Genomic DNA, 55,208 nt, shown 5'->3' with positions numbered 1-55,208 from the left:
GGAGTTCCTCACCAAGGGCGGCTATTCCGCCGAGGCCGAGGCCGCCACCATCGCCGCCGCGCTGAACCTCCCCGACCGGGTGCTGGGCCAGCCCCTGCACACCCTCTCCGGTGGTCAGCGCCGCCGTATCGAACTGGCCCGGATCCTCTTCTCCGACGCCGACACCCTGCTCCTCGACGAGCCGACCAACCACCTCGACGCCGACTCGATCATCTGGCTGCGCGACTACCTCAAGAGCTACCGCGGCGGATTCATCGTGATCTCCCACGACGTCGACCTGGTCGAGACGGTCGTCAACAAGGTGTTCTACCTGGACGCCAACCGCGCCCAGATCGACGTCTACAACATGGGCTGGAAGCTCTACCAGCAGCAGCGCGAGGCCGACGAGAAGCGCCGCAAGCGCGAGCGGCAGAACGCCGAGAAGAAGGCCGCCGCCCTGCACTCGCAGGCCGACAAGATGCGCGCCAAGGCGACCAAGACGGTCGCCGCGCAGAACATGGCCAAGCGCGCCGACCGGCTGCTCGCCGGACTCGACGCGGTGCGCCAGCAGGACAAGGTCGCCAAGCTGCGCTTCCCCGAGCCCGCGCCCTGCGGCAAGACCCCGCTGATGGCGGAGGGACTGTCGAAGTCGTACGGCTCGCTGGAGATCTTCACCGACGTCGACCTGGCCATCGACAAGGGCTCCCGCGTGGTCATCCTGGGCCTCAACGGCGCGGGCAAGACCACCCTGCTGCGGCTGCTCGCCGGGACCGAGCAGCCGGACACCGGCGCGGTCGTGCCCGGCCACGGCCTCAAGCTCGGCTACTACGCCCAGGAGCACGAGACCCTCGACCCCGAGCGCACGGTCCTGGAGAACATGCGCTCGGCGGCCCCCGACCTCGACCTCGTCGAGGTGCGCAAGACACTCGGCTCGTTCCTGTTCTCCGGCGACGACGTCGACAAGCCGGCCGGGGTCCTCTCCGGCGGCGAGAAGACCCGTCTGGCGCTCGCCACCCTGGTCGTCTCCTCGGCGAACGTCCTCCTCCTCGACGAGCCCACCAACAACCTCGACCCGGCCAGCCGCGAGGAGATCCTCGGCGCGCTGCGCACCTACAAGGGCGCGGTCGTCCTGGTCACCCACGACGAGGGCGCGGTGGAGGCGCTCCAGCCGGAGCGGATCATCCTGCTGCCGGACGGCGTCGAGGATCTGTGGGGCGCGGACTACGCGGACCTCGTCGCGCTCGCCTGACCCGTCGGTGCCGCTTGATCGAATGAGTGATCAACGGCGTATGGATCATTCGGCCCACCGGTGATCCATCATCTGTGTGAGATCTCCTCGTACCGAGGTGTGTCCTACACCGATTTCGCGGCCGAGTCCTTTATCGACAAGGGCTCGGCCGTCGTGCGTCTCTGACCTGGCCTTTCACAAAGGAACCCGTTCGGCGGTACGAACGCGCCCGGGTGGAATCCCGGATTCCGTATGTGGGGACCCGCTCCTGTCGTCAAAACCATGTCTTACGGACCTTGCCGAATGGGTGGCCATGAACGCCTGGAGGGGTGATCATGAGAGAACCAGAGCGCACTTCCCATGAGGAGGCACGGGTGGCCGAGACTCTGAAGAAGGGCAGCCGGGTAACCGGCGCCGCGCGCGACAAGCTCGCGGCAGACCTGAAGAAGAAGTACGACTCCGGTGCGAGCATTCGGGCACTGGCCGAGGAAACCGGCCGCTCGTATGGCTTCGTGCACCGGATGCTCAGCGAATCGGGCGTCACGCTTCGTGGGCGTGGCGGAGCGACGCGGGGCAAGAAGGCCGCATCGTCCTGATCCGGGCGGCCCATCGGCTTCGATGGTGGCCACCCGGTCGGTCGGCTGACTGACCGGGTGGTTACTGTGCAGTCACTTAGCTGTGCCGTCCTGCGGCACGGAGGATGACCGCACTCATCGGAGGCGCCCCATGGCGACGTCCAGCCAGGATGGCCGGGAACTCGTTCCCCTGCTCGACAAGGACGGCGTACGGCTCACCGTCGAGGACACCCTCGCCACGGTGACGCTGACCAACCCCGCCAAGCGCAACGCCCAGAGCCCCGCTCTGTGGCGCGCGCTCGCCGAGGCCGGCCGGCTGGTGCCGGGCTCCGTCCGGGTCGTGGTGCTGCGTGGCGAAGGCAAGTCCTTCTCCGCCGGACTCGACCGGCAGATGTTCACGCCGGAGGGGATCGAGGGCGAGCCGTCGTTCATCGACCTCGCCCGCAGTGGTGACGCCGAACTCGACGCCGCCATCGCCCAGTTCCAGGAGGGCTTCACCTGGTGGCGGCGCAGTGACGTCGTGTCCATCGCCGCCGTGCAGGGGCATGCCATCGGAGCGGGCTTCCAGCTGGCCCTCGCCTGTGACCTGCGTGTCGTCGCCGACGACGTGCAGTTCGCCATGCGCGAGACCAGCCTGGGCCTGGTGCCCGACCTCACCGGCACCCACCCCCTGGTGGGCCTCGTCGGCTACGCCCGGGCGCTGGAGATCTGCGCCACCGGGCGCTTCGTGACGGCCGAGGAGGCCGTGAGCACCGGCCTCGCCAACGTCGCCGTACCCCTGGACCAGCTCGACGCCGCCGTGCACGACCTGGCGGCCGCACTCCTGTCCGCCCCCCGCGACGCGGTCGTCGAGACCAAGGCGCTGCTGCGCGGCGCCCAGGACCGCACCTACGACGAGCAGCGCGGCGCCGAGCGCGCGGCCCAGACCCGACGGCTGCGGGACCTCGCCGGAGTCGGCGACTAGGACCTGTCCGGCGGACGGGACCCTAGACCGTCACGGCCGTCACCAGCACGGTCACCGTCGGCCGGTCCGCCAGCACCTCTCCCACGGCGGCGCGGACCTCCCGGGCCACGTCCAGGGCCCGGCGGTCCGCGCCCGCCGCCAGTTCGACGCGGACATGGCGGCGCGGAAGCGAGCCGTCCCCGGTCTCACGGTCCTCGATGTACACCGGCCGCCCCAGCACCCCGGTCAGCAGGCCCACCCCGGGCACCGCAAGGGCGGCGACGGCCACGAGGGTCTCCTCGCCGGGCCCCGCCTCCGCGGCACGCGGCGGCTCGGGCACCCGTACGGGGGAACGTTCGGCGTCCTCGTCCAGCAGGGCCGTCACTCGAAGATCCACCTCGTCGAGCTCCAGCCCCAGCAGCCCGGCCGCCGCCCCGGCCAGTGCGGTGCGCAGCCGCTCCGCCGCCACCGGCAGCGGCTCCGCGGGCGTGGCCTCGAACTCCGCCGCGAGCCGCAGCGGACCGGGCGGCAGCGCGCTCGGAGGCGGCGGTACGGCGGGCTCGGGCGCCTCCTCCGGACGGGCGAGCCCGAGGCGCACCGCGCCCAGCCGTACGCCCCGAAGGTCCTCGGCGGCGGCCCGCAGCACCGCCCCGGCCGCCTCCTCGGAGATCCACGCGCCGTCACGCGGTCCGCCCAGGGGCAGCAGTCTGCCCAGCCCCAGCTGATGCCGCACCGTCCGTGCCCACTGCTCCGCCGTCATTCCTCCAGCCTGCCGCATCTCCGGCGCGCGATCGCGCCACCGCGCTTACGGTGGTCGAAGGAGGACGAGTGAAAGGGGTGACGCGATGACCGACATGACACAGAGCACCGAGGTGGAGCAGCAGGCGCAACTGCGGAAGACCACCAAACGCGGCGGCGGCGACCCGGCGACCCGAGGGCGCACCACCATCGCCGACGGTGTCGTGGAGAAGATCGCCGGACTCGCGGCACGGGACGTCCTCGGCGTCCACGCCATGGGCAGCGGTCTGAGCCGCACCTTCGGGGCCGTACGCGACCGGGTGCCCGGCGGTTCGAAGTCCGCCACCCGCGGGGTCAAGGTCGAGGTCGGTGAGGTGCAGACCGCGCTCGACCTGGAGATCGTCGTCGACTACGGCGTCTCGATCTCCGACGTGGCCAAGGCCGTGCGGGAGAACGTCATCGCCGCGGTGGAGCGGATGACCGGCCTGGAGGTCGTCGAGGTCAATGTCGCGGTGAGCGATGTGAAGCTCCCCGACGAGGAGGACGAGGAGCCGGAGTCCCGACTCCAGTAGCCGCACCACACCGTGAAGGACCTTTAGGGAGCGCACGATGAGCATGGCCGTGGTCGGCATGATCGCCGGCATGGCGCTGGGCTTCGCAGGATATTTCGGCGGGTTCGGCGCCTTCCTGCTGGTGGCGGCGCTGGGCGCCATCGGCTTCGTCGTCGGCCGGTTCCTGGAGGGGGACCTGGAGATCGGCGACTTCTTCCGTACCCGTGACGACCGACGCGACCGGCGGCCATGACGTCCGTGAGCAGTGAGAGCGGCACGGCGGACGGGCTCCGCGGGCCCCTGCCCGCGACCCGCGTTCCGCCCGGTGAGCGAGGGTCGACGAGGATCGCCGACCGGGTGGTCGCCAAGGTCGCGGGACAGGCGGCCCGTGAGGCGCTGGGAAAGCTCCCCGCCGAGGCCGGGCGCCCGCACGCCACCGTCGTCGTCCACCACGAAGTGGCCCGCATCCGCATGCACCTCGAACTCGACTACCCGTGCGACATCGGCGCGCGGTGCCGAGGGGTGCGTCAGCACGTGGTCGAGCGGGTAGTCGCGTTGGTGGGCATGGAGGTGTCGGAGGTCGCCGTCCAGGTGGAGCGGCTGTATTCGGCACAGACGCACGGCGCGGCACAGGGGAGGACGCGATGAGCGAGCCCCAGGGCTCCGAAGGCACCACACAACGACTGCCGGTCATCGAGCGGGCGGCGGAACCGGACCAGCGCGAGCAGTCCGGGTCGGCGACGGCGTACGGACCACCACCCGTACCGGAGGCGGAGGCGGGCGGCGGCGCACGCCGTTTCTGGTCGGCGCGCAGGGTTCCGGCCGGGATCGTCGCCGTGCTGCTCCTGCTCGTCGCGGGGATCTTCCTGTACGACATCGCGGCCGTCCGGGCCGACCGGCCGGGCATGCACTGGCGCCGCGCACTCTCCGCGCAGCTCGCCGAACGCCCCCTGGACGACATCTGGGTCCTGATCGGCGCCGGTGTCGCCGCGGCCCTGGGCCTGTGGCTGATCGTCCTGGCCGTCACACCGGGTCTGCGCCGCCTCCTCCCGATGAGCCGCACCCACCCCGACGTCCGCGCCGGCCTGCACCGCGACGCGGCCGCCATGGTGCTGCGCGACCGGGCCATGGAGGTGTCCGGCGTCCAGTCCGCACGCGTACGCATGAGGCGGCGGAAGGCCGACATCCGCACGGTCTCCCACTTCCGTGAACTGGACGACGTACGCGCCGACCTGGACGCCACCCTTGCCGAGGCGATCAGGGGACTGGGACTGGCCCGGCCGCCCGCCCTGTCGGTGCACGTGGCGCGAACGACCGGGAAGAAGGGCTGAGGGCGATGTCCAGGACCGTCAACCGCGTACTGATCGGCCTGGTGGGCCTGGTGCTCCTGGTCGTCGGCGGCTCGGTGCTCGCCGTGGGCCTCGGCCTCGACCCGCCCTCCTGGTGGATCCACGACGGCAAGAAGGACGTCCTGCTGAGCGACGCGGAGCGCACCCGCTGGGAGGGCGAGGGCTGGTGGTGGCCGACGGTCATCGCCGCACTGGCGCTCGTGGTGCTCCTGACCCTGTGGTGGCTGACGTCGGTGCTGCGCAGGCGCCGGCTCACGGAGGTGCGCGTCAGCACGGGCGACGGCGAGGGCGCGCTCCTGAGGGGCCGGGCCCTGGAAGGCGTACTGGCGAGCGACGCGGGCCAGTTGGACGGCGTACAGCGAGCCCAGGCACGCCTGAAAGGCCGTCCGGACGCCCCGGAGACCCACGTACGCCTCCACCTGGAACCGCACGTGGACCCCGGAACAACGTTGAGCTATCTGACGGCAGAGGCCCTGGCGCACGCTCGCGATTCAGCGGGGCTCGATTCGCTTCCGGCCGAGGTCCGCATGACCGGCGTCAAGCACAAGGCGGAAAGGGTGAGTTAAGGGCTTTCAGGGGCGCGGGGCTGTATCAATGTGCGGCTCCGCCGCGTGGGCGCGACCAGCCTCCACCGGCCCGCACCTTAAAAACCGTGCCGCAGGCCCCCATCAACAGGCAGCATCACCCCGGTCAGATATGAAGCAGCCGGCGACAGCAAAAACGCCGACACCCGCCCGAACTCCTCCGGCGTCCCATACCGCCGCAACGGAATCCGGGACTCGTTCGCAGCCCGAGTCGCCTCCGGGTCCGCGGACAACGCGTCCAGTTCGCGCACCCGATCCGTGTCGATGCGCGACGGCAGGAGCCCGACGACCCGAATCCCGCGCGGCCCCAGCTCGTCCGCGAGGGACTTCGCGAACCCCGCGAGACCGGGCCGCAGTCCGTTCGAGATGGTCAGCCCCGGGAGCGGCTCATGCACCGACGCGGAGAGCACGAACCCGATGACACCCCCCGCCGCCAGCTCCGCCGCGGCCGCCCGAGCCAGCCGGACCGCCCCGAGGAACACCGACTCGAACGCGGACTGCCACTGCTCGTCCGTGTTGTCGGCGACAAAACCGGGCGGGGGCCCGCCGACACTGATGAGCACACCGTCGAAGCCGCCGAAGTGCTCGCGCGCGGTGGCGATCAGCCGCTCGGGCGCCGACGGATCGGCGTTGTCGACGGCCACGCCCACGGCGTTCGGCCCCAACTCCGCGGCCGCGGCGAGCGCTCGCGTCTCCTCCCGCCCGGTCACCACGACCTTCGCCCCGTCCGCGACCAGAGAACGCGCGGCCGCGTTGCCGAGCCCCCGGGTCGCTCCGGTGACGACGTACACACGGTCCTTCAGTCCAAGATCCATGGCTCCTATCCTGCCCCCTCGCCCCCGTACAGGGTGAGGGCGGTGGTCACCAGACCGATGTGGCTGAACGCCTGCGGGAAGTTGCCGAGCTGGACGCCGGCCACCGGGTCGTACTCCTCGGACAGCAGCCCCACGTCGTTGGCCAGCCCCAGCAGCCGTTCGAACAGCTCCCGCGCCTCCTTTGTGCGGCCGGTCATGTGGAGGGCGTCGGCGAGCCAGAACGAGCACACCAGGAAGGTGCCCTCGCCGCCGGGCAGCCCGTCGACGGGGGTCTCCTCGGCGCTGTACCGCCGTACCAGTCCGTCGTGTTCCAGCTCCGCGCGGATCGCGTCGATGGTGCCGACCACCCGGGGATCGTCGGGCGGCAGGAAGCCGGTGCGCGGGATCAGCAGCAGGGACGCGTCGAGTTCGCGTGAGCCGTAGTACTGGGTGAAGGTGTTGCGTTCGGGGTCGTAGCCCTTCTCGCAGACCTCGCGGTGCACCTCGTCGCGCAGCGCGCGCCAGCCGTCCGGGGCGCCCTTCAGGGCCGGGAAGGCCTCCAAGGCCCGCACCGCGCGGTCGGCGGCGACCCACACCATGACCTTCGAGTGGACGAAGTCGCGGCGGCCGCCGCGCACCTCCCAGATCCCCTCGTCCGGCTGCCGCCAGGAGGAGCGGAGGAAGTCCAGCAGGACGCTCTGCAGGGACCACATGTGCGGCTTGGCGGGCAGGCCCGCCCGCCGTGCCAGCGACAGCGAGTCCATGACCTCGCCGTACACGTCCAGCTGGAGCTGCTTCACGGCCTCGTTGCCGATGCGTACCGGCGTGGAGCCGCCGAAGCCGGACAGCCACGGCAGCTCGAACTCGGGCAGTCGCCGCTCGCCCGCCACGCCGTACATGATCTGGAGGTCCGCCGGGTCGCCGGCGACCGCGCGCAGCAGCCAGTCCCGCCAGGCCTCGGCCTCCTCCAGGTAACCGCACTGCACCAGGGCCGCCAGGGTGAGGGTGGAGTCGCGCAGCCAGCAGTAGCGGTAGTCCCAGTTGCGCACCCCGCCCATCTCCTCCGGCAGCGAGGTGGTGGCCGCGGCCACGATGCCACCGGTCGGCCGGTAGGTGAGCGCCTTCAGGGTGATCAGGGAACGGACCACGGCGTCCCGGTGCGGACCGTCGTAGCGGCAGCGCGCCGCCCACGCCTGCCAGTCGGCCACGCTGCTCTCCAGCGTCTCGAAGGGGTCGATCAGCGGGGGACGCGGCTCGTGCGAGGGATGCCAGGTGAGGACGAACGCGACCTTCTCGCCCGCCTCGACGGTGAACTCCGAGTGCGTCCCGAAGTGCTCGCCCCAGGTGCGCACCGGGGGCTCGCTGCGCAGCCATGTCGCGTCCGGTCCCGCGATGGCCACCCGGTGCCCGTCCGCCCTGCGCACCCACGGCACGATCGAGCCGTACTCGAAGCGCAGCCGGAGCGTGCTGCGCACGGTGACCCGGCCGCGGAGCCCTTCCACGACGCGTACGACGTCGGGCGCGACATCGCGCTGCGGCATCAGGTCGGTGACGCGCACCGCGCCCTCGTCGGTCTCCCACTCGGTGTCCAGGACGAGGGTGTCGGGGCGGTAGGCGCGCCTCGTGCACCGGTCAGCGTTCTTCGGAGCGATCCGCCAGTGGCCGTTCTCCTCGTCCCCGAGCAGTCTGGCGAAGCAGGCCGCCGAGTCGAAGCGGGGCAGGCACAGCCAGTCCACGGAGCCGTCCATGCCGACCAGGGCGGCGGTCTGTTCGTCGCCGATGAGGGCGTAGTCCTCGATACGGGGGTGCACGCTGTGCGGTTTCCCGGCCGGCCGTGCGGGCAATCAGGGGTGGGGCCGGGGGAGTGACGGCGCCGAGCAGGGCCAGCCGCACCTGCTGCCGGGCCGGTGGGTCACACCGCGGCCGGCTCCGCCTGCGCAGCGCCTTCCCGCTCCGCCTTCTCCCGGCGGTCACGGAGCTCGCGCCGCACGAGGACGACCCACCCGATCGGAACGCCGACGGAGAACAGCCACCACTGGATGGCGTAGGCGTAGTTCAGCGCGGCGTCCTCCTTGCCGGGGTTGCCGCCGATCAGTTCCGGGCTGTCACCCTTCGGCTCGGGTGCCGTCTGGGCGATGTACCCGCCGAGCACCGTGGCACCGAGCCGCTCGGCCTCCTGCTCGCTGTTGATCAGCATGACCTGGCGGTCCGGCAGCCCCTTGAGGTTCTTGATGCCGCTCGCCGCGGTCGTCTCGTCGGGCATCAGCCGTCCGGTGACGGTGATCTCGCCCTGCGGGGGGGCGGGGACCTTCGGGAACGCGGTCTGGCTCGGACCGTTCGCGGGGATCCAGCCCCGGTTGACCAGCAGCACCTTGCCGTCGTCGAGGACGAACGGGGTCAGGACGTGGTAGCCGACCTCGTCGTCGGAGTTGGTGCGGCGCCGGACGACGACCTCGTCGGCGGTGTCGAAGTGTCCCTTCGCGATCACGCGGCGGTACCGGTCGTGGGTGGTGACCGTGTGTCCGGGCGAGGTCATCCGCTCCACGGGCACCGGCTTCGCGGTCAGCGCGTCGGAGACCAGCTGGTTGCGGGCGGTGCGCATCTCGTAGCGGTGCATCTGCCAGATGCCCAGCCTGATCATCGTGGGGATGAGGAGCAGGGCGACCAGCGTGAGGATCACCCACTGCCGGGACAACAGGAAGCGGTACACCCCACGACCGTACAACTCGGACCGCGGGGTGTTCCCACAGGGGTGTGCTCGGCCCCCGTCGCCGATCCCACCCGAGCGACGCTCTCGGCTTGCGAGGGCAGGCCGCGCCCCCGACGATTCGGCTTATGACACGTTGCGAAGTGTGTGGGAACGACTACGAGCTGGCCTTCACCGTCGAGACGAAGGACGGCGCACGCCACGTCTTCGACTCGTTCGCCTGCGCGATCCACCGCATGGCACCGATCTGCGAGCACTGCCGGGTGCAGATCATCGGCCAGGGCGTCGAGGTGGACGGTCACTGGTTCTGCGGCGCGCACTGTGCCCGCGCGGAGGGCAAGGCCGGCATCGTGGACAAGGTCGGGTCGGCTGTGTGACCGACGCGACGGTGCGTTCCGTACGGCCGTCCCCTCCGTACGGCCCATTCGCTCCGTACGGTCATTCCTTCCGCCCGGTCACCCTTCCGTACGGTCATCCCTCCGACGCCGGCTCCACATCCCGGAGAAGCTGCCCGAAGGCCGCCTCGTCGACGACCGGCGTGCCGAACTGCCGGGCCTTGACCACCTTGGACGTGCCCGAGTCCGGGTCGTTGGTGACGAGCAGGCTGGTCAGCCGGGAGATGCTGGTGGCGACATGCAGCCCGGCCTCGATCGCGCGGTCCTCCAGGAGGTCGCGCTCGATCGAGGTGTCCCCGGAGAAGGCGATCCGCATGCCCTGTTTGAGTGGTTTGCCGTCCTCGAACCGCCCCGGGTTGGGGTAGGGGCACGCGGGCCGCTTGCGGGTGGGCCGCCAACTGGTGGTCCGGTAGCCGCCGTAGCCCGCCGACTGCCGGGGCACCGCCCGGTCCGTCCACTCGGTCAGCGGCCGGCACTCGTGCAGCGGCAGCCGCACACTGCGCGCGGCGGCGGCCCGCAGGCTCGGCCGGAAGGCCTCCGCCAGCACGCGCGCGTCGTCGAGGGCATGGTGCGCCCGCTGCTGTACGACACCGAAGTGGGCCGCCAGCGACTCCAGCTTGTGGTTGGGCAGCGGCAGGCCGAGCTCCTTCGACAGGACGATGGTGCACAGCCGCTGGCTCACCGGCGCGACCCGGCCCGCGCGCGCGTACTCGCGGGCGATCATCTGCCAGTCGAAGACGGCGTTGTGCGCGACGAGCACGCGGCCGTCGAGACGGGCCGAGAACTCGTCGGCGACGTCCTGGAAGAGAGGGGCGCCTTCGAGCGCGTCGCTCGTCAACCCGTGGATCCACACGGGGCCCGGGTCGCGCTCCGGATTGACCAGCGTGTACCAGTGGTCCTCGACCTCGCCGCGGGCGTCAAGTCGGTAGACGGCCGCGGAGATTATCCGGTCGTCGCGGGCCAGGCCGGTGGTCTCCACGTCGACGACCGCGTATCCCTGCGGATACGCGGTCGGCCACGCTGTGGGGGAGGACGCTGCGGTCGTCTGGTCTTCGAGCATGGTTCATGAGGATACGGGCCACGACTGACAGTCCCTCACGGCGGCGTCGGTGCGCGGCTCGCGAGGACCGGGGTGCGATCCTCCGGGGATGACCGAAGAGGGTGTGAGTGGACCGGTGCACGGCGAGGCGCACGGTGGTGGGCTCGGCGCCCGTCTCAACTGGCTGCGCGCGGCGGTCCTCGGCGCGAACGACGGCATCGTCTCCACGGCGGGCCTCGTCGTCGGCGTGGCCGGCGCCACGAGCGACCGCGCGGCGTTGCTGACGGCGGGTCTGGCGGGCCTGCTGGCCGGCTCGATGTCCATGGCGGCCGGGGAGTACGTGTCCGTGTCGACCCAGCGCGACTCCGAGATGGCCGCGCTGGCCGTGGAGAAACGGGAGCTCCGCGAACAGCCCGAGGCGGAGCTGGAGGAGTTGACGGAGCTTCTGGAGGAACGCGGCCTGTCCCGTGACGTGGCCCGTGAGGCGGCGCGGCAACTCACGGAACGTGACGCACTCCGGGCGCACGCACGCGTGGAGCTCGGCATCGACCCGGACGAACTCACGAACCCCTGGCACGCGGCCTGGGCGAGCTTCCTGGCGTTCACGGTGGGGGCGCTGCTGCCGCTCCTCGCCATGGTGCTGCCACCGTCGGGGTGGCGGGTGCCGGTGACCGTGGTGTCGGTGGTGGCGGCGCTGGTGCTGACGGGGTGGAGCAGCGCGTGGTTGGGGACGGCGCCGCCCGGGCGGGCGGTGGTGCGGAATGTGGCGGGCGGGGTGCTGGCTATGGGGGTCACTTACGGGGTGGGGTCGCTGTTGGGGGCGGCGGGGATCTAGCCGCTCCTCGCCGGGACTCGCCTGGTACCGTCCCGTACGGGGTGGAGGCCAAGTCGCCCACCGGGCCCGGTAGTTGATCAGCGGTTGTGCGCGGCGGACCTGGATGCCGGGCGGGCGGTCGGCCAGCCGTTCGTGCTCCGGCGGCGAGGCGTGCGCCCCCCGCGATCCGCCTGCCCGGCACCCGCGCCCTTGGCGGAGATCGCCAAGAAGCAAGCGCGTACCACCGGTAATACTTGTGGGTAACAACGTCTAGACGAGTAGTTCCGATGTCGCTTAGTGGTCGTAGGCGATCAGTGACCTGGTGATGGGTGCGCCGGTGGTGCGGTTGTGCCAGATTGCGCAGGTCATCGCCAGGATCCGCTGGGCCACTCGGACGCCGACACCGTCGATGGTGCGTCCGCCGTGCTGTTCGAGGTCGAGCTGGCCCTTGAGGGTGTCGTTGACCGACTCGATCAGTTGGCGGACCGTCTTGAGCAGGGGTTCGGCCGGGTGCGGGATGCCTCGGTTGCGGTAGGAGGGCCGGAGCAGTTGGACGCCGTGGGTGTCAAGGAAGCGGTCGAGTTCGGCGGCGATGTAGCCCTTGTCGGCCAGGATCAGCAGGCCGGGCCGGGTGGCGGCCAGGTCCGGCTCGTTGTCGATGAGTGCGGCCAGGACCTGTCGTTCGTCGATCTTGGGGTCGGCCAGGGCCCAGGTGACGGGCAGGCCGGTAGGGGTGCACACGAGGTGGAGTTTCAGGCCCCAGTAGAAGCGGGAGTGGGAGCGGCAGTAGCCGTAGTTCGCCCAGCCGGCGAGGTCGGAGCGGCGCACGGTTTCGCGGGAGCGGGCGCACTCGACGGGGGTGGAGTCCACGATCCACAGCGGGTCGAGCCACAGGTCGGTGTCGGCGGCCAGGGATCGGATGGCACGTTTGACCAGGGGCAGAGCGGCCCGCAAACGCTTGTTGTAGGCCGGGCGCTGGGGCAGATAGGGGAACAGGCCGTGTAGATGCGCGTGGGCGAAGCGCAGCCAGCGGGCTTCGCAGTGAAAGCCCAGGATGGCCTGGGCCACCGCCAGCGTCACGAGTTCCGCGTCGGTCAGCCGAGGCGGGCGCCCGCGCCAGCGCGGGGTCTTCAAACGGTCATCGACATGCACGTACAGTGCCGTCAAGAGGGTGTCTAAATCGGTCGTCACAACCCGATGTTGGACACCCTCCCTACGTCTGAGAACCCCGCAATCGGAACTACTCGTCTAGCCGTGCCCGGCCGGCGGTTCTACGGTGCACGCATGCCGAACCTCCCCGACGTCGTGGTCTGGTCCATCCCCGCCTTCGTGCTGCTCACCGTCATCGAGATCATCAGCGTCCGCATCCATCCGGACGAGGACGCGGCCGGCTACGAGACGAGGGACGCCGCCACCAGCATCGGCATGGGACTCGGCAGCCTCTTCTTCGACTTCTTCTGGAAGATCCCGATCGTCGCCGTCTACACCGCCCTGTACGAGTTCACCCCGCTCCGCGTCCCCGTCCTGTGGTGGACGGTCCCTCTGATGCTGCTCGGGCAGGACTTCTTCTACTACTGGTCCCACCGCGGCCACCACGTCATCCGCATCCTGTGGGCCTGCCATGTCGTCCACCACTCCAGCCGGAGGTTCAACCTCACCACCGCGCTGCGCCAGCCCTGGACGACCCTGACCGTCTGGCCGTTCTACGTTCCCCTCGTCGCCGCCGGCGTCCACCCGGCCGCGCTCGCCTTCTGCTCCTCGGCGAACCTCGTCTACCAGTTCTGGATCCACACCGAGCGCATCGACAAGATGCCCCGCTGGTTCGAGTCCGTCTTCAACACCCCGTCCCACCACCGCGTCCACCACGCCTCCCAGGGCGGCTACCTGGACCGCAACTTCGGCGGCATCCTCATCGTCTGGGACCGGCTCTTCGGCTCGTTCGTTGCCGAGACCGAACGGCCTGTCTACGGGTTGACCAAGAACATCAACACGTTCAACCCGATCAAGGTGGCCACTCATGAGTACGTAGCGATTCTCAAGGACATCAAGAAGGCACGGAGTTGGCGCGAGCGGGCCGGCCGCGTCTTCAGGGGGCCGGGCTGGGCACCCGCACCGCTGCCGGAGACGGCCGGGGAAACCGTGCCCGCGTGAGAACCCCGAGCACCCACGCCGCCCGCCACGCACTCCTCACGGTCTTCGCCCTCACCGGCGCCGTCGACCTCACCTCCCTGGCCGTCGGCTTCGCTCCCGGCCACACCGTCGCCAAACCCCTCCTGATGCCCCTCCTGGCCGCGTACTGCGTCGCGTCCGGGGCGCCCCGGCTCCTGGTCGGCGCCCTCCTGTGCGGCTGGGGCGGCGACGTCCTGCTGCTGTCCGACGCCGACCCCGCCTTCCTCGCCGGCATGGCCTCCTTCGCGGCCGGCCATGTCTGCTACCTCGCGCTCTTCCAGGCCTACGGCCGCCCACGCGCGCGTGTCGGTCTCCTCGCGCCCGCCTACGCCACCGCCCTCGCCGTCACCGTCGTCGCGCTGTGGCCGGACCTGCCCGCCGGACTGCGCGTGCCCGTCGCCGGCTACAGCGTGCTGCTCACGGCGATGGCGTGCGCGTCGGCCGTGCGGTTCGGGGCGCGAGCCGGACTGGGCGGCGCGCTCTTCCTCCTCTCCGACACCCTCATCGCCACCGGCGTCGCCGACTGGCCCCAGCTCCCACGGCCCGAGTTCTGGATCATGCTCACGTACGTCGCCGCGCAGTTCCTGCTGGCCGGCGGCACCCTGCGAGCCCTCGAAGCGCGCCCGGGTCCGATGGCGACGTACGGTGAGGTGCGCTCGACCAAGCGCCCGACCCCGCGCTCGACCACCCCCTGAGCGCAGCCCGACCTCGCACGAGAAGGACCCTTGCCATGCGCGCCACCACCATCCACGCCCCCTACGACATGCGCGTGGAGGACGTGCCCGAGCCCGTGGTGCAACTGCCCACCGACGCCGTGCTCCGGGTGCTGCGCGCCTGCATCTGCGGCAGCGACCTGTGGGCCTACCGCGGCGAGGCGGCGCGGCGGCCGGGGCAGCGGATCGGCCACGAGTTCCTCGGCGTCGTCGAGGAGACCGGCTCCGAGGTCGCCACCCTCAGGCGGGGAGATCTCGTCGTCGCGCCCTTCATGTGGTCCGACGGCGTCTGCGACTACTGCCGCGAGGGCCTGACCACCTCCTGCGAGCACGGCGGATTCTGGGGTTCCGTCGGCTACGACGGCGGCCAGGGCGAGGCCGTCCGCGTCCCCTTCGCCGACGGGACCCTCGTACGGCTGCCCAAGGAGGCGGCCTCCGACGACCACCTGCTGTCCTCCCTGCTGACCCTGTCCGACGTCCTGGGCACCGGGCACCACGCGGCCCTCGGCGCCGGAGCCCGCCCGGGTGCCACGGTCGCCGTCGTCGGCGACGGAGCCGTCGGCCTGTGCGCGGTGCTCGCCGCCAAGCGGCTCGGCGCCGAACGGATCATCGCCCTGGGCCGCCACCAGGTCCGCACCGACATCGCGCGCCGCTTCGGCGCCACCGACGTGGTCGCCGAGCGCGGGGACGCGGCCGTCGAGGCCGTCCGTGAACTCACCCGGGGCCAGGGCGCACACGCCGTCGTCGAGGCCGTCGGCACCGAACAGTCCATGCGTACGGCGGTCAACATCACCCGCGACGGCGGCGCCATCGGCTTCGTCGGTGTGCCGCACGGCAGCGGCACCGGCGTCGACCTCAGTGTCATGTTCGACCGGAACATCGCCCTGCGCGGCGGCGTCGCACCGGTCCGCGCCTACATTCCCGAGCTGCTCCCCGACGTCCTGGACGGCACCGTCGACGCCTCACCCGTCTTCGACATGACCGTCGGCCTGGAGGGCGTCCCCCTCGGCTACAAGGCGATGGACGAGCGCACCGCGCTCAAGGTCCTCGTCACCAACTGACCGTCACCGGGCGGCTCTACCAGCGGATCGGCAGCGGCAGCGCCGTAAGCAGTCCCGACACCACGACCACCAGCCCCAGCGCGACGACCTCCACGCGCGCGGGGGCGCAGGCGGTCAGCGGGTCGGGGGCGCGCCGCAGCCGGGTCCGGGCCCACAGGGCGAGCGCGGCGACGACCGCCACGAGGAGCACCTTGGCGAGCAGAGTGCGTCCGTAGGCCGTGTCCGTCAGCTGTTCCAGGATCGTGCCGGGCGGCATCCGGCGCAGCGAACTCCACACACCGGTAGCGGAGATGGCGGCGAGCAGAACGGCCGCCACGCGCGCGTAGAGCCCGAGCAGTGCCGCGCCCGGCTCTCCGGGACCCCACCGGCGCAGCGTCCGCAGCACGTGCAGCAGTCCGCCCGCCCACAGCGCCGCGCAGGTCAGGTGAACCGCCGTCAGCCCGGAGCCGACCAGGGGACTGTGCTCGGTCGCGGGATGCGCGCGCAGGGCCTCCGCCACCACCACGGCGGACAGGGGCCACACCTGGACGGCCGGGCGGCCCGAGCGGGCACACAGACCGGCGATCAGGAACGCGTTGACCTCCAGCAGGGCCACCTTGCCGTCCCGCGAGGCGTACAGGCCGCCGACATCGATCTCGGAGAGGCTGTGGGGCACGAGATTGCCGGTCGCCACGACCGAGGCCAGACCCAGCGCGGCGAGGAACCCGGCGGCGGCCGCGCAGGGAGCCCAGGAGCGCGGGGCGGCCGGGGGAGCACCGGGCACCGAACGGGCCGTCCGGCGCACGAACAGCTCGCCCAGTGGCACGCACAACGCCGCGAACAGCACCGTCCGCAGCAGGGCCACCCCACCGGTCCCGGGCGCGGCGGCCTCCCCGGTGCCGTGCAGCGCGGCGGACGGACCGAGCAACGGGATCGCCACGGCCAGTACGGCCAGGGCGAGGACGGCGACCGCCCGACCGGTGCCGGGACGCCGCGAGGTGCCGCGCGCGTCGGTCACCTCGGAGGTGGGTCTGGTCAAGCTCACCCCACGATCTTGACCACAGTGGACAGAACCGGGCAACTGCGGGAAAACAAGTGGTCGTACAGCATTCCACCCATACGGACGCTTCCGGTGTCCCTGCCGGTTCAGGCCCGCTCAGTGCCAGCGCGCGGCATCCCTCCCCCACGGCACCGGCGGCCGGTCCCAGTCCGCCGGGCCGCCCTCGAAAGAGACCGGCGACAGTGCGTACCGCAGCCGTCCCAGCGCACTGTCCGTCTCCGACAACCAGGGTGCCGGGCCGTCGTAGGAGTCGCTTTCGACGTCCTCCGAGTGGCCTTCGACGTCCCCCGCGACCATGTCAGTCCTGTCGCCCCTGCCGTCCCTGCCGTCCACCCCGTCCGTCAGCCACCGGGCCGTCCGCGCGAGCGCCAGCCGCACGAACCGGCTCCCGCCCTCGTCCGCCTGCTCGGTCAGCGCCCGCAGCACGGCAGCCGCCAGCAGATAGCCCGTCCCGTGGTCGAGGGCCTGCGCGGGCAGCGCGCCCGGCCGCTCCGCCGAGCCCTCCAGGACCGCGATCCCGGTGGCCGCCTGGACGAGGCTGTCGAACCCTCGCCGTTCACGCCAGGGCCCGTACGCGCCCCACGCCGACAACTGCGCGACGACCACCCCGGGCCGCCGCTCCGCCAGCGCCTCGGCGGACAGTCCGAACCGGTCCAGGGCGCCCGGCCGGTACCCGGTGACGACCACGTCCGCCGCCGCGAGCAGCTCCTCGAAGGTCTGCCGGTCGGTGGCCAGGTCGAGCGTCGCGGACCGCTTCCCGAGACCGGTGTCGGCGTGCTGGTCCGCCAGTTCGGGAAGCCGGGGCGCGTCCAGGCGCAGGACGTCCGCGCCGAGCAGGGCGAGCGTGCGGGTGGCGACCGGGCCCGCGAGCACCCTTGTCAGGTCCAGGACGCGCAGACCGGCGGCCGGCAGCAGGGGAGAGGTGTCCGGCGGAGCGAAGGCACGCACGCGTGCCGTGTCCAGCCGCCCCTGTTCGACCAGGGGCCGTTTCGCGATGTCGGCGGCCTGCGGGTGTGCGGCCCACTCCGCGGGGGAACGCAGGGCGACGGCGAGACCCCCGGCCGCGTACACGGTTTCCTCGACCTCCAGGGCGGACCGCTCGGCGAGCGCCGCTTCGACGGCCGCCGTGTCGTCCGGCACGCCCAGGGCGTCGAGCAGCCGCGCCCGGTGGTGCGGGTAGTTCGCGTGGGTGCGTACCCAGCCGTCCGCCGTCCGCCAGAACCGGGACAGCGGTGCGAAGTTGACCGGCGCGCGACCATTGATCAACAGGTGTCGTTCGCTCAGGAAGGCGGTGGCGACCGCCCCGTCGTCCACCCGCGCTACCGGCACCTCGGCGAGGCCGGCCCGCCGCGCCGCGAGTCCGGCGGCGGCCAGCGTGCACTCGGCCACACAGGTCCGCGCCAGCTTCTGCACGGGAAGGCGCCCCTGAAGAGCGCCCTCCCGCACCACGAACTTGATTCCAGTCATGACTGCACTATGCAGTATTGACTGAATCAATATATGGACGAGCCTTGATCGTCCTGTACCGCTACTTCGTCACGGCGTCCAGGGCGTCCACCGTGCCCCAGCCGTAGAAGCCGTTGCGGTTCTTGGACCCCTCGCACACCGCGTCGACCTTGCCGTCGCCGTTGATGTCGTACGGGTCGGTGCACGGCGTGGCGTCGGCCTCGGCGTACAGCAGCGCCTTCACCAGGGCCGGCGGGGCGTACGGGTGCGTCGACTTGATCAGGGCGGCCACGGCCGCGACGTGCGGCGAGGCCATCGACGTACCGGCCATGTAGCCCCACTTGCCGCCGGGCAGCGTGCCCAGGATCAGACCGCTGGTCGCGGGCGGCGCGGGCGTCTGGTATGCCGTCGAGTCACCGCCGGGCGCGGCGACGTCGATGACGCCCAGGCCGTGGTTGGAGAAGGACGACTTGATGCCCTTGGCGCCGGTCGCCGCGACGGTCACGACACCCGGCAGCTGGGTCGGTATGTCGAAGCACTCCGACGGGTCGATGACCCGGTCCGAGGGCGTGCCGTCGTTCGGCGAGACCGGGTCGGTGATCTCGTCGGCCGCGAGGTCGTAATTCTCGTTGCCGGCCGCGGCGACGTTGACCACGCCCCGCTTCTCCGCGTACCGCGAGGCCCGGGTGACCGCGTCCACGAGGGCCTTCTGGTCCGGGTCGTCGGTGCAGTTGAAGTACCACGGGTCGGTGTAATAGCTGTTGTTGGTGACGTCGACGCCGTGCGTGGCCGCCCACATGAAGCCGCAGACCACGGCCTCCGTGTAGAAGTAGCCCGCGGTGGTCGACACCTTGATGCCCGCCACCCTCACGCCGGGCGCCACACCCGTCATGCCGACACCGTTCTTGGCGGCCGCGATCTCACCGGCCACGTGCGTGCCGTGCGGGCTCTCCTCGGCGCTCGGCCGCCACGCCCCGTCGCTGGTGTCCGGCTTGCCCGTCACGCAGTTGACCGACGCGGCCCGGTCGAAGTTCGGCGCGAGGTCCGGGTGGGTGTCGTCCACGCCGGTGTCGATCACGGCGACCGTCACCTTGCTGCTGCCCAGCGACTTCTCGTGCGCCTTGTCCGCCTTGATGGCGGGCAGGTCCCACTGCAGCGACTCCAGGGGGTCCTGGCCGGCCGCCGCGGCGGTCTGCGCGGCGGCCATCTGCGTCGAGCTGAGCGCCTTCGGCGTGCCCTCGTCGGTCGTCGACTGCGCGGGCAGCGGCGCGTTGCGCGTGTTGCCCGCCGACTCGACCCCGCGGACCTTGCGGATCGTCTTCGCGAAGTCGGGGTTCGACGAGTGGACGACGATCACGCCGATCTGGTCGTACGACGTCACGATCGTGCCGCCGGCCTTGCCGATGGCCTTCTTCACCTGGGCGGAAGGACCGTGCCCCGGGCGGACGTTGACGACATAGCTGAGCGCCGTCCCGTCCGCGGCGGCGGAGGCGAGGACGTCGCTGACGGCACCGGGGCCGACGGCAGCGGTGCTGGACAGGCCGGTCGCGGACGCCGTGGCTCCCGGCAGGAACGCCATGGCCGTCGCGATGGCCATACCGAGCGGGATCGCGAGTGTGCGCCGATAGCGCGGGTGGGGCCCAGTCATGATGCGAATCTCTCCAGTTCGTTCTCGGTGTGAGCGGTCCAGGCGGGTAGTGCCGTGCGAGTGGTGCCGGGTCGGGCGAAATCGCGGAGGCGTCGGGTCACTTGACCGCGCGCAGCGCGTTGACGATGCCGAATCCGTAGAACCCGTTGACGCGGGCGCCGCCCTCGCACACCGCGTCCTGCGTGCCGTCGCCGTCCTGGTCGTACGAGGCCGGGCAACTCGTGGCGTCCGCCTGCGCCTTCAGCAGCGCCTGCAACTGGGCCGGGCTCGCCTTGGGGTGCGTCGACTTGAGCAGCGCGGCGACGCCCGCGGCGTGCGGCGAGGCCATCGACGTGCCCTGAAGGAAGCCGTACTGCCCGTTCGGCAGGGTCGACAGGATGCGGCCGTTCTGCGAGGGCGTGTCCGGGATCTGGTAGAGCCGGTCGCCACCGGGGGCCGCGACGTCGATGACGCCCTTGCCGTACGAGGAGTAGTACGACTTGAGGTTCTTGACGCCCGTCGCGCTGACCGTGACGACACCGGGCAGCTGCGTCGGTACGTCGAAGCACTCGTGCGGGTCGACGGTCCGCTCCACCGCCGTCGAGTCGTCGGGGCTCGAGGCGTCGACGATCGCGTCGGAGTCCAGGTCGTCGTTGGAGTTGCCCGCCGACGCCAGGCTGAGCGTGCCCTTCTTCTGCGCGTACTGCTGCGCCCTGTTGACCGCGTCAACAATGGCCCGCTGATCTGGATCGTCCATGCAGTTGTACAGCCATGGATCAACGTAATAGCTGTTGTTCGTGATCTCGACGCCGTGGTCGGCCGCGAACACGAAGGCGCACACGACGCTCTCCGGATAGAAGAGGCCGTTGCTCCGGTCGGTCACATTGATGGCCGACACCTTCACGCCGGGCGCGACCCCGGCCACGCCGATGCCGTTGCGGGCCGCGGCGATCTCGCCGGCCACGTGCGTGCCGTGGTAGTCGTCCGCGGTGTACGGCCGCCAGGCGCCCGGGCTGGTGTCCGGGACACCGCCGTCGCAGTTGGCCGACTGGGCGGCGGAGAAGTTCGGCGCGATGTCCGGGTGGGTGTCGTCGACGCCGGTGTCGATCACGGCGACGGTCACCTTGCGGCTGCCCGGGTTGATCTTGGCGGCCTTGTCGGCGCCTATCGCGCGCAGGTCCCACTGGTCGGCTTCGAGGGGCTCGCTGTCCGGCGCGGCGGCCGAGGCCTTCGCGAGCTTCGCGGCCTGCGCGTCCGACAGGACCTGGACCGCGCCCTCGTCCGTCGTGCCCGCAGGAGCCAGCGGCGCGGTGCGGGTGGCGCCGGCCGACTGCACGCCGCGCACCTCGCGGATCTTCTGGGCGAAGTCCGGGGCGGAGGAGCGGACGACGACCACGCCGATCTTCTCGTACGCGATCACGACGGTGCCGCCGGCCGCCGGTATCGCCTTCTTCACCGACGCGATCGTGCGGTGGTCCACCTTGGTGTTGACGACGTACGACAGGTTCGTCGCGTCCGCGGTCTGAGCCGTGGCCTGCGAGGAGGGCGCGGCCGAGGCGGCCGACGGGAGGAAGCCGAGCGAGGCCGTGAGGGACAGCACGACGGGCACGGCGAGCGCCAGACGGTTTCTTGAAGGTAGCGAACGTCTGGAACGCGGCTGGGACATGGGGTCTCCACATCATCCGGAAACGAAACCGGCCCGAGACACAGGTGTCGCTCGGGCAGGTACATGACGGGTGGTGCAGGCCGAAGCTATCTCCCGAAGTCGCTGGCCAGCAATGACTTCCCCAAGGCGAGTTCGGAAAGAAGCAAAGCCAGTTGAACCGGGGCCAGCGCGGCGCCGTGACCTTGAACAGGGAACGCGAGGACACTCGCCCCCGATCCCCGTCACAACCGCACCCGCACCGCGAGGAGAGTCCGTGGCCACCGACGCACCGCCACCCTCGAAAGAGACGCACAAACTCCCCACCACCGAGGAGTTCACCGAGGTGCAGGAGAGCGCGGAGTTCGGTGAACTGCGCCGCTCCTACCGCTCCTTCGCCTTTCCGCTGACCGTCGGCTTCATCGCCTGGTACCTGCTGTACGTCCTGCTGTCGAACTACGCGGGCGACTTCATGGGCACCAAGGTCGTCGGCAACATCAACGTGGCCCTCGTCCTGGGCCTCGCCCAGTTCCTCACCACGTTCCTCATCGCCTGGTGGTACGCGCGGACCGCTGCCGCCCGCTTCGACCCCAAGGCCGAGGCCATCAAGTCCCGGATGGAGGGCGGCGCATGAGCCCCGCGATCACCCTGGCGGCCGGCGAGGCCAGCGAGCACCGGCCGCTGATCATCAGCCTGTTCGCCGTGTTCGTCCTCGCGACCCTCGTCATCACCGTCTGGGCCGGACGCCAGACCAAGGACGCGGCCGACTTCTACGCCGGCGGACGCCAGTTCACCGGCTTCCAGAACGGCCTCGCCGTCTCCGGCGACTACATGTCCGCCGCGTCCTTCCTCGGCATCGCGGGCGCCATCGCCCTCTTCGGCTACGACGGCTTCCTGTACTCCGTCGGCTTCCTGGTCGCCTGGCTCGTCGCCCTGCTCCTGGTCGCCGAACCGCTGCGCAACTCCGGCCGCTACACAATGGGCGACGTCCTCGCCTACCGGATGCGCCAGCGCCCGGTGCGTACGGCGGCCGGCACCTCCACCATCGTCGTCTCGATCTTCTACCTGCTGGCCCAGATGGCGGGCGCGGGCGTCCTGGTCTCCCTGCTCCTCGGCATCACCAGCGACGCCGGCAAGATCGGCGTGGTCGCCCTGGTCGGCGTCCTGATGATCGTGTACGTGACCATCGGCGGCATGAAGGGCACCACCTGGGTCCAGATGGTCAAGGCGGTCCTGCTGATCGCGGGCGCCCTGCTGCTGACCTTCCTGGTGCTGCTGAAGTTCGACTTCAACGTCTCCGACCTGCTCGGCTCCGCCGCCGACAACAGCGGCAAGGGCGCGGCCTTCCTGGAGCCGGGCCTGAAGTACGGCGCCACGGGCACCACCAAGCTGGACTTCATCTCGCTCGGTCTCGCCCTGGTGCTCGGCACCGCCGGACTGCCGCACATCCTGATCCGCTTCTACACGGTGCCCACCGCCAAGGCCGCCCGTAAGTCGGTCATCTGGGCCATCGGCCTCATCGGCGCCTTCTACCTGATGACCCTCGCCCTCGGCTTCGGCGCCGCGGCCCTCATCAAGCCGGACGAGATCATCGCCTCCAACAAGGCGGGCAACACGGCGGCGCCCCTGCTGGCCCTGCATCTGGGCGGCGTCGACTCCAACTGGGGCGCGATCCTGCTGGCCACCATCTCGGCGGTCGCCTTCGCCACCATCCTCGCGGTCGTCGCCGGCCTCACCCTGGCCTCGTCGTCGTCCTTCGCGCACGACATCTACGCCAACGTCATCAAGCGGGGCCAGGCCAGCGAGAAGCAGGAGATGAGCGCCGCCCGCTGGGCGACCGTCGGCATCGGCGCCGTCTCCATCCTGCTGGGCGCCCTCGCCCGCGACCTCAACGTCGCCGGTCTCGTCGCGCTCGCCTTCGCGGTCGCGGCCTCGGCGAACCTGCCCACGATCATCTACAGCCTCTTCTGGAAGCGGTTCACCACGTCCGGCGCCCTGTGGTCGATCTACGGCGGCCTCGTCACGGCGGTCGGCCTGGTGCTGTTCTCGCCGGTCGTCTCCGGCAAGCCCAGCTCGATGTTCCCGGACGTCGACTTCCACTGGTTCCCGCTGGAGAACCCGGGCATCATCTCGATCCCGGTCGGCTTCCTGCTCGGCATCATCGGCACCTACCTCTCCAAGGAGGAGCCGGACAAGGCGAAGTACGCGGAGCTGGAGGTCCGGTCGCTGACCGGCACCGGCGCCCACTGACACGCCCCCTGAAGCGGCCGCCTCGTAGATCCCTACGAGGCGGCCGCTTCGTACGTCGTGGGATCGGGCACTGTCGTTGTCAGTGACGTCACGTAGGCTCGCAAGGGACGGAAACCGATGGACCCGGCACTGATCCGCGACAAGGGAGGGGGCCCACGTGCTCATCGACACCTATGGCCGGCAGGCCACCGACCTGAGGGTCTCGCTGACCGACCGCTGCAATCTGCGCTGCACGTACTGCATGCCGGAAGAGGGTCTGCAGTGGCTGGCCAAGCCGGATCTGCTCACCGACGACGAGATCGTCCGCCTGATCGACATCGCCGTCACCTCGCTGGGCATCGAGGAGGTCCGCTTCACCGGCGGTGAGCCCCTGCTGCGCCCCGGTCTCGTCGGCATCGTCGAGCGCGTCGCGGCCCTTGACCCGCGCCCCCAGATGTCCCTCACCACCAACGGCATCGGCCTCAAGCGCACCGCGAAGGCCCTGAAGGCGGCGGGCCTGGACCGGGTCAACGTCTCGCTGGACACCCTGCGCCCGGACGTCTTCAAGACCCTCACCCGCCGGGACCGCCACCAGGACGTCCTGGAGGGCCTGGACGCCGCCCGCGAGGCCGGTCTGACGCCGGTCAAGGTGAACTCCGTCCTGATGCCGGGGCTCAACGACGACGAGGCCCCCGACCTCCTCGCCTGGGCGGTGGAGCACGACTACGAACTGCGCTTCATCGAGCAGATGCCCCTGGACGCCCAGCACGGCTGGAAGCGCGACGGCATGATCACCGCCGGGGACATCCTGACCTCCCTGCGCACCCGCTTCGACCTCACCGAGGAGGGTGCGGAGAAGCGCGGATCGGCCCCCGCGGAGCGCTGGATCGTCGACGGCGGCCCGCATGTGGTCGGCGTCATCGCCTCGGTCACCCGCCCGTTCTGCGCGGCCTGCGACCGCACCCGCCTCACCGCCGACGGCCAGATACGCACCTGCCTGTTCGCCCGCGAGGAGACGGACCTCCGCGCGGCCCTGCGCTCCGACGCCGGCGACGAGGAGATCGCCCGCATCTGGCGCGAGGCGATGTGGGGCAAGAAGGCCGGCGCGGGCCTGGACGACCCGACGTTCGTCCAGCCGGACCGGCCGATGTCCGCGATCGGCGGCTAGGCCCCTTCGGGAGCCTGCCAGTCCTCGAACTTCACGACGTCCTTGAGGAAGCCCCGCACCCCGAGGAACTGCGACAGATGCTCGCGGTGCTCCTCACAGGCCAGCCAGGTCTTCCGCCGCTCCGGCGTGTGAATCTTCGGGTTGTTCCACGCGAGCACCCACGCGGCGCCGGCACGGCAGCCCTTCGCGGAGCAGATCGGGGTCTCGTCACTCACGGATTTCGTCTCACAAGCGGGGTGGAAAAGGCGACGCCGAGCAGCCACGGGGGGAGCTGCCCGGCGTCGGTCTGTCGCTCCGACGGGGGATGCGGAGCGCGTACGAAGTATGTCACGGGTAACCCTTGGCCCGGCACCGGAACAACATGATTGATCTGAGCTTTTCTTGAGCTTGGTGACCGGAAGACCCGTCACGTCCGCTCGCGCGGTTCGCCCCGGGCACCCGTCGCCGCGCCGCCCGCCCCGCCTTCCGGCACTGATTCCGCGAAGTCGTCGTCGACCCCCGGCGGCGTGATCATCGGCCGGGTCGGAGCCGTCACGAAGGTCGACGGCAGCGAGGGCGCGTTCTCCCGCCCCGCGTTGGCGACGACGACGGCGATATAGGGCAGAACCGCCCCCAGTACCAGTGCCACGATCGCGACGTGCCGTTCGACGTTCCAGAGCGTGGCCGCGAGCACCACGGAAATCGTACGGACCGTCATCGAGATGACGTACCGGCGCTGACGTCCGCGCACGTCCTCCTGAAGGCTCGTCCGGGCTCCGGTGATCCGGAACACCTGGGCGCTGCCGCCGCCATGCTGCTTCCGCATCACATTCCACCATCCGCCCGCTTCGGACTGCTCCCGGCTCCGCGTCCGCTCCGTACCCGGTGGAGGTATCGGACCCGGACAGCTTCCACGGTACGCCGCGCCTGCGCAGCCTACGAGACCGGGGCACCTCCCGCCCGGACCAACGGGCTCGCCCACGGCACGTACGGCCGTACCCGACATGCGGCGTAGAGCGAGCGGACCGACACTGGCCGTAATGCTCACGTAGAGCCGCGCGTAGAGCCGTACGAGGAGGCAGCCATGGGCTGGTTGTGGGCGATCATCGTGGGATTCGTGCTGGGCCTGATCGCGAAGGCGATCATCCCCGGCAAGCAGCACAGTCCCCTCTGGCTGACCACCATCTTCGGCATGCTCGGCGCCATCGCCGGCAACGCCATGGCCCGCGGGTTCGGCGTGGAGGAGACCGCCGGCATCGACTGGAGCCGCCACGCCTTCCAGCTCATCGCCGCGATCATCATCGTCGCCGTCGGCGACATGCTCTACATGGCGACGCTGGGCAAGAGGAAACAACGGACCTGACAGCCGTGTACGACGAAGGGGCGCCCTCCACCGGAGAGACGCCCCTTCCGCTGTGCCCGGTGCCGGGTTGCCCGGTGCCCGGTCCTACGCGGACGTGACCTCGACCGCGGCCAGGTTCTTCTTGCCCCGGCGCAGCACCAGCCAGCGACCGTGCAGCAGGTCCTCCTTGGCGGGAACGGCGTCCTCGGCCGCGACCTTGACGTTGTTCACGTAGGCCCCGCCCTCCTTCACCGTCCGCCGCGCGGCCGACTTGCTGGCCACGAGCCCGACCTCGGCGAACAGATCCACCACGGCACCGAGCTCGGCGACCTGGATGTGCGGCACCTCCGAGAGCGCCGCGGTGAGCGTCCGCTCGTCGAGACCCGCCAGCTCACCCTGCCCGAAGAGGGCACGGCTCGCGGCGATCACGGCTTCCGTCTGGTCGGCGCCGTGCACCAGCGTCGTCAGTTCCTCCGCCAGCGCCCGCTGCGCGGCCCGGGCCTGCGGACGCTCCTCGGTCTGCTTCTCCAGCGCCTCCAGCTCCTCGCGGGACCGGAAGGACAGGATGCGCATGTACGTCGAGATGTCCCGGTCGTCCACGTTCAGCCAGAACTGGTAGAACGCGTACGGCGTCGTCATCTCCGGGTCGAGCCAGACGGCGCCGCCCTCGGTCTTGCCGAACTTGGTGCCGTCCGCCTTGACCATCAGCGGCGTCGCCAGACAGTGCACCGAGGCGTCGGGCTCCAGCCGGTGGATCAGGTCGAGTCCCGCCGTGAGGTTGCCCCACTGGTCGCTGCCGCCCTGCTGGAGCGTGCAGCCGTACCGCCGGTACAGCTCCAGGAAGTCCATGCCCTGGAGCAGCTGGTAGCTGAACTCCGTGTAGCTGATGCCCTCCTGGGACTCCAGCCGGCGCGCGACCGAGTCCTTGGTGAGCATCTTGTTGACGCGGAAGTGCTTGCCGATGTCCCGCAGGAACTCGATGGCCGACATCCCGGCCGTCCAGTCCAGGTTGTTCACCATGACCGCGCCGTTCTCGCCCTCGAAGGACAGGAACGGCTCGATCTGCCCGCGCAGCCGGTTCACCCAGTTCGCGACCGTCTCCGGGTCGTTCAGCGTGCGCTCGGCCGTGGGGCGCGGGTCGCCGATCTGGCCGGTCGCCCCGCCCACCAGTGCCAGCGGGCGCAGGCCCGCCTGCTGGAGCCGGCGCATGGTGAGGACCTGCACCAGGTGACCGACGTGCAGGCTGGCCGCGGTCGGGTCGAAACCGCAATAGAACGTGACGGGACCGTCCGCGAGCGCCTTGCGCAAAGCGTCCTCGTCAGTGGACAGGGCCCACAGCCCCCGCCACTTCAGCTCGTCGACGATGTCCGTCACGGTTCTCGTATCTCCTAGAAAGGCCCTTGGGCAGTCGAGTGACTACCGGCTACGAGGTTATACGCCCTGACTGACAGAACTCATATTGAAATCCGGCACCCGCAGCGCGGGCATCGCGGCCCTGGTGAAGTAGTCGCCCCACTCCCTCGGCAGCGTCTTCTCCGTCCGCCCCGCCTCCGTCGCCCGCCCCAGCAGGCCGACCGGCGACTCGTTGAACCGGAAATTGTTGACCTCGCCGGTCACCTCGCCGTTCTCGACGAGGTACACGCCGTCCCGGGTCAGCCCGGTCAGCAGCAGCGTGGCCGGGTCGACCTCGCGGATGTACCAGAGGCAGGTCAGCAGCAGCCCTCGCGTGGTGTTCGCGACCATCTCCTCCAGGGAGAGGTCCGAGCCGCCGTCGAGGACGAGGTTGCCGGCCGCCGGGGCGACGGGGAGTCCGGTCAGGCCGGCGCCGTGCCGCGTGGTCACCAGGTGCGCCAGCTCGCCCGCTCGGATCCAGTCGGTGGCCGCGACCGGCAGACCGTTGTCGAACACCGACTGGTCGCCCCCGGAGGAGTGCGCGACCACGAAAGGCGCCGACTCCAGACCGGGCTCGTTCGGGTCGCTGCGCATGGTCAGCGGCAGTTCGGTCAGCTTCTCGCCGACCCGGGTGCCGCCGCCCGGCTTGGAGAACACCGTCCGCCCCTCGACCGCGTCCCGCCCGGACGCCGACCACTGCTGGTAGATCAGCAGATCGGCGACGGCGGTCGGCGGCAGCAGCGTCTCGTACCGCCCCGCGGGCAGCGGAACGCGTCGCTCGGCCCACCCCAGGCGCACGGCGAGCTCCGCGTCCAGCGCCGCCGGGTCGACGTCCTTGAAGTCCCGAGTGGAGCGACCGGCCCAGGCCGAACGGGTACGGTCCGGCGACTTGGCGTTGAGTTCCAGCGTGCCGTTCGGCTGGTCGTGGCGCAGCCGCAGCCCCGTGGACGTGCCCAGGTACGTCGACACGAGCTCGTGGTTGGCGAAGCCGTACAGCTCGCGGCCGCCCGCACGCGCGCGTGCGAAGGACTCGCCGAGCGCCGGCGCGAAGTCGGCGAAGACCACCGAGGAGGTCTCGGCGGGCGCGTCCGTGAAGTCCGGGGACTCCGGTACGCCGGTGACCAGCGGCTGGGCGTCCTCGGCGGGCCCGGCACCGCGGGCTGCGGCCTCGGCGGCCCGCACCAGCGGCTCCAGTTCGTCCGCGGTCACCGCGGACCGGGAGACCACTCCGGAGGCGGTGCCCTCCTTGCCGTCGACGGTCGCGACGACCGTGAGCGTGCGCCCGCGCGTGACACCGTTCGTGGTGAGCGCGTTGCCCGCCCAGCGCAGATTGGCGGTCGACTGCTCGTCGGCGATCACGACACAGCCGTCCGCCCGCGACAGCGCGAGGGCCCGCTCGACGATCTCGTGCGGCTTGGTGGTGCGGGCGCTCATCGACCGGCCTCCTGCGTGGTGTTCAGAATGTTGACGCCCTTGAAGAGGGCCGACGGGCAGCCGTGCGACACCGCCGCGACCTGCCCCGGCTGGGCCTTGCCGCAGTTGAAGGCGCCGCCGAGGACATAGGTCTGCGGGCCGCCCACCGCGGCCATCGAGCCCCAGAAGTCGGTGGTGGTCGCCTGGTAGGCGACGTCCCGCAGCTGCCCGGTGATCCGCCCGTTCTCGATCCTGAAGAACCGCTGGCCGGTGAACTGGAAGTTGTAGCGCTGCATGTCGATCGACCACGACCGGTCCCCGACGACGTAGATCCCGCGGTCCACGCTGCCGATGAGATCCTCCGTCGACAGGCCCGCCGGGTCCGGCTGGAGTGACACGTTGGCCATGCGCTGCACCGGGACGTGCCCGGGGGAGTCGGCGTAGGCGCACCCGTTGGACCGCTCGAAGCCGGTCAGCTTCGCGATCCGCCGGTCCAGCTGGTAGCCGACGAGGGTGCCGTCCTTCACCAGGTCCCAGGACTGGCCCGCGACGCCCTCGTCGTCGTAGCCGATGGTCGCGAGGCCGTGCTCGGCGGTGCGGTCGCCGGTGACGTTCATCAGCTCGGAGCCGTAGCGCAGCTTGCCGAGCTGGTCGAAGGTGGCGAAGGAGGTGCCGGCGTAGGCGGCCTCGTAGCCGAGCGCGCGGTCCAGCTCGGTGGCGTGGCCGATGGACTCGTGGATGGTCAGCCACAGGTTGGACGGGTCGACGACGAGGTCGTACAGGCCCGACTCGACGCTGGGCGCCCGCATCTTCTCGGCGAGCAGCTCCGGGATCTGCTCCAGCTCGCTCTCCCAGTCCCAGCCCGTGCCCGTGAGGTACTCCCAGCCGCGTCCGACCGGCGGCGCGATGGTCCGCATGGAGTCGAACTCCCCGCTGGACTCGTCGACCGACACCGCCGTCAGCTGCGGGTGCAGCCGGACCCGCTGCTGCGTGGTCACCGTGCCCGCGGTGTCGGCGTAGAACTTGTTCTCGTGCACGGTGAGCAGCGAGGCGTCGACGTGGTTGACCCCGTTCGCCGCCAGCAGCCGCGCGCTCCAGTCCGCGAGCAGCGCCGCCTTCTCCTCGTCCGGCACGGTGAACGGATCGATCTCGTACGACGAGACCCACGTCCTGTCGGCATGCACGGGCTCGTCGGCGAGCTCCACCCTCCCCCACTGCCCGAAAGGCGTGGGAGGCGCCCCCATGTCGGACCCGGCCGCGCGGATCACCTGTGCGGACAGCTTCGCCATGGCCACGGCCTGCGAGGCGACCTTGGCGGCGGCGTCCAGCGTCAGGTCCACGCCCGACGCGAAGCCCCAGGTCCCGCCGTGCACGACCCGCACCGCGTACCCGAGGTCGGTGGTGTCCGAGGACCCGGACGGCTTGGCGTCCCGGACCCGCCAGGACGCGCTGCGCACCCGTTCGAACCGGAAGTCCGCGTGCTCGGCGCCGAGCGCACGCGCGCGTGCCAGCGCGGCGTCGGCGAGGGCACGTAGGGGAAGCGCTGTGAAGGCTTCGTCGATGGTATGAGGCACCTGGGTCTCTTCCTGTCCTGTCGGGTGAGCGTCCGGCATGAGGGCGGGCGACGGCTGCTCCGATCATGTCGCGGCGACGGGTGCGCGGACCACACGTTTGTGACCGCTGTCGGCAACTTTCTGTAGGGACCCGACAGCGAGTCCCGTAAGCCACTGTCGGTGCCCGAATGTCCTCCGGCGGGACCGGCCCGATAGGTTTTCGGTGAAGCCGCCTGTCATCCAGGGTGTTCGGGCGGGTGTGTCAGACCCCTATGGAAAGGGTGATCCGTTGAGCCGCTCGGTTCTCGTCACCGGAGGCAACCGGGGCATCGGCCTCGCCATCGCCCGCGCATTCGCCGATGCCGGCGACAAGGTCGCCATCACATACCGCTCGGGTGAGCCGCCGGCCGGCTTCCTGGCCGTGAAGTGCGACATCACCGACACCGAGCAGGTGGAGCAGGCCTACAAGGAGATCGAGGCCGAGCACGGCCCGGTCGAGGTGCTGATCGCCAACGCCGGCATCACCAAGGACCAGCTGCTGATGCGGATGTCCGAGGAGGACTTCACCTCGGTCGTCGACACCAACCTCACCGGCACCTTCCGCGTGGTCAAGCGCGCCAACCGCGGCATGCTGCGCGCCAAGAGGGGCCGGGTCGTCCTGATCTCCTCGGTCGTCGGCCTCTACGGTGGCCCCGGCCAGGCCAACTACGCCGCCTCCAAGGCCGCCCTGGTCGGCTTCGCCCGCTCGCTCGCCCGTGAGCTGGGCTCGCGCAACATCACCTTCAACGTCGTCGCGCCCGGCTTCGTCGACACCGACATGACCAAGGCGCTCACCGACGAGCAGCGTGAGGTCATCGTGAAGCAGGTGCCGCTCGGTCGTTACGCGCAGCCCGAGGAGGTCGCCGCGACGGTGCGGTTCCTCGCCTCGGACGACGCCTCGTACATCACTGGAGCCGTCATCCCCGTTGACGGCGGACTGGGAATGGGTCACTGAACACCATGAGCGGAATTCTCGAGGGCAAGCGCGTCCTGATCACCGGTGTGCTGATGGAGTCCTCCATCGCGTTCCACGCCGCGAAGCTGGCCCAGGAGCAGGGCGCGGAGATCATCCTGACCGCGTTCCCGCGGCCCACGCTGACCGAGCGCATCGCCAAGAAGCTCCCCAAGCCCACCAAGGTCATCGAACTCGACGTCACCAACGACGAACACATGGGCCGCCTGGCCGACATCGTCGGCGAGGAGCTCGGCGGCCTCGACGGCGTCGTGCACTCCATCGGCTTCGCGCCGCAGGACGCGCTCGGCGGCAACTTCCTGAACACCCCGTTCGAGTCCGTGGCCACCGCCATGCACGTCTCGGCGTACTCCCTGAAGTCGCTGACCATGGCCTGCCTGCCGCTGATGCAGAACGGCGGCTCGGTCGTCGGCCTCACCTTCGACGCGCAGTACGCCTGGCCGCAGTACGACTGGATGGGCCCGGCCAAGGCCGCCCTGGAGGCCACCAGCCGCTACGTCGCCCGTGACCTGGGCAAGCAGAACATCCGCTGCAACCTCATCTCCGCGGGCCCGCTCGCCTCCATGGCCGCCAAGTCCATCCCGGGCTTCAGCGACCTGGCCGCCGTGTGGGACAACCGCTCCCCGCTGGAGTGGGACCTCAAGGACCCGGAGCCGGCCGGCAAGGGCATCGTCGCCCTGCTGAGCGACTGGTTCCCGAAGACCACGGGCGAGATCATCCACGTGGACGGCGGACTGCACGCCATCGGAGCCTGAGCTCCCGCACCTCCTCGGCGCCCCGTTCCCCCAGGGAGCGGGGCGTCCCCCGTTCGGCCTACCAGGCCGGGCGCGCACGGCCGGCAACTGGGCACCCTGGATTACGCGTTCACCAGCGATTCCCTCCCCAGTACGGCCGAGGAGGTCCCCTTGTGCGCCTGTCCCGCAGTCTGGCCTCAGTGACCGCAGCCGTCTGTCTCGTGATGTCCCTGTCGTACGAAGCGATGTCGGACACCCGCGTGCAGGAGCCCGGAGCCGCCGCGTCGGAGCTGTTCGGCGCCTCCTGCCGCAGCAAGGTCACCGGCTCCCGGGTGACCACCTACTGCCACAACCCCTATCCCCGCACCGACGGCGTCCGCCTGCACATCGAGTGCGACCGCTGGTGGGACCTCGACACCGACAGCGCCGAGGTCGAGGCCGGACCCGCGCAGACCGTACGGCTGACCGGCCGGTGCTGGAAAGAGGTCCGCTCGGTGTGGGTCAGCCACCGGAAGCTGGCGCGCTGAACCGTCCCGGACGGCACACGAAGGGGTAGCCGGCCGCCTCCTCGGCGGCCGCCGCCGCGTCGCCCGCGCGGATCGCGTCGACGAGCCGGGTGTGGTCCATGTACGTCTCCGGCGTCAGCTTCTCGCCGACGTCCTCGCGCAGCCAGTCCCGCAGCACCTCGCCGAGGTCCGCGTACATCTCGGTCATCACGTCGTTGTGCGAGGCGGCCACCACGGCCAGGTGGAAGGTGGCGTCCGCCGTCACGAAGGCCTCCGCGTCGCCCGACGCCCAGGCCTCCTCGCGGCGCACCAGGAGCACGTCGAGCTGCTTGAGGTCCTTCTCGGTGCGCCGCTCGGCGGCCAGCCGGGCCGCGGACGACTCCAGGGTGGAGCGCAGCTCGGCGACGTGGCGCGGGTCCGCGTCGGCGAACCTGCGGTGCATCACGCCCGCCAGTTCACTGGTCGCCGCTACGTATGTCCCCGAGCCCTGGCGGATGTCCAGCAGACCGTTGTGCGCGAGCGCGCGGACGGCCTCGCGGACGGTGTTGCGGGCGACCCCGAGCTGCTCGACCAGCTCGGGCTCCGTCGGGATGCGGGAGCCGACCGGCCACTCGCCCGAGGTGATCTGGTTGCGCAGCGCGGCGATGACCTGCTCGGACAGCGCCGAGCGGCGGGGATGGCTCAGGGGCATGGCACACCTTCGCACGGGCGGGACGGCATCGGACGACCCGGGGATGGACAACCAATCATCCTATGATTCTATGATGGGCGTCATGGCTAGCGAGGAAACCCGGACAGTGAAGTCCACGCCCGCACGCACCCCGTCTGGAGAGGGGCCCCTGGCGCCCGCCCCGCGCGCGTGGGCGGTGCGCCTGGTCGTCGTCGGCATCGTGCTGTCCGCCCTCAACCTCCGCCCCGCCATCACCAGCCTCGGTGCCCTCCTCGAAGAGGTGCGCGACGGACTCGGCATGAGCGGCAGCGTGGCGGGCCTGCTCACCTCGGTGCCCCCGCTGTGCTTCGCCGTCTTCGGCGTCATGGCCCCCCGTCTGGCCCGCCGCTTCGGCACGGGCGCGGTGGTGTGCGCCGGCATGGTCGCCATCACGACGGGCCTGCTCATACGGCCGTACACGGGCTCCACGGCGGGCTTCCTGGCCGCCAGCGCGCTCGCCCTCATGGGCATCGCCGTCAGCAACGTCCTGATGCCGGTCATCGTCAAGCGCTGGTTCCCGGACCGGGTGGGCTCCATGACCGGCCTGTACTCGATGGCCCTGGCCCTCGGCACCTCGGCGGCGGCCGCCGTGACCGTACCGGTGACCGAGGCGCTGGGCGGCAGCTGGCAGTCCGGGCTCGCGGTGTGGGCGGGCCTGGCCGCGGCGGCCGTACTGCCATGGATTCCGCTCGTACGGGACCGGGGGCCGGCCTCTGCGGAGTCGAAGGCGGTCCGGAGCGTGCCCACGCGTGTGGAGGGCGCCGGGCCCGTCCGGCCCGTGCACACGCGCGTGGAGGCGCCCGTGCTGCGGATCACCCGGAGTCGGACCGCCTGGGCGCTCGCCGTCTTCTTCGGGCTCCAGGCCACCGCCGCCTACATCACCATGGGCTGGATGGCGCAGATCTTCCGGGACGCGGGCGTGTCCGCGGGCACAGCCGGGCTGCTGCTGGCCGTCACGATGGTGATGGGCGTCCCGCTCGCCTTCGTCATCCCGCGCGTGGCCACCCGGCTGCCGCACCAGGGCCCGATCGTGATCGCGCTCGGCGTCTGCGGTCTCGCCGGATACGCGGGCCTCTACCTCGCCCCCGCCGCCGGAGCATGGGCCTGGGCCGTTCTGCTCGGTGTCTCCAACTGCGCCTTCCCACTGGCTCTCACCATGGTCGGGATGCGTGCCAGGACCGGCGCGGGCGTCGCCCAGCTGTCCGCTTTCGCCCAGAGCACCGGCTATCTGATCTCCATCCCGGGACCGCTCCTGGTGGGCGTGCTCTACCAGCACAGCGGCGGCTGGGGCCTGCCCATCGCCCTCATGATCGGCCTGATGATCCCGCAGATGGCGGTCGGGGTCCTCGCTGGCCGGGACCGCACGGTGGAGGAGGAGGCGGCCCGCTGAGGCCACCCTGGCAACCTTGGTAAGAGACCGGGGTGCGAGACTTGCCGTATGCCAGTGCTCGACCCGAATCCTCAGAACGGCCAGAAGAAGATGCTGCTGGTCTTCGGCTCGTTCTTCGCCATCTTCGTCATCATCGCGATCATCGCGACGATCGCCTCGCCCTGATTCCGCTCACCCGTTCCCCGAGCCGATGGTGGGGTTAGCCCCACATCCCCTAGGGGGTGAGTGTCAGGGTCAACTGGGTGGATCACCGGATGGGTTGAGGGCCGCCGGTTCCGTAACTTCGAGGTGTGACCGCGAGAAGCGGATCACGGGACTCGAAGACCCGCGGAGGCACTCATGTCGGCCCCTACGCAGACCCCGCCCCACCCGGCGTCCCGGGGCGGCGTCGACATCCGGCTGCCCTGGTGGGCCCTCGCGCTGCCGACGCTCGCCTTCGTGGTGCTCCTGGCCCTCATCCTGAATCCCGCCGACGCGCACGCGGCCTCCGGCGACCCCCTCGTCACCCAGTTCCTGGAGCGCGTACAGCAGCTCATAGCCCGCTGAGCACCCGCAAAGCCGCCCGTCAACTCCCTGCGCCGCGTGGCCTGTTTCATGCGAAGCTGGATCCCATGAGCGTCGCAGATCCCCGCAGGATTGTCCTTTTCCGGCATGCGAAAGCCGACTGGCCGGAGGTGACCGACCACGAGCGGCCGCTCGCCGACCGGGGCCGAAAAGATGCAGCGGAAGCCGGGCTACGGCTGGTCGACTCCGGCATCCCCCTCGACCTGGCCCTCTGCTCCACCGCGACCAGGACCCGTGAGACCTGGAAACTCGCCGTGCAGGAGTTCCCGCACCGGCCGAAAACGGTCTACGAGGAGCGGATCTACGAGGCCTCTCCCGGTGAGCTGATCGCCGTGCTGAACGAGACCCCGGACGACGTGCGGAACGCCGTCCTGATCGGCCACAACCCGGGGGTGCAGGGCCTCGTCGACGTCCTCGCGGGCGCCGCCGAGGGGGACGCCCGCCAGCGGATGAGCGGCCGCGGCTTCCCGGCCGCCGCCTTCGCCATCCTGTCGTTCAGCGGCCCCTGGAAGGCCCTGGAGCCCGGCGCGGCCACCCTTGTCGACTACTGGGCGCCGTCCGACTGACGGCGGCGCCTTTCCACGCGCGCGAGACAGGGCAGGGGCCCGGCACCACCACGGTGCCGGGCCCCTGCCGATCCGTCGTCGGAGGTCAGTCCTCCTCGTGCGCGTCCGCCGCCTCGACCTCTTCGCGGGTGACGCCCAGCAGATACAGCACGGTGTCGAGGAAGGGCACGTTCACCGCGGTGTGCGCGGCCTCCCGCACCACCGGCTTGGCGTTGAAGGCGACCCCGAGCCCGGCCGCGTTGAGCATGTCCAGGTCATTGGCGCCGTCGCCGATCGCCACCGTCTGGGACAGCGGCACCCCCGCCTCGGCGGCGAACCGGCGCAGCAGTCGCGCCTTGCCCGCGCGGTCCACGATCTCCCCGGTGACCCGGCCCGTCAGCTTCCCGTCGACGATCTCCAGGGTGTTCGCCTGGGCGAAGTCCAGCCCCAGCCGGTCCTGGAGGTCGTCGGTGACCTGAGTGAAGCCGCCCGAGACGACACCCACTTGGAAGCCGAGCCGCTTCAGCGTACGGATCAGGGTCCGCGCGCCCGGCGTCAGCCGCACCTCGGAACGCACCTTGTCGACGACCGAGGCGTCCAGTCCCTCCAGCAGCGCCACGCGCGCGTGCAGCGACTGCTCGAAGTCCAGCTCGCCGCGCATCGCGGCCGCGGTCACCTCGGCGACCTCGTCCTCGCATCCGGCGTGCGCCGCGAAGAGCTCGATCACCTCGTCCTGGATGAGCGTGGAGTCCACGTCCATGACGACGAGCCGCTGGGCCCTGCGGTGCAGACCGGCGGCCACGACGGCCACGTCCACGCCGAGCTTGCCGGCGTCCGTCACCAGGGCGGTGCGCAGCGGCTCGGTCTCCACGCCGGACACCGCGAACTCGACGGCGGTCACCGGGTACTTGGCCAGCCGGAAGATACGGTCGATGTTGCCGCCCGCCTTGGCGATCTTGGCGGCGATCGCGGCGGTGGCCTCCGCGGTCAGCGGGTGCCCGAGCACGGTGACCAGGGAACGTCCCAGCCCTCGCGGCCGGTTGTCGCCGAGACCGGAGATGATCTCCGCCTGCATCTTGATCGACTCGGCCCAGCTGTGGACGGTCGCCCGCAGATCGCCCTCAAGCGTGCGGGGCGGCGCGGTCACAAGCGCGCACAGCACCATTCGGCCACGCGTGACGACCTGCTCGATGTCGACCACGTCGACGGAGTAGGCGGCGAGGGTGTCGAAGAGGCCGGCCGTGATGCCCGGCCTGTCCTTCCCGAAGATCTTGACGAGAAGGGTGGGGACGTCGGAGAACGAGGTCTGCTCAGCGCTCATGGTGCCTCCACCGTATCCGGCACCCAGTGCCTTCCGCTCCCGCGGTCCGTCTGACGGACACGGAACACTCGGTGTCGAGCGGGTGGCGAGATCTTTACGGGCGGGAGACGGGCGGACGGCGGGAGGGGGGCTGGGCGCCGGGGCGTCGGCGGGGTCCCGCGTGCGCGGCGGCGCCGTGCGGGTGTGTGTGCCGGTCAGCGCCGTCCCTTCGGCTTCCCGGGGGGTGGCGGTGGCGGGGGTGGGGGAGGCGGCGGCGGTGGTGACTGCGGGCCTTCGCCCCCAGCGCGTCGGCGCGGTGAACGACGGGGCTGGTCGATCGGTCGGGCCATCGTAGGGGCGCCGTAGACGTTGCCTTCGTCGGGCGGCGGCGAACCGTCGGGCCGACGCGGCCCCGCCGTAGGCCGAGCGCTCTCCTCAGGAGGGGGCACCGCGTCTTGAGGCCGATCGCTGCCCTCTCCCGAGCCCTCCGGTCCCTGCTCCCCCCGACGTTGGCCCGGCCGATCGTCCTCAGCCCCCGGCGCCCGCCCACCGTGGCCGGCGGCCCGTGCGTCCCCGGGCCCCCGCAACTCGTCCGGGACCCGCAGGTACGGGTTGGTAGCCGCATTGGGCGGCCGATAAGGCGTACCGGGCACGTACGGCCCGACTTCACCGCGAGAGGTTCCGGCCTCGCCGCTCTGCGACTCCGGCTCACCACCGCGCGACGCGGCACCACCGCCTTGCGCCCCGGCCTCGCCGCTTCGTGACTGCGCCTCCCCGCCGGGCCACCTCGCCTGACCGGGGTGAGCTGTGCCCAGACCGCCCTGCGCGCCCGCTTCACCTCGATAGGCATCCTCCCCGCCGCCATCGGGCCTCGCCACACCGCGGAACGCCCTGGCCGTGCCTTCGTCGTAAGGGCGTGCCTCGCCGCGATCGGCCCTTGGCCCGCCGTGGTGTGGCCCCGTCTCACCGCTGTACTGCCTGGAGGCGTCCTCGTCGTAGGGGCGTGCCTCGCCGCGATCGGTTCCTGGGCCGTCGCGGTGTGGCGCGGCCTCGTCGCCGTACGGTCCGGCCGTACCTGCGTCGTAGGGACGTGCCCCGCTGCGATCGGTCCCCGGTTCACCTCGGTATGGCCCCACCTCACCGCCGTAGGGTCCGGCCGCGCCCCCCTCATAGGACCGCGCCCCGCCTTCATAGGACCGCGACACGTCGTCGTACGAGCCACCCGTGCCCTCGTACCTTCCTGGCCCGCCTCCGGAAGTCCCCGCCCCACCCCCGTAGACCCCGGCTGCCTCCCCCCAGGGCGTCCCGGCGCCACCGGCGTCCGCACCAGCCCCGCCCCCATGAGGAGCACCCGCCCCAGCCCCCCACGCCCCCGCAGCGCCCGCCCCGACACCAGAACCCGCACCGACCCCCGCCCCGGCACCAAGACCCCCCGCCGAGTCACCCAGTGCCAACCCCGCCGCCCGAGACCCCGCCGCCCCCGTCGCCCGCGCCAGCAGCGCCCCCGCAGCGCCCGCGCCCGCTCCCCACAGCGCTCCGAGCAGGACCGCCATGCCGAGCTGACCCCGGAGCCGGACACCCGCGCCGAACGCGTCGAACCCCAGCACCGACAGCGAGGCGTCCACCGACACCTCCGTCAGCCAGGCGAGCAGCGGCAACGCCAACGCGGTCGCGACACCCAGCCGCACCGCACACCGGCCCGCGAAACCAAGCGCTCCCGGATCCCGTGCGACCTCGTGACTCACCCCCACCGGCGTCCGCACAGCGGTGAGCACCCCCGCCAGCAGCATCATCAGCGCCGCCCCCACCCCCAGCAGCCACACCCGCCCGTCCAGCTCCGCCAGGCGCCCCAGTGTCATCGACTGGTCGGAGTCCGAGTCGAGGAGTCGGTCCAAGGGGGCGGGGAGGAAGTTCGTCAGGACGCCCGTCGCCCGGCCGTCGAAGGGGACGAAGAGGCCGATGGGGATGCCCAGCCACACCCCGTTCGGCGCCCCGAGCAGCGCCGCGCCCGCGATCCGCTTGGGGTGGTCGTCGCCGATCGCCGCGTACGCCGCCGCCGAGAGCCCCGCGGCCACCGCGACCAGCAGCACCGTCACGAGCGCGGAGACCGCCGGCCGTACGACGCGGTGCACGGCCTCCCAGCCGGGCGGCAGCGGCGTACGACGGGACGCCAGCAGCGCGACCAGCAGGATCCCGGCCGACCAGCCGAGCCCGCCGAGCAGCGTCGGCGCGGTGTCCACCGTGAAGCCGACCGCGGCCTTCGCGTCGACGAGGTTGCCGATCCGGTCCGGCAGCAGGCCGCCGATGTCCCCGACGTCCCCCAGCCCGGGGATGTCGAGACCGCCGCCCCCGCCACCACCCGCGCCGGGCAGCTTGTCGAGCCCCAGCGCACCTCCGTCGATCGTGATGACGTCGTGCCCCGCCCAGGCCAGCCCGCCCATCATCACCGTGAACAGGACGACCACCGAGCCCGCGCGCGCGAGGAGTTCGGACGGCGCGATCACCGCCCCGGCCCCCCGCAGGGACCGCAGGAAGAACCAGGACATAAGCACCGCACCGACCAGGCTGACGCCCAGTGGCGTGATCTCGATGGCGGTCGCCGCCTGCGCCCCCGTCAGCCCGAACGCGGACACATCGCCGGAGGGCGTCACCGAACCACCCGCCGCAAGGGCCACAACAGCCGCGGTCATCGGGCCCAGCGAGGCCGCGGAATCGGCCTCCAGCAGATGCAGTCCGAGCGCGGCCGCACCAGCCATCCCGATCAACGCCCAGCTCACGGCGGCTATGGCGGACAGCAGGATGTCTCCCCACGGCAGCCGCACGCCGCGCTTCGTGCTCTCGACGCCCCTGGACGCACTCATGGCAGACCCCCCGATCCGCGGCGCGGCCGAGACCGCGCTAGTCCCCCTCGCGTGGATTACCCACTCTCCGGGTCGGTTTCAACCCCGTCAACGGAACCGGCCGAAGCGCGCGAACGTGGTGTTCTCGGGGCTCGGCTTTCGGTCAGGAGGGGATCCTGAAATAGTTCCCGACGATGTTCGACATCCCTACACTCCCTGTGACGGGGGCAATGCGGGGGACTACTCAGTGGGGCTTGGAGTGCCGGAACTCGTACTGGAAGCGAACGGACGTACCTGGACGCTCGATCCGTCCAGGCCGTACAGCCTTGGACGCGATCCGCAGGGGGACATCGTCTTCGACGACGCCAGGGTGTCCTGGCGGCACGCCACGATCAGCTGGAGCGGGCGCAGTTGGGTCATCGAGGACCACGGCAGCACCAACGGCACGTTCGTGCGCGGCCAGCGGATCCACGAGACGGAGATCGGCCCCGGCGCGGCCGTCCACCTGGGCAACGCGAGCGACGGCCCGCTGCTGAGCCTCTCCGGCGCCGCGGCCTCGGACGTACAGCCGCAGCCCGGGCAGCAGCCGTACGCCGCGCAGAGCGCGAACCCGGGCTGGGCCCAGCAGACCCCGCAGCAGGCCCCACAACAGGCTCCGCACCAGACACCACACCAGGCTCCGCACCAGACACCCCATCAGGCCCCGTACCAGGCATCACCACAGGCCGCGCCATCCGGCTGGCCGCAACCGCAGCCCCGGCAGCAGTCGAAGCCGCAGTCGCAGCCGCAGTCGTACGCGCACCAGCCGCCGCAGAGGATTCCGCAGCAGCAGGGCCCCGGCGCCGACGGCGGTGCCGGCGCGGGCGCGCCGCCGGTCTACGGCGACCGCAGTCCGACCACGTTCCACCAGTTCACCATCGGCCGCATCATGCGCATCGGCCGCGCCCTGGAGAACGACCTGGTCGTCTCCGACCTGCAGGTCTCCCGCAACCACGCCGAGTTCCACTCGATGCCCGACGGCCGCATGATGATCCGCGACCTGGGCTCCCACAACGGCACGTACGTCAACGGCCAGCCGATCCCCAAGGGTGGCTCGACGATGCTCGGCGCGAGCGACATCGTCGGCGTCGGCCACTCCACGTTCCGGATCGTCGGCGACAGTCTGGAGGAGTTCGTCGACACGGGCGAGGTCTCCTTCTCCGCCCGCCACCTCACCGTCACGGTCGACGGCGGCAAGCAGATCCTCAAGGACGTCTCCTTCGGCGTCCCGGAGAAGTCCCTGATCGCGGTCATCGGACCGTCCGGTTCCGGCAAGTCGACGCTGCTCAAGGCACTCACCGGCTACCGGCCGGCCAACCAGGGCGACGTCCTCTACGACAACCGCAACCTCTACAAGCAGTTCGCCGAGCTGCGCCAGCGCATCGGTCTGGTCCCGCAGGACGACATCCTGCACAAGGAGCTGACCGTCAAGAAGGCCCTCAAGTACGCGGCCAAGCTCCGCTTCCCCGCCGACACCACGAGCGAGGAGCGCGAGCACCGCATAAACGAGGTGCTGCGCGAGCTGAAGCTCGACATCCACCGGGAGAAGAAGGTCACCGCCCTCTCCGGCGGCCAGCGCAAGCGCGTCTCCGTGGCCCTGGAGCTGCTGACCAAGCCGTCCCTGATCTTCCTCGACGAGCCGACCTCCGGCCTCGACCCGGGCATGGACCGCGATGTCATGCAACTGCTGCGCGGCCTCGCCGACGACGGCCGCACGGTCCTCGTCGTCACCCATTCCGTGGCCGAGCTGGCCCTGTGCGACAAGCTGCTCGTGATGGCCCCCGGTGGCGCTGTCGCCTACTTCGGGCCGCCCGAGGAGGCGCTGAACTTCTTCGGCTACGACACCTGGGCCGACGTCTTCTCCGCCTTCGAGAACTACCGGGACTACGACTGGGCCGGACGCTGGAAGGGCTCGCAGCACTACCAGATGTACGCCGCGGACATAGACGCCGTTGCCCCGCAGTCCGTACAGATGCCTCCGATGCAGGGCATGAAGCCGCCGAAGCCGCAGCGCTGGACGGGCCAGTTCGGCACACTCGTGCGCCGCTATGTCTCGGTCATCGCGTCCGACAAGGGCTTTCTGGCCCTGACGGTGATCCTGCCGCTCGTCCTCGGCTCGGTGAGCCTGCTCATCGACTTCGGCGACAACCTGCTGCCCAAGCCGATCGACCCCAGGACCAAGCTTCCCGAGCCGAACAGCACGGCCACCACCGTCCTGCTGATCCTCGCGGTCGGCGCCTGTTTCGCCGGCGCGGCCAACTCCGTCCGTGAGTTGATCAAGGAACGGGTGATCTACGAGCGGGAGCGCGCCACCGGCCTGTCCCGCTCGGCGTACCTGATGTCCAAGGTGGTCGTCCTGGGCGTGATCACCATCCTGCAAGGGCTGATGGTCGGCCTCATCGGCTTCGCCAGCCGCGGACTGCCGAAGGAAGGGCTGGTCCTCGGCAACGCCACCCTCGCGGAACTGTGCCTGCCGATCATGGGGCTCGGGTTCACCTCGATGATGTTCGGGCTGATCATCTCCGCGCTCGTGAAGACGTCCGAGAAGACCATGCCGCTGCTGGTCATGTTCGCGATCGTCCAGGTCGTCTTCACCGGGTGTCTGTTCACCCTGCACGGCACTCTCGGCGTCAACGAACTCTCGTATCTGATGCCGTCACGCTGGGCGGTCGCCGCCGCGGGCGCCACTTTGGACTTCAACAAGGTCAACCCGCCCGTCAAACCGGGCGACACGACCGACCCGCTGTGGAACCACGCGGTCAGCACCTGGGGCCTCAACATGATCGCCCTCATCGCCATCGGCGTCGTCTGCGGGTTCCTCGTCTCCCGCTTCCTGCGCCGCCACGAGCCCGAGGTCATGCGCAAGTGATCCCTGCCGTACGACGGCGAAGGGCGGCACCCCGACCGGGTGCCGCCCTTGTGCGTACGAGAGGTCCGCGCGACCTCAGTACGCGCTGTTCACGTTGTCCATGGAGCCGTACTTGTCGGCCGCGTAGTTCGCGGCGGCGGTGATGTTGGCGACCGGGTCGTAGATGTTCCAGGACGTGCCCGCGACGTGGTACGCCTGGAACGTCGGCGGGATGACCTGGAGCAGGCCCTTCGACGGGATGCCGTTGATGGCGTTGATGTCCCAGTTGTTGATCGCGTTCGGGTTGCCCGAGGACTCCCGCATGATGTTGCGGTACAGGCCGTTGTAGCTGCCCGGGATGCCCTTGGACTTCATGATGTCCAGGGACTGCTTGATCCAGCCGTCCAGGTTGTTGGCGTAGCTCCGGTGCACCGCGGCCTTCAGCTTGGCGCGGTGCGCGGCCCGGCTCGCGGCCTCCTTGGCCTTGCGGGCGTGCGCGGCCTTCTTGGCGGCCGCGGCCGCGGCGGCCTTCTTCTTCGCGGCGGTCGCGGCCTTGGCCTTGGCCTTTGCCTTCGCCGCAGCCTCTGCCTTCGCCTTAGCCTCGGCGGCCTTGCTCTGCAGGGCCTTGGCGGCGAGCTGCTCGCTGACGTCCGCCTGGAGGCCCTTGAGCTGCTCGGAGGAGTACTTCACGGGGGCCGAGTAGGTGGCCGCCTCGGACGTCGTGGTCTCCGCGTTGCCGGGAACCGCGCTGAAGGCGATGGCGGCGGCACCGAGCGTGGCGACTCCGGCGGCGGCGATCTTGTGGCGCTTGGTCAGCGCACGACTATGACCACGGGTGAAAGGATTCTTGGGCATGCGGGATGGACCTCTTCGAATAGCGCGGAGGTCGCTCGCTGTCCGGTGTCGGACACGGGTGCTTCCGGCACAAACGCCGCGGGCGGAACCCGCGGCGCTGAGCGACGTTGGCCATTCTTAGCTGGCGCAAAACCACCCGGCAAAGGTGTGACGTACGACCCCGGGTAGTGGACCGGGGGAGGGCAAATCAGGACAGACCGGAACGTCTGTCCCGCTCATGCAGGAGGGTCTTGTCTCCTATTTCACCTAGTACGTGATCTGCGCCCTATGTGCGGCCTCACATCCGGCGCACAGCAGCCTCACCGGCAGTTGCGGCCGCAATGCTCTGTGTGAGGACCCTCCTGCGGCAGGAGGAGATGCATGTCGCCGAACTCGTGCCACAGGTAGTTCCGGCGCAGCGCCTGCTCGTACCCGCGGTCGATCGCCGCCCGCCCCGCGACCGCCTCCAGCATCAGCAGATGCGAGGCCTCCGGCTCGTGCAGCCCGGTCAGCAGCCCGTCCACCACCCGCACCCCGCGCTCGGGGGTCACGACGAGATCCGTCCATCCCGCACGCGCGCGTACGACTCCGTCGGCCCCGGCCGCCGACTCCACGGCCCGCACGGCCGTCGTCCCGACGGCGACGACCCGGCCGTCCCCGGCCCTCGCCGCGTTGATCAGCCGCGCGGAGGCCTCCGGCACCGAGAACCGCTCGGGATACGGCGGCTCGTGCGCCTCCGCCGAGGCCACCCCCGTGTGCAGCGTGACCGGCGCGAACCGCACGCCCCGGCTCACCAGCTCCGCCACCAGCCGCGCGGTGAAGGGCCGCGCCGCGCTGGGCATCTCCGCGCTGCCCGCCCCGTCGGGCGACGGCAGCGCGAACACCGTCTGGTAGACGGACAACGGCTGGTCCCGCTCCGTGTACGAGTACCGAATGGGCCGCCCGTGCTCCCGCAGCAGCCCCAGGACGTCCCCACCGTCCACCCGGGCCCACCACAGCCGCCCGCTCACCGCCTCCTCCAGGACCAGCCGCCCGCCCCCGGGCAGCCGCACCTCCGTCCCCGCGGGCCCGCCCGCACGCGCACGCGTGGTGCCCCTCCCGTCGGGATCCCGCAGCTCCACCGCCCACCGACCGTCGTCCCCGCGCGTGGAGAAGTGCACCACCACACGCGCGTGCCCGATCCGGCCGTCGACGGCCGCGGCCAGCGTGGGGGAGGTGTTCACGACGAGCAGGTCCCCGGCCCGCAGCAGCAGAGGAAGCTCCCCGAAGGAGTGGTGCGACACGTTGGTGCCCCGCGACACCAGCAGCCGTACGGCGTCCCGGTCGAGCCCGGGCCCACGCTGCTCGGCCGGCACCCGCGCCGACAGCTCTTCCGGTACGCGCACGGCGAGTGTCATCGCCCCTCCAGCAGCGACGGGGCCCCGTACCGCCCGCTCACCGGCCGCTCGTCCAGCAACCGCAGGAACGCCGGCACCACACTCGCCGGCTCCGGCCGCGGATCCTGGTCGTCGGGCACGGCCGCCGCGTACAGGTCCGTCGCCATGTCCCCGGGATCGACGGCCCACACCCGCAGCCCCGGCTCCTCCACGCCCAGCACCGCCGTGAGGTGGTCCAGGGCGGCCTTCGACGCCCCGTAGCCGCCCCACGTCTCATAGGCCTCGGCGGCGGCGTCCGAACTGACCGTGATCACCGTGCCGGCCTCCGAGGCCCGCAACAGCGGCAGCGCCTCCTGCACCAGACCCAGGGCGGCCACGACGTTCACCTCCAGCGCCCGGCGCAGCCCGTCCAGGGGCAGCCCCTCAAGGCGGGCCAGCGGCTCGGCGCCCAGCGCGCTCGCGTTGTTCACCAGCAGATCGACGCCACCGAGCCTCAAGGCCGCCGCCACCAGCTCGGAGCGGTGCGCCGGATCCGTGACGTCCCCGGGCAGCGCCGTCACCCGGGTCCCGTGCCCGGCGAGCGCGGCCGCCGTCTCCTTCAGGACCTCCGCCGTCCTCGAGTCGAGCACCAGGTCCCAGCCCCGCGCGGCCAGCGCCTCCGCGAGCGCCCGCCCCAGCCCCTTCGAGGCCCCCGTGATGATCGCTACCGGCATGACACACGTCCCCTCGTCCTCCACGCCTCCTGATCGGCGTGCCCCCAACGTAGGAACGCGGTCGTCCCGGCCGCCTCGGACGCGGGCCGCAGAGCGGTGGGGCCCTTCGCCCTAGGCCGTCCGCCCTAGCCGGGAGCCGTCACAGGTCCGATCCGCGCTGTCACACCCCGCCCGTACTCTGAGGGCATGAGTCAAGGTCCCCGGTCCGGCCTCGCCGCGGTGAGCTCCGCGCTGCTGGCCATGAGCAGGCACCTGGAGGTGCGTGACGTCCTCAAGACGATCGTCGCCTCGGCCCGCGAACTGCTCGACGCGCAGTACGCCGCCCTCGGCGTCCCGGACGACCACGGCGGCTTCGCCCAGTTCGTGGTCGACGGTGTCAGCGACGCGCAGTGGAAGGCCATCGGCCCGCTTCCGCGCCAGCACGGCATCCTCGCCGCGATGCTCCACGAGGCAACGCCCGAGCGCCTGGCCGACGTCCGCAAGGACCCCCGCTTCGAGGGCTGGCCGTCCGCCCACCCCGACCTGGTCGACTTCCTGGGCCTGCCGATCCGCGACGGCGACGAGGTCATCGGCGCCCTCTTCCTCGCCAACAAGAACTGTTCAAAGCCGGAAGGCAGTTGCGGCTTCACCGAGGAGGACGAGGAACTCCTCGCGATCCTCGCCCAGCACGCCGCGATCGCCCTCACCAACGCCCGCCTCTACGAACGCAGCCGCGAGCTCACGATCGCCGAGGAGCGCTCCCGCCTCGCCCACGAACTGCACGACGCGGTCAGCCAGAAGCTCTTCTCCCTGCGCCTGACCGCCCAGGCCGCCGCCGCCCTCGTCGACCGCGACCCCTCCCGCGCCAAGGGCGAACTGCACCAGGTGGCCGTGCTCGCCGCCGAAGCCGCCGACGAACTGCGCGCCGCCGTCGTCGAGTTGCGCCCCGCCGCCCTGGACGAGGACGGCCTCACCGCCACCCTGCGCACCCAGATCCAGGTCCTGGACCGCGCCCACAGCGCGCGCGTGACCTTCGCCGCCCACAACTTCCGCGCACTGCCGGCCGCCCAGGAGGAGGCCATGCTCCGCGTCGCCCAGGAGGCCCTGCACAACGCGCTGCGGCACTCGGGAGCCGACCATGTCGACGTGACCCTGGACCGGCGCGGCAGCGGAGCCGTGCTGCGCGTCACGGACGACGGCAGCGGCTTCGAACCGAAGGCGATCCGCCGCGCGGGACGCCACCTCGGCCTGGTCTCCATGCGGGACCGCACCAGTGGGGTCGGCGGCACGCTGACCGTGGAATCGGCGCCCGGCAAGGGCACCACGATCGAGATGGAGGTCCCCGGTGGCTGACGCGATCAGGGTCCTGCTCGTCGACGACCACCAGGTCGTCCGCCGGGGACTGCGCACCTTCCTCGAAGTGCAGGACGACATAGAGGTCGTGGGCGAGGCCGCCGACGGCTCCGAGGGCGTCGCGCGCGCCGAGGAGCTGAAGCCCGACATCGTCCTCATGGACGTCAAGATGCCGGGCATGGACGGCATCGAAGCCCTGCGCAAACTGCGCGAACTGAACAACCCCGCGCGCGTGCTGATCGTCACCAGCTTCACCGAACAGCGCACGGTGGTCCCGGCCCTGCGCGCGGGCGCCGCGGGATACGTCTACAAGGACGTCGACCCCGACGCCCTCGCCGGCGCCATCCGCTCCGTGCACGCCGGGCACATCCTGCTGCAACCCGAGGTCGCGGGCGCCCTGTTGTCCCAGGAGGAGAACAACTCCGGCCAGGGCAGAGGCGGTTCGCTCACCGAGCGGGAGCGCGAGGTGCTCGGACTGATCGCGGACGGCCGCTCCAACCGGGAGATCGCCCGTGCGCTGGTCCTCTCCGAGAAGACCGTCAAGACGCACGTCTCGAACATCCTGATGAAACTCGACCTGGCAGACCGGACCCAGGCGGCATTGTGGGCGGTTCGTCATGGAGTGGCCGGTTGATCCCTCGGACGCACGGCAATACGGAGGGTTCCGCTCCGGAGTGAGATTCATACCGTCGTGGGAATGTCCCCCGAATGGCGCATCCTTCGTGGAGGTCCGCCGTTCTCCAGTGCGTGCTGCGGCGACTGCCGCGGCAATCGCTAGGAGGGCTTAGAAGTGAAGAACCTGAAGAAGGCAGCGGCCGTGACGATGGTGGCCGGCGGGCTGATCGCCGCCGGTGCCGGTATGGCCTCCGCCACCGACGGGTCGCACGCCGACGGCAAGGCCGTGGGCTCGCCCGGCGTCGTCTCGGGCAACCTCGTCCAGGCCCCGGTGCACGTCCCGGTGAACGCGGTCGGCAACAGCGTGAACGTCATCGGCGTGCTGAACCCCGCCTTCGGCAACCTCGGTCTCAACCACTGACGTCCCCGCCGAGCGGGCAGTGACTTCGGCCTCCCGGGCGCCTCGCGCACCCGGGAGGCCGGTCCGTTTGCGCACCCCGGGCGCTGGGCCGCGCGCTCACCACCATCGCCGCCCAGCCCCGCTCCGGTCACCGCACCCCTCGCTCCAACTCCTCCACGTACGCGTTGTAAGCGGCCACCTGCGCCCGCCGCCCCGTCCGCTCCACCGGCCGCAAGGCCTCCCCCCGAGCCCGCATCTCGGCGGAGCTCACCGCACCCCCGTGCCCCCTCTCGTGGGCCAGCGACACCAACAACCCCACCCGCTGAGCGAGCTCCAGCACCCGCACCGCCCTGGGCGGATACCCCGGCGCCAGCACCTCCCGCCCCCGCTCGGCCCGAGCCCGGTACGCCCCGATCGCCGCCTCCGCCACCGGCCCCGACGCGGCCACGTCCAGCCGCGACAACACCTCCGTCGCCTCCCGCAGGGCCTCCGCGAGCTCCCGCTCGGCCTCGCCCAGCGAGGGAACGTCCGCCGGCGGAGCCTCCCGCACCGGCAGCACCTGCCACACCACCTCGACATGCACATCACCCGCGGGCCCGGCCTCGGACACCTCCGGCACCAGGCCCAGCGCGGCGCCGTGACAGACCACCGCCTCCTCCGCCTCCAACGCCCGCGCGTTGAACTCCGGCGGCCCGCTCAACCCCAGCGGATGCCCGGGCGCGGGCAGCGCCACCCGCAGTCCCGTCACGCCGAGCGACCGAAGCCGTCCCAGCGTCAGCGTCAGACCGACGGCCGCCGGCTCACCCGGCAGCCCCTCGACCCGGTGCACGGCATCGTCACCGACGATCGCCGACACGGCGTCGTCCGGCGAGACAAGTCCGGCCAAAAGACCGTTTCCCCAAGCGGCAAGGCGTCCAGAGCGCGGTTCCGAGAACATGCCCCCAGCCTAAGGACCGGACCACTGGACGGGAGCCGCCGACCGGTGGCGTAGATTTCATCGAGGGCTGCGCCCAAAAGCGCGCACGCGACAGCCGAGACGTCGACACCGTCACACTGCAAGGGGAGACAACGCGCTCATGAGCGATGTTCTGGAGCTTCAGGACGTATCCGTGGTCCGCGAGGACCGGGCTCTGGTGGACCAGGTCTCCTGGTCGGTCAAGGAGGGCGAGCGCTGGGTCATCCTCGGCCCCAACGGCGCCGGCAAGACCACGCTCCTGAACCTCGCTTCCAGCTACCTCTACCCCAGCAAGGGCACCGCCACCATCCTCGGCGAGACCCTCGGCAAGCCCGGCACCGACGTCTTCGAACTGCGCCCGCGCATCGGCATGGCAGGCATCGCCATGGCCGACAAGCTCCCCAAGCGCCAGACCGTCCTGGAGACCGTGCTGACGGCGGCGTACGGCATGACCGCCGGCTGGCAGGAGGAGTACGAGGACATCGACGAGCAGCGTGCCCGCGCCTTCCTCGACCGCCTCGGCATGAGCGACTACCTGGACCGCAAGTTCGGCACCCTCTCCGAGGGCGAGCGCAAGCGCACCCTCATCGCCCGCGCCCTGATGACCGACCCCGAGCTCCTCCTCCTCGACGAGCCCGCCGCCGGCCTCGACCTCGGCGGCCGCGAGGACCTGGTCCGCCGCCTCGGCCGACTCGCCCGCGACCCGATCGCCCCCTCGATGCTCATGGTCACCCACCACGTCGAGGAGATCGCCCCCGGCTTCACCCACGTCCTCATGATCCGTCAGGGCAGGGTGCTCGCCGCGGGCCCCCTGGAGCTCGAACTCACCTCCCGCAACCTCTCCATGTGCTTCGGCCTCCCCCTCGTCGTCGAGCAGGTCGGCGAGCGCTGGACCGCACAGGGCCTTCCGCTGTCGTGATCACGTGAAGTCCCCGCAAAAACAAGGGTAAGAAGCCCGTCCCGCTCCATCGCGCCCTGTCCGCGGCGGTACCCCCGGACCTACCATGACCATGTGAACGACATCGACGCATGGGTGTGGTGGCTCGTCGGCGCGGCAGCGCTCGGAATCCCGCTCGTGGTGACCGCGATGCCGGAGTTCGGCATGCTCGCGGCGGGCGCCCTCGCCGCCGCGCTCGCGGCCGGACTCGGCGGTGACGTCGTCGTCCAGGTACTCGTCTTCGCCGTCGTCTCGGTGGCCCTCATCGCCGTCGTACGGCCCATCGCGACCCGGCACCGCTCCCAGCGACCCCAACTCGTCACGGGCATCGACGCGTTGAAGGGCAGACAGGCCGTCGTCCTGGAGCGCGTCGACAGCGGCGGTGGCCGGATCAAGCTCGCCGGCGAAGTCTGGTCCGCCCGTTCCCTCGACACCGACCGTGCCTTCGAAGTAGGCCAGGAAGTGGACGTCGTGGACATCGAGGGAGCCACGGCGATCGTCATGTGACCTCGCAGGATGCAACTGAACCGAACGCACCACGAGTTACGCGACGGTCTGTCAGACTCGACCAGCAAGATCTTCAACAACCATAAGATCTTCCGAGAACGCCGAGGCAGAGAAGGGCACGGGGAGCACGATGGAACCGGTCATCATCGTCTTGATCATCCTGGTGGTGTTGGTCTTCATCGCCCTCATCAAGACGATCCAGGTCATCCCACAGGCGAGCGCCGCCATCGTGGAGCGCTTCGGCCGCTACACGCGAACGCTCAACGCGGGCCTGAACATTGTCGTCCCGTTCATAGACACCATCCGCAACCGCATCGACCTGCGCGAACAGGTCGTTCCGTTCCCGCCGCAGCCGGTGATCACCCAGGACAACCTCGTGGTCAACATCGACACGGTCATCTATTACCAGGTCACCGACGCCCGGGCCGCGACCTACGAGGTCGCCAGCTACATCCAGGCGATCGAGCAGCTCACCGTCACCACCCTCCGCAACATCATCGGCGGCATGGACCTGGAGCGGACCCTGACCTCCCGCGAGGAGATCAACGCGGCCCTGCGCGGCGTCCTCGACGAGGCCACCGGCAAGTGGGGCATCCGCGTCAACCGCGTGGAACTGAAGGCCATCGAGCCCCCGACCTCCATCCAGGACTCGATGGAGAAGCAGATGCGCGCCGACCGTGACAAGCGCGCCGCGATCCTCACCGCCGAAGGTACGCGCCAGGCCGCGATCCTCACGGCCGAGGGTGAGAAGCAGTCCCAGATCCTGCGCGCCGAGGGTGAGGCCAAGGCGGCCGCCCTGCGCGCGGAAGGCGAAGCCCAGGCGGTCCGCACGGTCTTCGAGGCTATCCACGCCGGCGACCCGGACCAGAAGCTCCTCTCCTACCAGTACCTCCAGATGCTCCCGAAGATCGCCGAGGGCGACGCCAACAAGCTCTGGATCGTCCCCAGCGAAATCGGCGACGCCCTCAAGGGCCTCTCCGGCGCGATGGGCAACTTCGGCAACTTCGGCGGCGGTTCGGGCGGAGGCAACGGCGGCGCGGAACGCCGGGAGACCCCGAAGATCGACTGACAGGACGGCAAACGAAAGGTTCCCCGCACCCACCCAGGGGCGCGGGGAACCGCGCGACAAGCCACGACGCACCCGCAGCCGCGACCGAAGAGATCCCGGCAGACGGCTAGGCGGCCTCTCGCGCCAACCACTCCGGCAGCGCCGAGAAGTCCTCGTGCCCCAGGGACAGCAACATGGCATCGGCCGGGGTCGGCTCGAATGGCTCCCGCAGCAACGGCATCCCCGCCTCCGCCGGAGTCCGGTTCGCCTTGCGGTGGTTGTCCTCCGCGCAGGAGGCCACTGTGTTCAGCCAGGTGTCCTGACCACCCTGCGACCGCGGCACCACATGGTCCACGGTCGTCGCCCGCCGCCCGCAGTACGCGCACCTGTGCCGGTCACGCACCAGAACACCCCGCCGGGACCAGGGGGCTTGTCTTCGGAAGGGCACCCGCACATACCTGCACAACCTGATCACCCGGGGCGCCGGTATGTCGACCGCGGCTCCGCGCATGCGCAGTTCGGGGTGGGACTGCTCGACGACGGCCTTGTCCTGAAGCACCAGAACGACGGCTCGGTTCAACGTCACCGTCGACAGCGGCTCGAAGCTCGCGTTCAGTACCAGCGTGTCCCGCATGTCAGCCCACCTCCCATGTGCACCGGCCCACCCCTCGGCGGGCTTGGGCTTGGATCAACTCTGGCCGGGCACGCCGAGATGGACAACGCAATAAAAAAGTGCCCGCCTCTGATCAATTCCAAGACCAGAGGCGGGCAAACGCCCGATGAACGTCAGTCTTCGGCGGGCACCTCGTACTCACCGATCAACTGAGCCCGCGCGATCGCGTGGAACCGCAGGTTGAAGCCCACGACGGCAGGCGACGCCTCGGCATCCGGCCCGAGCTTCTCCTGGTCCACGGCGTACACGGTGAAGACGTACCGGTGAGGCCCGTCCCCGGCCGGCGGAGCGGCCCCACCGAAGTCCTTCGCCCCGTAGTCGTTCCGCGCCTGTACGGCACCCTCCGGCAGCCCCTCGAACGTGCCGCTGCCCGCACCGACCGGCAGCTCGGTCACCGAGGCCGGGATGTCGAACACGACCCAGTGCCAGAACCCACTGCCCGTAGGCGCGTCGGGGTCGTAGCAGGTCACGGCGAAGCTCTTGGTCTCCGGCGGGAACCCCTCCCAGCGCAGCTGCGGAGAGGTGTTGCCGGCCGCGTAGACCTGAGCGTCCTTGAGCGTGCCGCCCTCCTGCACGTCCTCGCTCGTCACGGTGAAGGACGGGACAGGCGGATGGAAGTCATGGGGGAGCGGCCGCCGCTTGAGCTCGGTCACCTCGGTACCTCCTGATCGATTACCGGAATCAGCAGTTCCCGAGCCTAGAACCAGTTGCGCTTGCTGCCGACCTCGGACAGCCACTGGTTGAGGTAGGCGGCCCAGTCGGTGCTCTGGTAGTCGTGTAGCCCCACCTGGAAGGACCGGAAGGTGTCACTGCCCTCGCTGAACAGCCCCGGCTTCTTGTCCATCTCCAGGATGACGTCCATCGCGTTGCCGTCCGCGACGAAGCTCAACTCGACCTGGTTGAGCCCGCGGTACTGCTGCGGCGGGAAGAACTCGATCTCCTGGTAGAACGGCAGCCGCTGCCGCGTCCCCCGGATGTGGCCGCGCTCCAGGTCCGCGTTCTTGAAGCGGAAGCCCAGCTGCATGAAGGCGTCCAGAATCGCCTTCTGCGCCGGCAGCGGGTGCACGTTGACGGGATCGAGGTCACCGGAGTCCACGGCACGCGCGATCGCCAGCTCGGTCGTGACACCGACGTTCATCCCGCGCAGCGCCTGGCCGTCGATCATCGTGACCGGCGTCTCCCAGGGGATCTCCAGACCGAACGGCACCGCGTGCACCGCGTTCGCCTGCAGCGTGAAGGCACCGCCGAGCGAGACCTTCGTGAACTCGATGTCCTGCTTGTACTCCTGGTCGCCGCTCTCGACCTCGACCTTGGCCTGGAGCCCGACCGACAGCCCTTCGATCTCCTGGTCGACGGACCCACCCTGGATCCGCACCTCGCCCTGGACGACACCACCCGGAACGACGTTGACCTCGGTCAACACCGTCTCCACCGAAGCCCCACCGGCCCCCAGGCTCGCGAGCAGCTTCTTGAACGCCATGTCTCTCCTCTTAGAACGCGCGGATTCCTGATCCCTACAAACGCGATCCGGCCGTGGTCGGTTCCGCGCCCTCACCCTGGCAAGCGGACGAACCCTTGACCACCCCTTGGCACACACCCGTCTGGACTACGCTCGTACGCCATGATCACGCCCCCGGACCGTACGCCACTGCCACGAGAGTTCTTCGACCGCCCCGTACTGGAAGTCGCCCCCGACCTCCTCGGCCGCACCCTCGTCCGTACGACCCCGGACGGCCCGATCGCGGTGCGCCTCACGGAGGTCGAGGCGTACGACGGTCCGAACGACCCCGGCTCCCACGCCTACCGCGGCCGCACGGCCCGCAACGACGTGATGTTCGGTCCGCCCGGGCATGTGTACGTCTACTTCACCTACGGCATGTGGTTCTGCATGAACCTGGTGTGCGGCCCGGAAGGCCGGGCGAGCGCCGTTCTGCTCCGCGCGGGCGAGGTCCTCGAAGGCGCCGAGCTGGCACGCAAACGTCGACTCTCGGCCCGAAATGACAAGGAACTGGCCAAAGGGCCGGCCCGCCTGGCCACCGCCCTTGGCGTGGACCGGGCCCTGGACGGCACGGACGCATGCGACCCGGGCGAGACCCCGCTGAGGATGCTCACCGGTACTCCGGTCCCCTCCGACCAGGTACTCAACGGTCCGCGGACCGGGGTGGCCGGCGAGGGAGGCGTGCGCCCCTGGCGCTACTGGGTCGCCAACGACCCGACAGTGAGCCCCTATCGCGCTCATGCCCCGAGGCGGCGCTCAAGTTGACTCGCTCTTGGAAGGTGCGTAACGTAGCCCGAGCCGCTTGACCCGGTTACGGCGATCGCCAGCAGCCGAGAGCGGCCAAACCACTACCTACGACATCCCCTCAGCGGGGACGATTTCGGCGTGCCCGCACGTCTGAATTCGAACTCGCGGAACTCGATTATGAGTTGCCGAGGGAATCGGCTAACGTAGTGAATGTCGAAAGGCCCCGCCGACAGGGAATCAGGCCCGAAAGGATCTGATAGAGTCGGAAACGCAAGACCGAAGGGAAGCGCCCGGAGGAAAGCCCGAGAGGGTGAGTACAAAGGAAGCGTCCGTTCCTTGAGAACTCAACAGCGTGCCAAAAATCAACGCCAGATATGTTGATACCCCGTCTCCAGCATCTGCTGGGACGAGGTTCCTTTGAAATAAACACAGCGAGGACGCTGTGAACGACCGCCTTATTCCGGTGGTTGTTCCGCTCTCGTGTGTGTGCACCCGATTACGGGTAAACATTCACGGAGAGTTTGATCCTGGCTCAGGACGAACGCTGGCGGCGTGCTTAACACATGCAAGTCGAACGATGAACCACTTCGGTGGGGATTAGTGGCGAACGGGTGAGT

General features: G+C 70.7%; 55 protein-coding genes, 1 rRNA gene and 2 pseudogenes (1 of these 58 running past the window's edge). 33 read left to right on the top strand and 25 right to left on the bottom strand.

Going from position 1 to position 55,208, the window contains the following annotated elements; translation table 11 throughout:
* The 3 genes from H293_RS0129190 to H293_RS0129175 form a co-directional block, all read left to right on the top strand.
* On the top strand, positions 1-1,228 hold the 3' portion of the coding sequence (locus H293_RS0129190; RefSeq protein ID WP_020121364.1) for an ABC-F family ATP-binding cassette domain-containing protein. The gene continues 371 nt to the left of window position 1, outside the view; 1,228 of the gene's 1,599 nt are visible here — the last part of the coding sequence; the start codon falls outside the window, past its left edge; it ends in the stop codon at positions 1,226-1,228.
* A 353-nt stretch (positions 1,229-1,581) separates the two neighbouring features.
* Positions 1,582-1,803 (top strand): helix-turn-helix domain-containing protein, encoded by a 222-nt coding sequence (locus H293_RS0129180; RefSeq protein ID WP_004002281.1) that lies wholly within the window; start codon positions 1,582-1,584, stop codon positions 1,801-1,803.
* Positions 1,804-1,933: 130 nt separating this feature from the next.
* Entirely contained in the window at positions 1,934-2,746 is an 813-nt protein-coding gene (locus H293_RS0129175; protein WP_020121362.1) for an enoyl-CoA hydratase/isomerase family protein, read from the top strand.
* A 22-nt stretch (positions 2,747-2,768) separates the two neighbouring features.
* Here the strand turns inward: H293_RS0129175 and H293_RS0129170 are convergent, their stop codons facing one another.
* Complete coding sequence (locus H293_RS0129170) at positions 2,769-3,485, bottom strand: hypothetical protein (RefSeq protein WP_020121361.1); 717 nt, start codon at positions 3,483-3,485, stop codon at positions 2,769-2,771.
* Between the two features lie 85 nt (positions 3,486-3,570).
* Here H293_RS0129170 and H293_RS0129165 point away from each other — a divergent pair, with 85 nt between their 5' ends.
* Genes H293_RS0129165 through amaP form a run of 5 tightly spaced genes read left to right on the top strand, consistent with a single transcriptional unit; the run spans position 3,571 to position 5,929 of the window.
* Positions 3,571-4,035 (top strand): Asp23/Gls24 family envelope stress response protein, encoded by a 465-nt coding sequence (locus H293_RS0129165; RefSeq protein WP_020121360.1) that lies wholly within the window; start codon positions 3,571-3,573, stop codon positions 4,033-4,035.
* 37 nt (positions 4,036-4,072) lie between these two features.
* Positions 4,073-4,267, top strand: a complete 195-nt coding sequence (locus H293_RS0129160) for a hypothetical protein (RefSeq protein WP_020121359.1) — start codon at positions 4,073-4,075, stop codon at positions 4,265-4,267.
* Positions 4,264-4,662, top strand: coding sequence for an Asp23/Gls24 family envelope stress response protein (locus tag H293_RS0129155; RefSeq protein WP_020121358.1), 399 nt, complete (start codon positions 4,264-4,266; stop codon positions 4,660-4,662). The genes H293_RS0129160 and H293_RS0129155 overlap by 4 nt, the downstream gene beginning before the upstream one ends.
* Complete coding sequence (locus H293_RS0129150) at positions 4,659-5,345, top strand: DUF6286 domain-containing protein (RefSeq protein ID WP_020121357.1); 687 nt, start codon at positions 4,659-4,661, stop codon at positions 5,343-5,345. Before H293_RS0129155 ends, H293_RS0129150 begins: the two co-directional genes overlap by 4 nt.
* Before the next feature lie 5 nt (positions 5,346-5,350).
* Positions 5,351-5,929, top strand: coding sequence for an alkaline shock response membrane anchor protein AmaP (gene amaP, locus H293_RS0129145; RefSeq protein ID WP_020121356.1), 579 nt, complete (start codon positions 5,351-5,353; stop codon positions 5,927-5,929).
* A 77-nt stretch (positions 5,930-6,006) separates the two neighbouring features.
* Here the strand turns inward: amaP and H293_RS0129140 are convergent, their stop codons facing one another.
* The 3 genes from H293_RS0129140 to H293_RS0129130 all read right to left on the bottom strand — a co-directional run bounded on the left by H293_RS0129140 (position 6,007) and on the right by H293_RS0129130 (position 9,451).
* Positions 6,007-6,762: an SDR family oxidoreductase gene (locus H293_RS0129140; RefSeq protein WP_020121355.1), complete on the bottom strand. Its 756-nt coding sequence runs from the start codon at positions 6,760-6,762 to the stop codon at positions 6,007-6,009.
* Between the two features lie 5 nt (positions 6,763-6,767).
* Entirely contained in the window at positions 6,768-8,552 is a 1,785-nt protein-coding gene (locus tag H293_RS0129135) for a glycoside hydrolase family 15 protein (RefSeq protein ID WP_020121354.1), read from the bottom strand.
* Between the two features lie 101 nt (positions 8,553-8,653).
* Positions 8,654-9,451: an SURF1 family cytochrome oxidase biogenesis protein gene (locus tag H293_RS0129130; protein ID WP_020121353.1), complete on the bottom strand. Its 798-nt coding sequence runs from the start codon at positions 9,449-9,451 to the stop codon at positions 8,654-8,656.
* Between the two features lie 125 nt (positions 9,452-9,576).
* Between H293_RS0129130 and H293_RS0129125 the strand changes: the two genes are divergently transcribed.
* Positions 9,577-9,825 (top strand): hypothetical protein, encoded by a 249-nt coding sequence (locus tag H293_RS0129125; RefSeq protein WP_028808291.1) that lies wholly within the window; start codon positions 9,577-9,579, stop codon positions 9,823-9,825.
* Between the two features lie 94 nt (positions 9,826-9,919).
* On the opposite strand, the gene H293_RS0129120 is transcribed toward H293_RS0129125, so the two are convergent.
* On the bottom strand, positions 9,920-10,903 hold the full coding sequence (locus H293_RS0129120; RefSeq protein WP_020121351.1) for a DEDDh family exonuclease: 984 nt from the start codon (positions 10,901-10,903) through the stop codon (positions 9,920-9,922).
* An 88-nt stretch (positions 10,904-10,991) separates the two neighbouring features.
* On the opposite strand from H293_RS0129120, the gene H293_RS0129115 reads away from it, so the two are divergent.
* Complete coding sequence (locus tag H293_RS0129115; protein ID WP_020121350.1) at positions 10,992-11,717, top strand: VIT1/CCC1 transporter family protein; 726 nt, start codon at positions 10,992-10,994, stop codon at positions 11,715-11,717.
* 273 nt (positions 11,718-11,990) lie between these two features.
* On the opposite strand, the gene H293_RS0129110 is transcribed toward H293_RS0129115, so the two are convergent.
* The gene (locus H293_RS0129110) at positions 11,991-12,887 is read right to left on the bottom strand and encodes an IS982 family transposase (protein ID WP_028808289.1); all 897 of its coding nucleotides are present in this window, start codon (positions 12,885-12,887) and stop codon (positions 11,991-11,993) included.
* Positions 12,888-12,980: 93 nt separating this feature from the next.
* Between H293_RS0129110 and H293_RS0129105 the strand changes: the two genes are divergently transcribed.
* From H293_RS0129105 to H293_RS0129095, 3 genes are read left to right on the top strand one after another with little or no spacing between them, the layout of a single operon-like run.
* Entirely contained in the window at positions 12,981-13,847 is an 867-nt protein-coding gene (locus H293_RS0129105; RefSeq protein ID WP_020121348.1) for a sterol desaturase family protein, read from the top strand.
* A complete protein-coding gene (locus H293_RS0129100; protein WP_020121347.1) occupies positions 13,844-14,560 on the top strand; it encodes a lysoplasmalogenase in 717 nt (238 codons plus the stop codon). Before H293_RS0129105 ends, H293_RS0129100 begins: the two co-directional genes overlap by 4 nt.
* A 35-nt stretch (positions 14,561-14,595) precedes the next feature.
* Positions 14,596-15,639: a zinc-dependent alcohol dehydrogenase family protein gene (locus H293_RS0129095; protein ID WP_020121346.1), complete on the top strand. Its 1,044-nt coding sequence runs from the start codon at positions 14,596-14,598 to the stop codon at positions 15,637-15,639.
* A gap of 16 nt (positions 15,640-15,655) precedes the next feature.
* Here the strand turns inward: H293_RS0129095 and H293_RS0129090 are convergent, their stop codons facing one another.
* The 4 genes from H293_RS0129090 to H293_RS0129075 all read right to left on the bottom strand — a co-directional run bounded on the left by H293_RS0129090 (position 15,656) and on the right by H293_RS0129075 (position 21,417).
* A complete protein-coding gene (locus H293_RS0129090) occupies positions 15,656-16,663 on the bottom strand; it encodes a CopD family protein (RefSeq protein ID WP_020121345.1) in 1,008 nt (335 codons plus the stop codon).
* A gap of 111 nt (positions 16,664-16,774) precedes the next feature.
* Positions 16,775-18,145 (bottom strand): CoA transferase, encoded by a 1,371-nt coding sequence (locus H293_RS0129085; protein ID WP_020121344.1) that lies wholly within the window; start codon positions 18,143-18,145, stop codon positions 16,775-16,777.
* Between the two features lie 61 nt (positions 18,146-18,206).
* Positions 18,207-19,772, bottom strand: a complete 1,566-nt coding sequence (locus H293_RS0129080; RefSeq protein ID WP_028808287.1) for a S8 family peptidase — start codon at positions 19,770-19,772, stop codon at positions 18,207-18,209.
* Positions 19,773-19,869: 97 nt separating this feature from the next.
* Positions 19,870-21,417: a S8 family serine peptidase gene (locus tag H293_RS0129075; RefSeq protein ID WP_028808286.1), complete on the bottom strand. Its 1,548-nt coding sequence runs from the start codon at positions 21,415-21,417 to the stop codon at positions 19,870-19,872.
* Between the two features lie 253 nt (positions 21,418-21,670).
* Here H293_RS0129075 and H293_RS0129070 point away from each other — a divergent pair, with 253 nt between their 5' ends.
* The 3 genes from H293_RS0129070 to moaA all read left to right on the top strand — a co-directional run bounded on the left by H293_RS0129070 (position 21,671) and on the right by moaA (position 24,790).
* Positions 21,671-22,027, top strand: coding sequence for a DUF485 domain-containing protein (locus H293_RS0129070; protein WP_020121341.1), 357 nt, complete (start codon positions 21,671-21,673; stop codon positions 22,025-22,027).
* Positions 22,024-23,643: a solute symporter family protein gene (locus tag H293_RS0129065; protein WP_020121340.1), complete on the top strand. Its 1,620-nt coding sequence runs from the start codon at positions 22,024-22,026 to the stop codon at positions 23,641-23,643. The genes H293_RS0129070 and H293_RS0129065 overlap by 4 nt, the downstream gene beginning before the upstream one ends.
* Before the next feature lie 157 nt (positions 23,644-23,800).
* Positions 23,801-24,790, top strand: coding sequence for a GTP 3',8-cyclase MoaA (gene moaA, locus H293_RS0129060; RefSeq protein WP_020121339.1), 990 nt, complete (start codon positions 23,801-23,803; stop codon positions 24,788-24,790).
* On the opposite strand, the gene H293_RS0129055 is transcribed toward moaA, so the two are convergent.
* Both H293_RS0129055 and H293_RS0129050 read right to left on the bottom strand, forming a co-directional pair.
* Complete coding sequence (locus tag H293_RS0129055; protein ID WP_020121338.1) at positions 24,787-25,005, bottom strand: hypothetical protein; 219 nt, start codon at positions 25,003-25,005, stop codon at positions 24,787-24,789. The genes moaA and H293_RS0129055 overlap by 4 nt on opposite strands.
* A gap of 191 nt (positions 25,006-25,196) precedes the next feature.
* On the bottom strand, positions 25,197-25,595 hold the full coding sequence (locus H293_RS0129050; RefSeq protein WP_020121337.1) for a DUF3099 domain-containing protein: 399 nt from the start codon (positions 25,593-25,595) through the stop codon (positions 25,197-25,199).
* 258 nt (positions 25,596-25,853) lie between these two features.
* On the opposite strand from H293_RS0129050, the gene H293_RS0129045 reads away from it, so the two are divergent.
* A complete protein-coding gene (locus tag H293_RS0129045) occupies positions 25,854-26,132 on the top strand; it encodes a GlsB/YeaQ/YmgE family stress response membrane protein (protein ID WP_020121336.1) in 279 nt (92 codons plus the stop codon).
* 84 nt (positions 26,133-26,216) lie between these two features.
* On the opposite strand, the gene tyrS is transcribed toward H293_RS0129045, so the two are convergent.
* From tyrS to H293_RS0129030, 3 genes are read right to left on the bottom strand one after another with little or no spacing between them, the layout of a single operon-like run.
* On the bottom strand, positions 26,217-27,485 hold the full coding sequence (gene tyrS / locus H293_RS0129040; protein WP_020121335.1) for a tyrosine--tRNA ligase: 1,269 nt from the start codon (positions 27,483-27,485) through the stop codon (positions 26,217-26,219).
* Positions 27,486-27,542: 57 nt separating this feature from the next.
* Positions 27,543-28,937, bottom strand: coding sequence for a metallopeptidase TldD-related protein (locus tag H293_RS0129035; RefSeq protein WP_020121334.1), 1,395 nt, complete (start codon positions 28,935-28,937; stop codon positions 27,543-27,545).
* A complete protein-coding gene (locus tag H293_RS0129030; RefSeq protein WP_397895445.1) occupies positions 28,934-30,529 on the bottom strand; it encodes a TldD/PmbA family protein in 1,596 nt (531 codons plus the stop codon). Before H293_RS0129030 ends, H293_RS0129035 begins: the two co-directional genes overlap by 4 nt.
* A gap of 229 nt (positions 30,530-30,758) precedes the next feature.
* Between H293_RS0129030 and fabG the strand changes: the two genes are divergently transcribed.
* The 3 genes from fabG (at position 30,759) to H293_RS0129015 (ending at position 32,742) form a co-directional block, all read left to right on the top strand.
* Complete coding sequence (fabG, locus tag H293_RS0129025; protein ID WP_020121332.1) at positions 30,759-31,463, top strand: 3-oxoacyl-[acyl-carrier-protein] reductase; 705 nt, start codon at positions 30,759-30,761, stop codon at positions 31,461-31,463.
* Between the two features lie 5 nt (positions 31,464-31,468).
* Positions 31,469-32,236: an enoyl-ACP reductase FabI gene (gene fabI, locus H293_RS0129020; protein WP_020121331.1), complete on the top strand. Its 768-nt coding sequence runs from the start codon at positions 31,469-31,471 to the stop codon at positions 32,234-32,236.
* A gap of 152 nt (positions 32,237-32,388) precedes the next feature.
* Positions 32,389-32,742 carry a hypothetical protein gene (locus H293_RS0129015; protein ID WP_020121330.1) on the top strand — a complete coding sequence of 118 codons (354 nt, stop codon included), beginning with the start codon at positions 32,389-32,391 and terminating at the stop codon, positions 32,740-32,742.
* Here H293_RS0129015 and H293_RS0129010 read toward each other — a convergent pair.
* Positions 32,717-33,412: a FadR/GntR family transcriptional regulator gene (locus tag H293_RS0129010; RefSeq protein WP_020121329.1), complete on the bottom strand. Its 696-nt coding sequence runs from the start codon at positions 33,410-33,412 to the stop codon at positions 32,717-32,719. The two genes, H293_RS0129015 and H293_RS0129010, sit on opposite strands and share 26 nt — an antisense overlap.
* A 70-nt stretch (positions 33,413-33,482) precedes the next feature.
* On the opposite strand from H293_RS0129010, the gene H293_RS0129005 reads away from it, so the two are divergent.
* From H293_RS0129005 to H293_RS0128990, 4 genes are all read left to right on the top strand, one after another.
* The gene (locus tag H293_RS0129005; RefSeq protein ID WP_051138173.1) at positions 33,483-34,820 is read left to right on the top strand and encodes a CynX/NimT family MFS transporter; all 1,338 of its coding nucleotides are present in this window, start codon (positions 33,483-33,485) and stop codon (positions 34,818-34,820) included.
* A 48-nt stretch (positions 34,821-34,868) separates the two neighbouring features.
* Positions 34,869-34,985: an SGM_5486 family transporter-associated protein gene (locus tag H293_RS60310; RefSeq protein ID WP_086023195.1), complete on the top strand. Its 117-nt coding sequence runs from the start codon at positions 34,869-34,871 to the stop codon at positions 34,983-34,985.
* A gap of 174 nt (positions 34,986-35,159) precedes the next feature.
* Positions 35,160-35,366: a hypothetical protein gene (locus H293_RS0128995; protein WP_020121326.1), complete on the top strand. Its 207-nt coding sequence runs from the start codon at positions 35,160-35,162 to the stop codon at positions 35,364-35,366.
* 65 nt (positions 35,367-35,431) lie between these two features.
* Complete coding sequence (locus H293_RS0128990) at positions 35,432-35,950, top strand: SixA phosphatase family protein (protein WP_028808284.1); 519 nt, start codon at positions 35,432-35,434, stop codon at positions 35,948-35,950.
* Between the two features lie 85 nt (positions 35,951-36,035).
* On the opposite strand, the gene serB is transcribed toward H293_RS0128990, so the two are convergent.
* Both serB and H293_RS57465 read right to left on the bottom strand, forming a co-directional pair.
* Positions 36,036-37,250, bottom strand: a complete 1,215-nt coding sequence (serB, locus tag H293_RS0128985) for a phosphoserine phosphatase SerB (protein ID WP_020121324.1) — start codon at positions 37,248-37,250, stop codon at positions 36,036-36,038.
* 1,385 nt (positions 37,251-38,635) lie between these two features.
* Positions 38,636-40,090 (bottom strand): annotated as a pseudogene (locus H293_RS57465) (streptophobe family protein); the annotation flags it as partial.
* Between the two features lie 238 nt (positions 40,091-40,328).
* On the opposite strand from H293_RS57465, the gene H293_RS0128975 reads away from it, so the two are divergent.
* Positions 40,329-42,977 (top strand): ABC transporter ATP-binding protein/permease, encoded by a 2,649-nt coding sequence (locus H293_RS0128975; RefSeq protein WP_020121322.1) that lies wholly within the window; start codon positions 40,329-40,331, stop codon positions 42,975-42,977.
* A gap of 75 nt (positions 42,978-43,052) precedes the next feature.
* On the opposite strand, the gene H293_RS0128970 is transcribed toward H293_RS0128975, so the two are convergent.
* From H293_RS0128970 to H293_RS0128960, 3 genes are all read right to left on the bottom strand, one after another.
* The gene (locus tag H293_RS0128970) at positions 43,053-43,811 is read right to left on the bottom strand and encodes a transglycosylase SLT domain-containing protein (RefSeq protein ID WP_020121321.1); all 759 of its coding nucleotides are present in this window, start codon (positions 43,809-43,811) and stop codon (positions 43,053-43,055) included.
* Positions 43,812-44,110: 299 nt separating this feature from the next.
* Positions 44,111-45,187, bottom strand: a complete 1,077-nt coding sequence (locus H293_RS0128965) for an S-adenosylmethionine:tRNA ribosyltransferase-isomerase (RefSeq protein WP_020121320.1) — start codon at positions 45,185-45,187, stop codon at positions 44,111-44,113.
* Positions 45,184-45,879: an SDR family NAD(P)-dependent oxidoreductase gene (locus tag H293_RS0128960; RefSeq protein ID WP_028808283.1), complete on the bottom strand. Its 696-nt coding sequence runs from the start codon at positions 45,877-45,879 to the stop codon at positions 45,184-45,186. The genes H293_RS0128965 and H293_RS0128960 overlap by 4 nt, the downstream gene beginning before the upstream one ends.
* Positions 45,880-46,065: 186 nt before the next feature.
* On the opposite strand from H293_RS0128960, the gene H293_RS0128955 reads away from it, so the two are divergent.
* The 3 genes from H293_RS0128955 (at position 46,066) to chpE (ending at position 48,247) form a co-directional block, all read left to right on the top strand.
* Complete coding sequence (locus tag H293_RS0128955; RefSeq protein ID WP_028808282.1) at positions 46,066-47,211, top strand: GAF domain-containing sensor histidine kinase; 1,146 nt, start codon at positions 46,066-46,068, stop codon at positions 47,209-47,211.
* Entirely contained in the window at positions 47,204-47,845 is a 642-nt protein-coding gene (locus H293_RS0128950; protein ID WP_020121317.1) for a response regulator, read from the top strand. Before H293_RS0128955 ends, H293_RS0128950 begins: the two co-directional genes overlap by 8 nt.
* A gap of 156 nt (positions 47,846-48,001) precedes the next feature.
* On the top strand, positions 48,002-48,247 hold the full coding sequence (gene chpE / locus H293_RS0128945) for a chaplin ChpE (protein WP_020121316.1): 246 nt from the start codon (positions 48,002-48,004) through the stop codon (positions 48,245-48,247).
* A 127-nt stretch (positions 48,248-48,374) separates the two neighbouring features.
* Here chpE and H293_RS0128940 read toward each other — a convergent pair whose 3' ends face one another.
* The gene (locus H293_RS0128940) at positions 48,375-49,163 is read right to left on the bottom strand and encodes a hypothetical protein (protein WP_051138172.1); all 789 of its coding nucleotides are present in this window, start codon (positions 49,161-49,163) and stop codon (positions 48,375-48,377) included.
* A 139-nt stretch (positions 49,164-49,302) separates the two neighbouring features.
* Here H293_RS0128940 and H293_RS0128935 point away from each other — a divergent pair.
* From H293_RS0128935 to H293_RS0128925, 3 genes and pseudogenes are all read left to right on the top strand, one after another.
* A pseudogene (locus tag H293_RS0128935) lies at positions 49,303-49,833 on the top strand (ABC transporter ATP-binding protein); the annotation flags it as partial.
* Positions 49,834-50,193: 360 nt separating this feature from the next.
* Positions 50,194-50,625 (top strand): NfeD family protein, encoded by a 432-nt coding sequence (locus tag H293_RS0128930; protein WP_020121313.1) that lies wholly within the window; start codon positions 50,194-50,196, stop codon positions 50,623-50,625.
* A gap of 130 nt (positions 50,626-50,755) precedes the next feature.
* Entirely contained in the window at positions 50,756-51,694 is a 939-nt protein-coding gene (locus tag H293_RS0128925) for an SPFH domain-containing protein (protein WP_020121312.1), read from the top strand.
* Between the two features lie 106 nt (positions 51,695-51,800).
* Here the strand turns inward: H293_RS0128925 and H293_RS0128920 are convergent, their stop codons facing one another.
* The 3 genes from H293_RS0128920 to H293_RS0128910 all read right to left on the bottom strand — a co-directional run bounded on the left by H293_RS0128920 (position 51,801) and on the right by H293_RS0128910 (position 53,826).
* Entirely contained in the window at positions 51,801-52,307 is a 507-nt protein-coding gene (locus tag H293_RS0128920; protein ID WP_020121311.1) for an HNH endonuclease, read from the bottom strand.
* 152 nt (positions 52,308-52,459) lie between these two features.
* Complete coding sequence (locus H293_RS0128915) at positions 52,460-52,999, bottom strand: YbhB/YbcL family Raf kinase inhibitor-like protein (RefSeq protein ID WP_020121310.1); 540 nt, start codon at positions 52,997-52,999, stop codon at positions 52,460-52,462.
* Positions 53,000-53,043: 44 nt separating this feature from the next.
* Positions 53,044-53,826, bottom strand: coding sequence for a sporulation protein (locus H293_RS0128910; protein WP_020121309.1), 783 nt, complete (start codon positions 53,824-53,826; stop codon positions 53,044-53,046).
* 141 nt (positions 53,827-53,967) lie between these two features.
* Here H293_RS0128910 and H293_RS0128905 point away from each other — a divergent pair, with 141 nt between their 5' ends.
* Positions 53,968-54,609 (top strand): DNA-3-methyladenine glycosylase, encoded by a 642-nt coding sequence (locus H293_RS0128905; RefSeq protein ID WP_020121308.1) that lies wholly within the window; start codon positions 53,968-53,970, stop codon positions 54,607-54,609.
* Positions 54,610-55,100: 491 nt separating this feature from the next.
* Positions 55,101-55,208, top strand: a 16S ribosomal RNA gene (locus tag H293_RS0128900); the annotation flags it as partial.

The sequence above is a fragment of the Streptomyces canus 299MFChir4.1 genome (assembly GCF_000383615.1).
GTDB lineage: Bacteria > Actinomycetota > Actinomycetes > Streptomycetales > Streptomycetaceae > Streptomyces > Streptomyces canus_C.
The sequence above is the reverse complement of the archived record's forward strand: the minus strand, read 5'-3'. Positions and strand labels throughout refer to the sequence as shown.

What these genes read in the sequence shown, in the direction of transcription:
- H293_RS0129005 (WP_051138173.1), top strand. Translation starts at nt 33,483, where the DNA reads ATGATGGGCGTCATGGCTAGCGAGGAAACCCGGACAGTGAAGTCCACG.
- H293_RS0128995 (WP_020121326.1), top strand. Translation starts at nt 35,160, where the DNA reads ATGTCGGCCCCTACGCAGACCCCGCCCCACCCGGCGTCCCGGGGCGGC.
- H293_RS0129105 (WP_020121348.1), top strand. Translation starts at nt 12,981, where the DNA reads ATGCCGAACCTCCCCGACGTCGTGGTCTGGTCCATCCCCGCCTTCGTG.
- H293_RS0129010 (WP_020121329.1), bottom strand. Translation starts at nt 33,412, where the DNA reads ATGCCCCTGAGCCATCCCCGCCGCTCGGCGCTGTCCGAGCAGGTCATC.
- H293_RS0129150 (WP_020121357.1), top strand. Translation starts at nt 4,659, where the DNA reads ATGAGCGAGCCCCAGGGCTCCGAAGGCACCACACAACGACTGCCGGTC.
- H293_RS0128910 (WP_020121309.1), bottom strand. Translation starts at nt 53,826, where the DNA reads ATGGCGTTCAAGAAGCTGCTCGCGAGCCTGGGGGCCGGTGGGGCTTCG.
- H293_RS0129065 (WP_020121340.1), top strand. Translation starts at nt 22,024, where the DNA reads ATGAGCCCCGCGATCACCCTGGCGGCCGGCGAGGCCAGCGAGCACCGG.
- H293_RS0129175 (WP_020121362.1), top strand. Translation starts at nt 1,934, where the DNA reads ATGGCGACGTCCAGCCAGGATGGCCGGGAACTCGTTCCCCTGCTCGAC.
- H293_RS0129035 (WP_020121334.1), bottom strand. Translation starts at nt 28,937, where the DNA reads ATGAGCGCCCGCACCACCAAGCCGCACGAGATCGTCGAGCGGGCCCTC.
- H293_RS0128925 (WP_020121312.1), top strand. Translation starts at nt 50,756, where the DNA reads ATGGAACCGGTCATCATCGTCTTGATCATCCTGGTGGTGTTGGTCTTC.
- H293_RS0129030 (WP_397895445.1), bottom strand. Translation starts at nt 30,529, where the DNA reads ATGCCGGACGCTCACCCGACAGGACAGGAAGAGACCCAGGTGCCTCAT.
- H293_RS0129120 (WP_020121351.1), bottom strand. Translation starts at nt 10,903, where the DNA reads ATGCTCGAAGACCAGACGACCGCAGCGTCCTCCCCCACAGCGTGGCCG.
- H293_RS0129140 (WP_020121355.1), bottom strand. Translation starts at nt 6,762, where the DNA reads ATGGATCTTGGACTGAAGGACCGTGTGTACGTCGTCACCGGAGCGACC.
- H293_RS0129115 (WP_020121350.1), top strand. Translation starts at nt 10,992, where the DNA reads ATGACCGAAGAGGGTGTGAGTGGACCGGTGCACGGCGAGGCGCACGGT.
- H293_RS0129045 (WP_020121336.1), top strand. Translation starts at nt 25,854, where the DNA reads ATGGGCTGGTTGTGGGCGATCATCGTGGGATTCGTGCTGGGCCTGATC.
- H293_RS0129165 (WP_020121360.1), top strand. Translation starts at nt 3,571, where the DNA reads ATGACCGACATGACACAGAGCACCGAGGTGGAGCAGCAGGCGCAACTG.
- H293_RS0129155 (WP_020121358.1), top strand. Translation starts at nt 4,264, where the DNA reads ATGACGTCCGTGAGCAGTGAGAGCGGCACGGCGGACGGGCTCCGCGGG.
- H293_RS0129085 (WP_020121344.1), bottom strand. Translation starts at nt 18,145, where the DNA reads ATGACTGGAATCAAGTTCGTGGTGCGGGAGGGCGCTCTTCAGGGGCGC.
- H293_RS0128990 (WP_028808284.1), top strand. Translation starts at nt 35,432, where the DNA reads ATGAGCGTCGCAGATCCCCGCAGGATTGTCCTTTTCCGGCATGCGAAA.
- H293_RS0129125 (WP_028808291.1), top strand. Translation starts at nt 9,577, where the DNA reads ATGACACGTTGCGAAGTGTGTGGGAACGACTACGAGCTGGCCTTCACC.
- serB (WP_020121324.1), bottom strand. Translation starts at nt 37,250, where the DNA reads ATGAGCGCTGAGCAGACCTCGTTCTCCGACGTCCCCACCCTTCTCGTC.
- H293_RS60310 (WP_086023195.1), top strand. Translation starts at nt 34,869, where the DNA reads ATGCCAGTGCTCGACCCGAATCCTCAGAACGGCCAGAAGAAGATGCTG.
- H293_RS0129080 (WP_028808287.1), bottom strand. Translation starts at nt 19,772, where the DNA reads ATGACTGGGCCCCACCCGCGCTATCGGCGCACACTCGCGATCCCGCTC.
- amaP (WP_020121356.1), top strand. Translation starts at nt 5,351, where the DNA reads ATGTCCAGGACCGTCAACCGCGTACTGATCGGCCTGGTGGGCCTGGTG.
- H293_RS0128905 (WP_020121308.1), top strand. Translation starts at nt 53,968, where the DNA reads ATGATCACGCCCCCGGACCGTACGCCACTGCCACGAGAGTTCTTCGAC.
- H293_RS0129095 (WP_020121346.1), top strand. Translation starts at nt 14,596, where the DNA reads ATGCGCGCCACCACCATCCACGCCCCCTACGACATGCGCGTGGAGGAC.
- H293_RS0128960 (WP_028808283.1), bottom strand. Translation starts at nt 45,879, where the DNA reads ATGCCGGTAGCGATCATCACGGGGGCCTCGAAGGGGCTGGGGCGGGCG.
- H293_RS0129075 (WP_028808286.1), bottom strand. Translation starts at nt 21,417, where the DNA reads ATGTCCCAGCCGCGTTCCAGACGTTCGCTACCTTCAAGAAACCGTCTG.
- H293_RS0128955 (WP_028808282.1), top strand. Translation starts at nt 46,066, where the DNA reads ATGAGTCAAGGTCCCCGGTCCGGCCTCGCCGCGGTGAGCTCCGCGCTG.
- H293_RS0129170 (WP_020121361.1), bottom strand. Translation starts at nt 3,485, where the DNA reads ATGACGGCGGAGCAGTGGGCACGGACGGTGCGGCATCAGCTGGGGCTG.
- H293_RS0129050 (WP_020121337.1), bottom strand. Translation starts at nt 25,595, where the DNA reads ATGCGGAAGCAGCATGGCGGCGGCAGCGCCCAGGTGTTCCGGATCACC.
- H293_RS0128970 (WP_020121321.1), bottom strand. Translation starts at nt 43,811, where the DNA reads ATGCCCAAGAATCCTTTCACCCGTGGTCATAGTCGTGCGCTGACCAAG.
- H293_RS0128940 (WP_051138172.1), bottom strand. Translation starts at nt 49,163, where the DNA reads ATGTTCTCGGAACCGCGCTCTGGACGCCTTGCCGCTTGGGGAAACGGT.
- fabI (WP_020121331.1), top strand. Translation starts at nt 31,469, where the DNA reads ATGAGCGGAATTCTCGAGGGCAAGCGCGTCCTGATCACCGGTGTGCTG.
- H293_RS0128920 (WP_020121311.1), bottom strand. Translation starts at nt 52,307, where the DNA reads ATGCGGGACACGCTGGTACTGAACGCGAGCTTCGAGCCGCTGTCGACG.
- H293_RS0129160 (WP_020121359.1), top strand. Translation starts at nt 4,073, where the DNA reads ATGAGCATGGCCGTGGTCGGCATGATCGCCGGCATGGCGCTGGGCTTC.
- H293_RS0128965 (WP_020121320.1), bottom strand. Translation starts at nt 45,187, where the DNA reads ATGACACTCGCCGTGCGCGTACCGGAAGAGCTGTCGGCGCGGGTGCCG.